This is a genomic window from Candidatus Marithrix sp. Canyon 246 (assembly GCF_001723685.1).
Taxonomy (GTDB): Bacteria; Pseudomonadota; Gammaproteobacteria; order Beggiatoales; family Beggiatoaceae; genus Marithrix.
Genome location: NZ_MCBX01000019.1, coordinates 1 through 50,998, shown reverse-complemented (window position 1 = coordinate 50,998; position 50,998 = coordinate 1). Strand labels below are relative to the sequence as shown.

Genomic DNA, 50,998 nt, shown 5'->3' with positions numbered 1-50,998 from the left:
AAGGTTTTCCAACCTAATTTATCCCCCCTCGTTCCCACCCGAGGGCGCACTCCTTTATACACAAGTTTTGTAGGGTGGGTAGTTTTGTAGGGTGGGTAGAGCGATAGCGAAACCCACCGATCATGTCAAATGGTGGGTTTCGCTATCGCTCTACCCACCCTACCAAAAATTACAAAAGGAAAAAATAAATCAAATGTTTAACTATTTGTGTATCAGGATGTGCGCTGGAACACAGGAACGAGGATGCGTAATAGCATTTATTATGAAATTCTTTGTTACAATTTTTATAATTGTAGTATGCAATTGTTCATATGCTATTGATAAGTTGTCACAACAAATTAATATTGAAATAGCTAAATTTTATATCAATACTAGATTCCGCTCTCAAGATTTCCCTTCTTATATTAAAACTTCTCAGCAACTTAATAAGTTTTTAATTAAGTATTATCCAAATGAAAAACATAATTTAAGACAAATACTTTTACATAAAAATCATATCAATAAAGATATTCTTATAGGTTGGTATTATATGCCTGTTTGGTGGCATTTTTGGAGTGTTAAAGAAACATCGGTGTGGCGAGAGCAGCAATGGCAACAATATCAAAATAATATTGAACAAATTACTCAAACTGCTAAATTACATGATAATATTATTAGTATTAATCAATATTTCACATTAATAATGTTAATGTTTTTTAGTCTTATTGTTATTATAATGTCTTGTAAAAATAAAAAAAATAGGAATAATGATTTGAATGATTATGATGATCAATGCTTAGTCATTGGTGAATCAGTGATTGGTAAATCACATATAGATACTGGAATACCTTGTCAAGATAGTAATTTTTCTCAAAAATTTAATGATGATTGGGGAATTGCTATTGTTGCTGATGGGGCTGGTTCTGCAAAAAATTCACATGATGGATCAAAATTTGTTGTTCATAAAGCAGCACAAGTATTTGCTGAAGCAATGGAACAAACAGATTGGTATCAAAAAAATCAATTACCTTTAGAACTAGATTGGCATCAATTTTCAAAGGAACAACTTTGGAAGGTTAAGCAATTACTTGATAAGTATGCAGATTGGCGAGGTGTTAGAATTAAATCACTTGCTTGTACTGTTATTGTTGTTATATATTCACCGCTGGGTATTTTAATTACACATATTGGGGATGGTAGAGCGGGTTATTGTGATTCAAAGCATGTTTGGAAGGCTATGATGACTCCTTATAAAGGTGAAGAAGCTAATTCTACAGTATTTATCACTTCTGATATTTGGAATGATAATATAAATAATTTTATAGAAAGTCGCATTATTAGTGAGAAGATTGTTGCGTTTACCTTAATGTCAGATGGTTGTGAAAAGGCTACTTTTGAATGTAGTAAGTTTAATCCAGCTACAAATAAATGGTCTGATCCTAATAATCCTTATCCAAAATTTTTTAAACCAGTTTTAGAGACATTAATCAATATGGAGAAAAATCAAATACCAGCTCATGAAATACAAGCCAGATGGAAAAAATTTCTTGAAGTTGGTAATAGCACATTAAAAAATGAACCTGATGATAAAACGATGATCTTAGGCATTTATCATGGCCCTATACTTTAAAACATCACAAAATCAAAAGATTACTGTTGAAGATAAACCTTTGAGTGTTGCGGGTGGTGAGGGTCAAGTTCATAGAATTATCGCGCCATCTTTCTATAAGAATTATTGTATTAAAATTTTCCATTCTAATCAGCGTAATCCAGAACGTGAACCTAAATTATCTTATATGATTAAAAATTCACCATCAGAATTGATAGGTGATAAGTATATGATATGTTGGCCTACTGAGTTAGTTTATGATAAAAATCAATTTGTTGGCTTCATTATGCCCTTAGCATTTGAGGGCAGTATTTCTTTATATGATATATGTCGCCCAACAATGAAAAAAAATTTAGATGAGAAATGGCATAAGTTTAATTTATCAACTAGTCAGGGTGTAATTTTAAGGTTGAAATTATGTGCTAATTTGGCTATTGCTATACATAAAATTCATCAAATGAATCATTATATGTTAGTAGATATGAAGCCACAAAATATATTGTTGACTGATCTAGGTACAATTTCAATCATTGATTTAGATTCAATTCAAATAGCTAATGATTCCAAAGTCACTTATCCAGCACATGCTGTTACAGCAGAATATATTCCACCAGAGGGGCATAGTAGTCAGTTACATCCTTCACAAGATTATATTCCATTATCATGGGATAGGTTTTCTTTAGCGGTTGTATTTTATGAGATATTATTTGGTTTGCCAGCTTTTGCCGCTACTTATAAAGGTAAATATAAAGATTGTGATACTATCGCGGAAAAAATAAAATTTGGTTTATTTCCTCATGCCGCTAAATCAAAAAAATATCTTGAATCATTACCACCATTGCATAATAATTTTCAACGTCTGCCTAAACCGTTAAAAGATTTGTTTTTCCAAGCATTTATCAAGGGTCATAACCTGCCAACAGCTAGACCAAGTGCAGAGAAATGGGGGCGTAGTTTATATCAAGAAATAACAAAAATAAAACAAACCCCTATTAGTAATGATATTGAAGAACAATCACCAGTTAAGATTAAAGACAGTAAGACTTTAAAACATCTTAATGAATTTAAAGATTACTTACATGATAAGCTAAAAAATATTTTAGAATTTTTATTAATAAAAATATTATTATATCCACTAATATTGGCTATTAATCTGCTTAAAGAAGTAGCGTCTTGGCTATTATTTTTTATAGTTGCGATCTTGAAATCCAGCAGGGATTTAGTTATATCAATGTTATTGTTTATGTTTGTTATATTTGCAATGTTGCCGATAAGAATAATTGTTGATATATTTACAATTTCTAATGTAATTCTATGGGAAAATAATTTATTTGATATGCCGAAATTTTTTATAAATGCTATTAAAAATCATTGGAGTTATGATGAATGGAAGGATAAATATTTTTAATATGATTTCTTTACCAAAACCTTTATTATTTGGAGGCTTTGCCGCTGTTGGATGTTTGCTTGGTGCAATTGTCGGTGAAGCTTTACTTAATGTTACACAAGCTCCAGCTCTTCCACCTGTTTCTCATGATGTTATTTTATTAATTGATTGTTCGGGCAGTATGGAGGGTAAAAAGTTACAGGAAGTTAAATTAGCAGCAATAGAATTTATTAAACGTCGTCAAAATAATTTTAATAAGCTTGGTGTTATTAGCTTTGGTAATGTAGCGACTGAAATTGCTGATTTTAATACTGATTTAATCAGTATGGAAGAAAAAATTAATAATTTAAAATCTGGTGGTGGTACACCAATGGCTCATGCTTTGCAATTAGCAATCTCGAAATTTTCTTCTATTTCTGAACAACATAGTATTTTAATATTCACTGATGGTAAACCTAATGAAGAAGAGGCGAGTAAAGTAGCGGCTGAATTAGTCAGAAAGGCTAATATAAATATTGTTGCAGTAGCTACTGATGATGCAGATATATTGTTATTAAATAAAATAACCGTTGATCCTTTGTTAGTTTTTTCAACCAGTTTAGGTAATTTTGATTCAGCTTTTAAGTTAGCTGAAAAGGCAATTTATGAACGTAATATTATCAGTTCTAGCCCAGTTGCTGTTACTGAGACATCTTTAATATATACGTCATTACGTATAGGTAGTTGGACAATATTATTGGCTTTAGGAATCGCTTTAGCATTAATAATCAGTCAAAATCTATATTTACGACGACGCTATTTAACTGTTTCTGAGGGGCTTATCGCTGTTGTTAGTTGTATCATAATTGGTTTAATTGCAGGTGGATTAGGGCAGTTATTGTATGGATTAGTACCAGAAAATCCTAATTTAGATATATTTAGTCGCATTATCGCGTGGTCAATTTTAGGTGTTTTGTTAGGTAGAGGGGTGGCATTTTTTATTCCGAATTTAAAAGCGATTCCGGTTATGATAAGTGGCGGAATTGGTGGTGCAATTGCTGCAAGCGGTTTTTTATCAGCGGCTTATATATTTGCAGATATTCCTGCTAGATTGTTAGGTGCTATTATTTTGGGCTTTGCTATTGGGGTAATGGTTGGTATTACTGAATATGTGAAGAAGGCATGGCTAACAGTGCATTGGGGACCAAAAGATAGTAGTATCATTAACTTAGGTGATGAGCCTATTTTAGTTGGTAGCTCCAATAAAGCTCATATTTATTTGCCAAAAAGCCAAGGTTTTCCTGATGAAATGGGAACAATTACATTTGTTGGTGGTGAAATTAGTTTTTATAATAATGCCACTGGAAAAAAACAAGTTTTACGGGATGGTAATAAGTGGGATATTGGAACTGTTACGATTGAAGTTCGAGCTTTGGAAGAAAATTAAAAATATTTTCACCACGGCAAATTTGAAATTGATGATGCTAATGAGGCTAGAATGGTCCTTTAATTGTAAAAGCTGAAATTATAAATGAAAATAGAAACCACTCGTGAAGATCACTTAATAGCTTGGTTTGCCGCCTTAGCAATTACAATCCATATCACAGAAAGCGCATTACCCAGCCTAATACCCGGAGTCAAGCCGGGCTTAGCCAATGTCATTACCATTATAGTATTAATGAAATATGGTTGGCGAATAGCGGCTTGGGTGAATTTACTACGTGTTTTAGCAGCAAGCTTATTAATTGGAACCTTTTTATCACCAACTTTTATACTAAGCCTAAGCGGCGCATTAGCAAGCATAACAATCTTAGGCTTACTAAGCCTATTACCCAAAAAAACATTTACAGCATATGGCTATAGTATAGCAGCCGCGATGGCACATACCATGAGCCAATTTTTAGTAGCTTACTACCTATTCATTCAACACGAAGGCTTATTCTACTTGTTGCCAATTCTAATGACAACAGCGTTTTTATTTGGTATTTTGAACGCCATGATAGTGACGGCGATTATGAATAAACTAACGCTATATACAGATTGAGGAAATTTTGAGCAAGAATTATCAACTACAGTGTCAAGAATATTTGGAACTTAAAGCCTTGTTGTCTGACACATCAAAGTTGGAAGATTACCTAGATTATCTGCATGTTAAACAAGTTAAAAAACAGACAAAAAAAATGTTTAGTTTGGAAGAAATTAAACATGAATTAACACAAGAAGAAAAACAATGAAATCTCAAACCTGACAGGTTTTAAAAACCTGTCAGGTTTATTTATAACAACTAAACTAATTCAAAATCTATCTTTTTATCATCTAAATCGACTCTAACCACTCGAACATGTAATTTATCCAAAAGTCTATATGTTTTACCGCTTCTTTCTCCGGATAAACTTTGGGCTACTTGGTCATAATTATAATAATCACCCTTTAAGGAGCTTACATGAATTAAACCATCAATAAATAAACCATCCAATTCCACAAATAGCCCAAACCCAGTAACACCCGTTACTAAACCATAATATTCTTGTCCGATTTTATCTTGCATGTATTCACATTTTAGCCAGCCCACAACATCACGAGTCGCTTCTTCAGCGCGACGTTCTGTACTATTACAATGTTCTGCTATCACTGCCATTTCATTGTCTGTATAAAATTTTTCTTTACTATTATGTAAATAATGCTTGATTGCGCGATGAACCAATAAATCTGGATAGCGGCGTATTGGTGAAGTGAAATGGGCATAAGCTTTATAAGCTAAACCAAAATGTCCCTCATTTTTTGGACTGTAAATAGCTAATTTTAAGCTACGCAATAATACCATTTGAATTAAACCGTAATCAGAACGGTCTTTAACTTTTTCTATTAACCTAGAATAATGGCGGGCTTCTGGTTTATCTTTACCCCATAGTTTCAAAGCTAATAACTTTAAAAAACTATGTAAATTGCTTAATTTTTCCTCATTTGGACCCTCGTGAATCCTATATAATAGCGGCATTTGGTTTTTTGCTAACCATTCAGCAGTCGCTACATTGGCACATAACATCATTTCCTCAATTAATTTATGTGCATCATTACGTTCAGAAGCAACTATTTCTTTGATTTTACGTTTTTTATCAAAAATAAACTGAGCTTCTTTGCTTTCAAATTCAATTGCCCCTCGTTTTTGACGACGCTTCAATAATAACTGATATAACTTATATAAATTCTCAATTTGTGGCAACACATGTGTATGTTTAAAATCTGTTTTATTAGCTTCCAACACTTGCCCGACTTCAGTATAAGTTAAACGCGCTGCCGATTTTATTACCGCTTCAAAATAACGAGTACGCCTAATACGCCCGTAAACATCTATCGCCAATTCACACACCAAAGCTAAACGATTAACTTTTGGCTTCAAAGAACATATACCATTTGACAAAGCTTCAGGTAACATCGGTATAACATTATTAGGAAAATATACCGAAGTTCCTCGCTCTTGCGCCTCTAAATCTATAGCGGTTCCCGATTTCACATAAGCTGACACATCAGCAATTGCTACTCGTAATAACCAACCCTTACCTCGTGGCTCACAATGTACCGCATCATCAAAATCTCTTGCATCTTCACCATCAATAGTGATAAAAGGAATATTGCACATATCCTCACGATTTTTAAAGCCATTAGCAGTGACTTTTTTCGGTACATTCTTAACTTCTTTAACAATATCTGCTGACCATTGATGAGGTAAATCATAGCTACGAATAGCAATATCAATTTCCATACCCGGCGCATGTTTATTTCCTAAAATTTCAATTACTTCACCGCTAGGCTGAGCATATTTCTTTGGTTGCGATACTAATCGTACAACTACAACTTGACCATTTTTAGCCTTTTTAGTATTTTCAATTAAAATATTATGTGAAATACGGCGATTTTCTGGCTCAACATAGGCAACATTTTGCCCTTTTTTATGAAAAAAACGACCCACAAGTTCTTGAGTATTAGATTCAAGCACTTCAATAATAATACCTTCACGCCTGCCTCGTTTATCAATACCAATAACATTAGCTAAAGCCCGATCACCGTGAATTAAACAGCGCATTTGTTTTTCAGATAAAAACAAATCACCAGCATCATCCTTATCATCTTCAGGGACTAAAAAGCCATAACCATCTGGATGACCAATAACGCGCCCACGCACTAATTGCATTGAGTCGATTAAAGCAAAACCCTTACGACCATTATTAGTTAATTGACCATCACGTACCATCGCTTTTAAACGGCGATTTAAAGCGGTTTTATCTTGTTTTTCTTTTAATTTTAATATATTAAGCAATTGAGCAAAAGTTAGTGGTTTACCAGCTTTCTCAATATGTTGTATGATAAATTCACGACTAGGAATAGGGTTATCATACTTTGCAGCTTCGCGTTTAGCATGTGGATCAGCTTTAGAGGAGGATTTTTTTTGACGACTCATTGACTTTTGTGTTCTCTCTTTATAGAATAGGAGCTGACATTGCCGGGGTGCTAGTGGGGGCAACCCCGTGAAGGTTCAGAATTATATCTTTTTATGTTAAATTTGATTATAACAAATATAACATGTTTAGATATATGTGAAACTAAGTCGTCAAATTTAATTGCTAGCCAAAATCATCAATTTTGATTTTAGATATGTGAACATTATTTTTTAACAAGTGGTTTTTCATACCATCAGTAAAATCGCTAGTTCCAACTATATAAAAACTATATTCTGTTAAGTCTCCAGCATGTTTCACTAACAAGTCTTTATCGATTCTGTTGTCAGTGTTTGTAAACACTGGTATCAATTTGCATTGCTTCAATTCATGCAGATAATCTAAATAAGCTGCTGATTGTTGGCTTTTGTTGGAATAAAACAGTAAAAATTGTTGTTTTAAATTGCTTTTTTCTAATTCTTTTAGCATTGGAATTATTGGAGTTATACCAATTCCACTGACTAAAAATATAATCGGTTCAGGTGTTTCGGATAATAAAAACTCTCCCATTGGTCCAAATATTGTAGCAGTGTCATTGTATTGCATCAAGTCACAACTTTGCTTGAAACCACTTTCACTTGTTCTCATGCTAAATTTTAACAGGTTTTCGTCTGGATGAGAGGCGATAGATAATGCTCGATGTGGTATATCATTATTAGTGCTTCTTGGTTTATCTATGCTAAGGATCGCATATTGACCGGGTTTGAATACAAAATCTTTAGGTTTTTCAAAAACTAATTCTAGTGTATTAGTTGCTAGTATATTTTTTTCAATGAGTTTGACACTTCTGTCATCTATTTTTGATACAGTCTTTTTGGAAGAAATTGGAGTATTTCTTAATACTTCATTTGCACAAAGCCAACCGCTCCAAATCGCGCCAGTAAAACCGCCACCGGGATTTGTCCAAGCTGAGGCAAAATATAAATTTTTGATTGGTGATTTATTTGGAATTCTAAACATTCCAGCTTGTTTTGGAGTTTGAGCAAAACCATAAACACTTCCTCTTGGGTTTAGTGTATATCTGTTGATGGTTTTTGGCGTACCAACTTCATAATATTCAATTTCTTGAGTAATGCCCGGAATGGTTTTTTCTAATCTTTTAAAGATGGTTTCAGCAACTTGCTGTTTTTTCTGCTTGTATTGTTCTGAATCCAAATTTTCCCAATCTGATAAGTAGTCATATGTACAAATAGTTCCAACTGTTTTGCCTTTTGGTGCTAGATCAGAATCAATTTGACTATAATCTACAAAAACAAAAGCTCTTTTATCAAAATCTGCTTTAGCATTTTTCTGCATATCTTTTAGATTATTTACAGAATCATCAGCAATGAAGGTAGAATAATGTTTATTTAATTGTTTTATTTCTGTTTTAAAACCAATATAAATCGAAATTAGAGAACAAGCGATTTCTAGTTTTTCGGTTTTTTGCTTTAATCGCTTTTGATTTGCCTTTGGTAATAAATTTATGACATTTGGAATGGCTGCATTGGCAATAATTGTATCAGCAAACACTTGTTTATTATTATATTCAACTCCAATTGCGGCATTATCTTGGGTAATGATTTTAGTAACTTTAGTTCCCAGTAATACTTGTCCATTATTATCAGTAATGACTGTGGCTAAATAATCAGAAAGCTTTTGTGAACCACCTTTGATGAAATATCCACCATTATAATAATTTGCTTGACCAACGCTGAAATAAATTAGAGACGCTGAATATGGATCATCATGATAATAACCAATATTTGCAAGTAAAGTAAGTTTTAAATCTTCATCTTTAATAATTGAATCAATAAAACTACCAACTGTAGTATATGTCCAAAAAACCAGATTAGGAAATAAAAGAGGAAAAACTGGCAACATCAAGATCATTTTCCATCTTTCAAGAGGCAGCCTAGTTACTTGTTGTTGTATCTTATAGATAACTTTAAAAAACTTTTTAATGCCGCTTTTTTCTTTTGGAAAATGCTTTATTAAAACATTAATTGCCTCTTGACGATTGTCAGGAATGACAATATCTACTCTTTCATTAGTAAAACGATAAAATTCTGGAACACGTAAAAACTCAACATTATCAAAAACTTTTAACTCATGAAAAATTTTAGTCTTAAAGTCATTTTTATCCAGCCCATCCAATTCGTGCAATCCAACTTCCATTATAAAATCTTTTCTTTTGAAAGTGGTAGCACAGCCACCGGGGATATAATGTTGCTCAATCAGAAGAATTGATTTACCCTCTTTAGCAAGCTTAGCACCAGCAGTAAGCCCACCCAAACCACCGCCTATAATTATTACATCATAGTTATTCATTTGCTTTCTCCTTAAAATTTAATTTAAGACTATGCTATCAGAGATTAAAGAATTAGTGATTCACATATGTTAATTTATCTATTAATATTCAAACAGGTTCTAAAACCTGACAGGTTTAGTATATTTTATATAAACCATAAAAACAACAAATAAAAAAAACCCTGATCTTTTTCTTAACTGCCCATTCTATATAGTGAAACCAATATTTTATTGAAATCCAGTGAATGGCCCATATGGGCACTAATATTTTTTTTAAACCTAAAAAGGAGATATTATGTTGAAAATGAGTAAATTTATTACCGCTATTGTTTTATAAAGTGTATTAGGCAGTAATGTTTTGGCTGGTGATACAGTTTCTTCACAAGCCATTTATGATTCCAAGACTAAAATGCTATATTTAGAAGGTATTTTGGTTCCATTCATTAATGAATTAACTGGTAAAATAAGTCGTAAGAAAGGCATATTTGATGCTGAATTAAAAGAAAAACGTAAGTTATTATTTGAACTAAATTTTGACAGTATCAAATTTAAGGATATGTTTGATGGTGAAAAAGTTAGCGGCTATATCTTGTATAATCCCAAAACTAGATCGGTTAATATACCTTGCTTCAAAGCTACCACTACTTCTCAATTTGGTGATGGATTTGAAGGAGATATCATATATTATCAGGATGTAATTATGACATCTCGGCATATAACATCTGCAATATTTGGTATTGAAGATCTGACTGAAACTGATAGTTGTGAAAGTTCAGTAGAACCAACTGAAAAACCAAGTTTAACAACAACCCCAACAACAACGATAGACGACACTGTAGAAGTTGAAGTTAATGGGGAAGATGGAACAACTGTTTTTGTAAATGGTGTTGATAGTGGTAAAACTATTGATTCAACTGGGAAAGTTAAGGTTACACTTGATACTAGTGGTGATGATGGGGATAAGAGTTTTTTTATTACTTTGAAAGATGATAAGGGTAATGAAAGTGAGGCTTTGAGTTTTACGATTAAAAAAATTCATATGAGAAGTTGTCAATCTATATTAGATGCTGGATTGTCAAATGGTGATGGTATTTATACAATTGATTCAGATGGAAAAGATGTAGATGTTTATTGTGATATGACAACTGATGGTGGTGGTTGGACTTTGACAGCAAATATCAATAACAAACAAAATGGAAAATTTCAATATAACGGAGATATTTGGACGAAAAATAATATTCATTTTGGTTCTTTATCAAAGTTAAATGATGATTATGCAAATATTGGATTTTCAAATATTGAATTAAATCAACTCATGTTAAAAAGCAATGATAATGATTTAGTAATCACTAAAACATTTGATATTCAAAGTTCTTTAATCTCTTTATTTAATAACCCAAGAGATCAAATTTTGATAGGTTTAAAACAAGATGATTTTACAAAATATAGTGCAAATGCTTGTTACTCATTTTGGACAAATCATTCTAACAATAAAATTAGAATTAATGGTAACGATAAGAATGAGAAAGGTAATTTTGCCATGAGAATTGATGGTTATGGATATTGGCATGATGATTCTAAATGTCCAATGTGTTGTATTGGTGGTATTGGTTCTTATAGTAATGGTAATAGTAGTTACGAAGATAATCCAACAAATATTTCAAAAGGTTATAGAGGCTATGAAACCACACAAGTTCCAGAGACTATAAAATTTTTTATAAGATAGCCAAAATCAGCTTGTAGCTTGTAGGCGCATGAAGAGAGCAAACCTGATGTTTAGTTGAACATTTCTTAGAACTGTAGGTTGGGCTGACGAGAGGAAGCCCAACAATTCCATGCACGATTCAGTTGGGCTTCCTTTCGTCAGCCCAACCTACATTTCATAATTTATTTGGTTAATAACCATAACGATAGTGGAAATATGACAGGTTTAGTTGCACATTTCTTAGTAGTTATTTATCAACAAGCTAATACTAACTTTCTCCATACATTTCTGTGATAATGCTTCTCAATTGAGCTGCTTGAGATTCAGAAAGTTGATCAATTTTTTTGATTAACCGTTGTTTACTGATCGCTCGTATTTGATCAACAACAATTTCAGCTTTAACACCATCACAATTCACTTGTAGGCGAGAACGCCATGTAGGATGAATAGTTGTATGTAGTTAAAGGGCAAATAACAATTGTTTCTAAGTAACGGTTCATTTCATTCTGACTAACTACTACAACTGGGCGAATTTTCTTAATTTCGCCGCCAATAGTCGGATTCAAATTAGCCAAATAAATTTCATATCGAAGTGGTATTGAAATCATCTTTATTCTAATCCATCTAGCAGTGTTTGATCAAAATCGCTCCAATCTTCTTGTTCCTCTTTTATTGCTTTATAAGTCTCTTTATAAGAGAGTTTATTGTCATCCATATTTCGCAATAAAATACCACGTTCAGTTTGTTCCAATAATAACCAATTGGTAAAACCATATTTTTGTAATATGAATTGAGGTAATTTTATGCCTTTTGAATTACCTATAGTTACAAGTCTAGTGTTTGTTATCAATGTTTGCATAATTAAACCTTATATAATTAATGTAATTGTAACCATAAGAATATTTTGTATATTAAATATCCTTTGTGCCTTTTCTACACCCACGCATGATTTCCGCACGCTGTCGATGCGGATTATGCACAATAATCAGTGATAAATAATTAACAGTTTTACCCTTCAAAGTCCTGATGTCTTTAACCACTATTTCTTCATTTGTTCCGGCTTTTTCTATAAAACTGCATTGTGAAACTCCACTTCTACTAGCGTTTTTCCTGAACTCGCAGCAGCGGCGACTCCAGCAATGGTTTCTATTTTGATGCTAGGTTCTTTTTCTAGCACTGTGCGTACCAGATGTCCAAAACCCTCTACCAGAAAAACCACGTCCAAGCCTGCCGATAATGACACTAGCACAGTTTCTGCTGCTTTATGCCAATAACTTAGCAATTTTTTAGGATCATGAGTCATTGGAAGCGAATCGTATAGCTCCATATTGCTTCGCTTTTCAGGACTTTATATGCTTTTATGGTAATTAAGTCTGGATCTCCCGGACCTAATGATACTCCTATTAAACGTCCAAATTTCGCCATTATTATTGTCTTTGATGAACAATGCCTAACTAATCTGAAACCCTATATCGTTCCACATCTTGCTTGATTTTTTGCATTGGATGGCATCGGTTTAAAGAAATTAAACAATACATATATCCGTCATTTAGAAGTGTTTTCCAATCAATATTTTTGAGAAGGTTATGGTATTCCTTTTGTTTAGCCTTTAACATTTCCGTTGGTTCTTGCGATTTAAACCATTGTCTTTTTTCTTTTCTATAATCGATTATCACTTTACCCATAACTATTTTGGCAACACAATCATACATAATGTGTCCATTCAGATACCAATAAGTATCTGTTTTTTGTACATTCAACTCAGATAATGTTTTATCTATGTGATTCAAATCAATATTGCTGTGCTTTTTCTTGATTTTATCTATCAAATTAGAGACACGATTTTTTAATCCGGTAATGACTTCATTAGCATTATCAGTCAGACAAATTTCATTTGGTTTAAGACAAAGAACTGATTTTAATTCCTTTTCTGAAATATGTGGTTCAGAAACTATATGAGCTTGTTTATTAGCAATTTGTTCAAGTTTTTGCTTTTCAAAATACAAAATATAACGTAACAGTGGATAAGTGGCTTTGGAATATTCTTGCATGAATTTAACAAAGGAAAAACCACATATATTAGCATCCGGATATGATGATTTTTCTACAATCCGCGCCAAAGCTGCCGGCGAAATCTTATAATTTTCGATTGAATAAGCATAAGTGTGAAAAATATAAGGGTGGTTAAATAATGGTTGGTTTTTGAGTAGATATTCTAAATCACTATCAACACATAAGATGAGATTGGGACCGGAATTTTTTAGATTACGTTCGCTTAAAACGGTTTGTTTGCCACTTTTTAGATTATTTTCTCTTGAATACGGGTAAAAAATAATGTTTAATTCTGGCGCAAACGCATCAAATATATCCTTCCAAAAATGTACATCCTCCATACCTTCTACATAACAGGCAATATCAATATTTAACAGAATATTTTCTGCATTTCTGTCATCAATATCAGGAAAATCATTATCCAGTAAAGTATTTTCGGCTTTCATTAAGATTGTTCTGTGATAATATCTGCCATTTTGGTTATTTTATCTTGCCAGCCTTTACTAAACACTCCAGCAGCGTGCGTCACAATAATAAGCTGACACTTATCATTAAGACTTTGAATTATATCTATTAACTTATGTTGCCAAGCAAGATGTAAAGAAATTTCTGGCTCATCTATTAAAATAATACTTGGTTGATTTTCTTGAATCAGCACATTTAATAGGATTATTAACATTTGCTTTTCGCCAGCAGAAAGTTCATAAACAGTGAAAGTTTGATTGTTGTGATTTTTAAAAATAATCGCATTATTTTTATCAAAATCAATCCGTTTGTGGGAATCAGAAAATAATGCATTTATTTGTTGAATAAACCGATTTTTATAATTTGTAATGTCATTAATTTGTTCGGTTTTATCATTTAATAATTGTTTTAGTTTTTGAAGATCATTGTCATCCGCAGTTTTCTTTGTAGAAATATGTCTGATTTGTTCATCAAACTCAGTCGTGACTTTTTCTGCTAAGATTTTCAGTTTGAGCAAATAACTTTTCCAGTCATTGATTAAGGGTTTTAAAACCACATCAAGTTCGGTATGATCTTTTGAATTATCTGGCTGATACCTGTCAAATGTGTTGATATAGCATAGATTAACATCTGGAGGCACAAGATCAGAATCTTTGCTGATGTATTTATTGTCATTCAATTCGATTCTAATTGATTCTATACCCGAAGCCAAAGCAATTCCATGACTAGGCTTCAGAGTTTGTTTGAGTAAACGTAATAATGTAGTTTTGCCACTACCATTTTTACCAATCAAAATATTTACTTTTGGATCCAAAGACCAATTAATATCCAGTTCGCCAAATAATTTTCTTATTTCTATTTTTTTTATATAAGTCATAATTTTCCAAGCATTATAGATTTATTCTAAATAACTTATTATAAGTGCGATGAATTCAGCGAAATTTAGTTTAAAAAGCTGTTATTTTTTCCTACACCCACGCATGATTTCCGCACGCTGTCTATGTGGATTATGAATAATAATCAGTGATAAATAATTCACGGTTTTACCCTTCAAAGTCCTAATATCTTTAACCACTATTTCTTCATTTGTTCCGGCTTTTTCTATAAAACTGCATTGTGAAACCATGTCATATTTTTCAGCAAGTTCGATAATATCATCTAACAGCGGTTTTACTTTGAGTAATATTAGGGTATCAAAATCAACCATCAGTTTTTCAAGCAATTTTATGCCATAACCAGCAGGTACTATTGCCATAGTATCATCCACTTCTACTAGCATTTTTCCTGAACTCGCAGCAGCGGCGTTAAAGGAAGGTACTCCAGCAATGGTTTCTATTTTGATGCTAGGTTCTTTTTCTAGCACCGTGCGTACCAGATGCCCAAAAGTTGAATAGGTTGAAGCATCACCTTCTACCAGAAAAACTACGTCCAAGCCTGCCGATAATGGCACTAGCACAGTTTCTGCCGCTTTATGCCAATAACTTAGCAATTTTTTAGGATCATGAGTCATTGGAAATATCAATGGTATATTGGTCTCTGGTAATTGAAAACCAGCATTCAGGGCTATTTTTAAGGCAAAGCTTTCTGCTCCCTTTCTGCGAATCGGATAGCTCCATATTGCTTCGCTTTTCAGAGCTTTATATGCTTTTATGGTGATTAAGTCTGGATCTCCCGGACCTAATGATACTCCTATTAAACGTCCAAATTTAGCCATTATTATTGTCCTTGATACGCTAATGAGTGTGACCTCAATTTTATGTAAAATAATATTTGTAGGGTGGGTAGAGCGAAAGCGATACGAAGTCAGCGAAGCGAAACCCACCATTTTAGCCATCTTGGTGGGTTTCGCTTTCGCTCTACCCACCCTACATGAAAGATTGTGACATCAAACTAAGGTCATACTCGCGCTAATAATAAATACTGGGTTTTCTGCTTCTAAACGTTGCATATTCAGTATTGGTTTACTGCGTGAAATTTGCATTTGGATAAAGTGCCACTGAACATTTTTTAACTGTTTTAAAGTTTCAATAGCAACATTTAGGTTTTCAATCGTCACAAAATTCATCACCAGCGTTCCACCAATATTGAGTCGTGATAAACATAACTCAATTAAGTCAGCCAGATTACCTCCTGAGCCACCAATAAAAATAGCATCAGCATTCTCCCAAGCATCTAATCCATCAGGGGCTTTGCCTTGCTCAACGTGGTAATTGCTTAATGATGATTTCGCTAGATTTTGCAGAATTATTTCAAAATCAGCAGTATTTTTTTCAATCGCATAAACACGTCCCTTTGGGCAAAGATGGGCAGCTTCTAAACCGATTGAACCAGAGCCAGCTCCAATATCCCAGACTATACTATTATGTCTAAGCTGCAATTTAGCAAGTGAAACTGCACGTACTTCTTGTTTGGTTATCAGACCTTTATTAGGCTTGCGTTGCATGTATTCAGCATCTTCAAGGCCAAATAATGTATTGTTTTGAATTGGTTTTATTCGTTTTAAAATTACCAAATTAGGATTAGGCTGTGTTATAACCTCATCTATGGCTAACCATCCTGTTAATTGTTCATCATCTGTTGTCAAACGGGATGCAATCAACATCTCGAATTGATCCTGCATGTTCTCACAGCTTAACATCTTAGCAATACGTACAGGTGAATTCTGAGGGCTGGTATAGCAAGCTATCATATCATTAGTCCTACAGTCGGAAAGCAGATCACGCATACCATGCTCAAAATTGCTATGAATAGAACTGATTTTCACAGCTTGCCATGCCAGCCCCAAACGAGAAAAAGCTACCTGAAACATGGTAATATTAGGCAGTACATTACAATTTTCTATACCAAGTTTTTTCACGATAAAAGAGCCAATACCATGACAAAGCGGATCACCAGTTGCCAGAACCACAACTTGTTTATTTTGCTCAAGAGCAGTTTGCACCCAATTCGGGACTTGCATTATCTTGCCAGTAAAGTCCTGTTTTTTTACCTCATCTTTTAGCAAACCTTGAACAGCATCGATAAAACGCGGACTACCAATAAGCAAATCAGCCGTTTTCAGGTAATCAATAGCCTGCTGGCTAAGGCTTTGCGGTCCATCTTCAAGAATGCCGATAATCTGACATTTTACTATAGGTTTCATTAATTTTATTACCTTCAAAATCACAAATTAGGATTGTTAAATTAAACTGCTCAGGGTATCGCCCCATTAGGGTACTAATAACTTTTGCTGCGAGTGCCTTATAAAATTCATCAGTAATACCTAATTGTTGCATTTGTTCACTGGCAAAACGAGCTGTTTGAGCCTGTTTAATTGCTTCAACAATATCCTGTGGCGCTCCTGCTTGTTTAGCAAGACTGGCTACTAATTCCATATTAACTGGATTGCGTCCAGCATGGGTAATGGTTTCACCCTGAGCAATTTTGGTAAGCTTTCCAACCATGCCACCAATAATCACATTCTTAATTTTTTGTTTGACAACAGTGTCTAGCGCATAACGTAAAAAATCTCCCATTTGCACAAAACAGCCTTGTGGCAATTCTGGTAGTTCACGCATGACAAATTTTTCAGTACGCCCGCCAGTGGTTAATACCACCGTATCATGTCCTTGTCGTGCGGTAACTTCTATACCTTGTATTACGCTAGCACGAAAAGCTGCTGTTGACCAAGGGTGAACAATTCCAGTAGTGCCAAGAATCGAAATGCCATTCAAAATACCAAGCCGACTATTTAGCGTTCGTTTGGCGATTTTTTCACCTTCAGGGACTGAAATTGTCACTTCCAGACCTACTTTATCTAGTAACTCTCCAGCCGCAAGTCGCACATTTTGTTCAATATATTCTCTGGGTTTTGGATTTATAGCTGCACCACCCACTTCTAAGCCCAATCCCTCCTGTGTGACAATGCCAACACCCTTGCCACCTTTTAATACCAGCTTTTTAGGCTGATTTGGCAATATGCGTACATCAGCGGTTATCTGTGCCTTGTTTGTGACATCTGGATCATCTCCTGCATCTTTGATCACCATTGCAAAAGCATGATTATTATCAATATATGATTCAATAATCTCAAATTTCACCACATTGTTTTCAGGCAAAACGCAATCCACCCATTGTGGGATTTTCCCTGTTACCAGACCTTCTGTTGCTGCTAATGCAGCCGCTGCCGCATTAGCACCAGTAGAAAATCCCTTGCGATTTCCTTTTTTTTTGCGTTTAGGCACCATCTGAATTTGCCAGTGCAAGTAGTGCGTGTATTGCGGATACCACCAAGGTTGTTCCACCTTTGCGACCACGTGTAATAATCCAAGGAATATCTTCAATTAATGCCAATTCATCCTTGGACTCTTTTGCAGAAACAAAACCTACTGGCATACCAATAACAATTGCGGGTTTAATGCCTTCTTCAACAATCAAGCGTTTTACTTCTAAAAGAGCAGTTGGAGCATTGCCCACGCCAATAATACCACCATCAAGCAACTTGTTACTATGAGCTTTTCGCATAGCCTGAACTGCACGGGTAGTATTTTCTGCTTTAGCTTTTGTGATCACATCATCATCAGATATAAACTGATGAGTAGTAATTCCAAAATGTTGCAACCGAGGTTTAGATAAACCCACGCAAATCATTTCAACATCTGCTGTTATCGGACAACCATTATTAATTGCCTTAATACCAGCTTCAATCGCCAAGGGGTGAAATTCGGTAAGACCATTAAATTCAAAATCAGCAGTAGCATGAATCATACGGCGGACCAGATGCCATTGCTGTTCACTGTAATTATGCTCTCCCGCTTCCTTAGTAACAATGTCAAAAGAGCTATGTTCTATTTTTCGACCAGCTTCGGTTAATTGTTCAGTAATAATATTCAATTGCAAGATCTCAATGATGGTGATGGTGATGATCATCAGGACAAATATCCATAAATTCGCCACTTTGCTGATTATTCAATACCGCATAAACTCGTTCATTCAGCACCGTTTTAATTTCGTCTTCAAAGCCAAAATAGCTGGAATTGGCAAATGCGATCTCTGGATATTGTTGTTTTAAACGTAGAATTTGCTGCTCAATACGTTTGATTAAGGTGCCATTGAATAAATACAGCGGCAAAATAACAATCTGTTTCATGCCCAAAGTTACTTGACGTTGTACACTGGTTTCCAGACGAGGAGTTGTCACTCCTGTAAACGCAATATCCACCAGTTCATGTTCACTTTCTTCAAATAACCAGCGAGCTATTTTACTAATTTCTCCATTAGCTTTGCGGTCAGAAGAACCACGTCCCAGCACGATTACACCAGTATTGCTAGGAGCAGGAAAATGTAATTCTGCAACAGTCTTTTGCAAGTTGTTTTTCAGAATCGAAAAAACTGGTTCACCAGCAGTAATTGGTGGCGTATAAACAAAGCTAGTATCCAGATGACGAGCTTTAGCATGTTCAATATGATGAGGAATTTCAGCACGCACATGACCAGCCGCATTTAACACCAACGGAACCACAATTACCCGCTTAGCTTTAGCAGCAACATTGTCCAAACCTTGTTCGATTTCCACATCTGCAAATTCGATAAAGCACAATTCAATCTGCCAATCTGGTTGGCTGTTACGCCATTGCTCAACAAACCGTTCAATTTGCGGATTACCTTCAGGATCACGCGAACCGTGTCCAATTAATAAAATACAATCATTTTTCATGTTTTACTCTCTAAAAGAATGGCTAAAATGCTCATAATAATCATCTAGTAATCCGGACATTTTACTTGATTTTTTCGAGCATTCTATAGCACTATTAAAAGTAGCACGTAGGTTGATTCTAGTATCATAACATAATATCAGGGTGAATTTCTACAAAGTTTATGCTAAAATTAAAAGTAGGCATATTCCTATATTTTTAAATAAATTATGAGCAAATCAATTTTTAAAAAAGATAAACGCTATTCATTTAGTGATTATTTCTATATGAGTAATCCGACTGAAGAAATTCTGGCAGAATTGGGTTATTCTTTAAATTTTGAAGAAATCCAATTTCCTTTGAGCCAAAATGTTGAAACTACCTCCGTTGACAAGCTCAAAAATGTTTATTACCGATTACTCCCTAAAATCACGCTTAATTCAGAAATTGCCAAACGCGAATTTATGATTGCACCATTGCTTCATCAAGTCATGCTCGATATTGATGCAAAATTAAATATTGAATATCCCATTGATATTGATGATAAACTCAATGGTTTTCTAGATTATTTAATTCGTTCCAAACAAGAATTAATAGTCATTGAAGCTAAAAAAGGCGATTTGGAGAGAGGTTTTAATCAATTGGCGGCTGAAATGATCGCCTTAGATAAGTATGAAGAAAATGATGTACCGGAAATATTATATGGAGCCATAACGATTGGTGAAGTTTGGCGGTTTGCACTCTTGAAGCGAACAAGCAAAACCCTAGTCAAAGATATCAATCTTTTTAGATTTCCTCAAGATACTAAAGATATATTGGCGATACTGATGGGTATACTTTCAACGGCATAACTTCTTAGCTCAAGGCAAAACACAATCCACCCATTAAACCCTCAGTTGCCGCTTTAGCAGCGGCATTGTCCAAACCTTGTTCGATTTCCACATCAGCAAATTCTATAAAGACCGTTCAACCTTCAGGATCACATGAACCGTGTCCAATTAAATACAATCATCTTTCATGTTTTACCTTCTAAAAGAATGGCTAAAATGCTCATCATAAAGTTTAGATTTTTTCAAAGAATCCCAATGCCGCGCACCAAGCGTAGGGCTAACGATAATCATCGCTTGTGAGGCAATCTTCTCTGCCTGACATTGTTTTTTAATGGTGCGTAATGTACCACGAACTATTTTTTCAGCTTCTCCCCAACTCGCTTTTTGCACCACCACAACTGGTGAATCTTCTAACCAGCCACATTCAATCAACTCTTTGCAGACTTTATGCAGCAATGTAATTGATAAAAACAAACACAGTGTTGAATGATGTGCAGCCAGCTCTGGTAGAGATTCACCTTCAGGCATAGGAGTTCGTCCAGCAACGCGGGTCATAATAACAGTTTGCGTTACTTCAGGTAGTGTCAGACTCTCAACCGCAGCAGCAGCCGAAGCCATTGCTGATGAAATTCCCGGCACTACTTCAACTTCAATACCTGCTTTATCAATAGGTTGTACCATTTCAATTAATGCACCGTATAAAGAAGGATCGCCAGTTTGTAAGCGAATTACAGTTTTATCAGGCTGAGCTTGCTCAATCAACCAATTGGTAATTTCTTCCAGCACCATTCCTTTGGAATCTAGGATTACACAAGCTTCTTTACTCCATTGGGTTAAAGCCAATGGCACCAGCGAACCAGCAAATAGTATCGCATCGGCTTTCTCAATTAATGAGCGTGCCTTTACAGTAATAAGTTCCGGATCACCCGGACCAGCACCAACAAACCATATTTTTCTTGTCATGGGGTTTTCCTTAAAAATAATTGTGCTGCAACATCAGGGGCAGATTCAAAATTCCAATGAATATAAGAGGCACGGCAATTATTAAATAGCAAACCTTCATCTCCACGTTTTAAGCTATAGGCTTTAGGCAATATTTGATGATCTTCACGCTTGGAGTGGTGATATTCATGACCTTTAATGCCACTATTTTCATCTTGACGATAACCAAGAGCTGCAAGTCTGTCTTGCATACGACATGCAATTGGCAGAATGCCAGCCATATTCCAAGTTCTGCCTTGATGATCAGTGAGGCTTTCTGCCAATAGCATCATGCCGCCACATTCTGCTAATGTGGGAGTTCCCTGTTCAATATGCTTTGCCAACGATGCCCATGTTGCTGATTTACTTAATGCTTGTGCGTGTAATTCTGGATAACCACCCGGTAGCCATATAGCATCACAGTCAGGGACGGCATCACCTGCTATTGGAGAAAAAAAGCTAATTTTAGCTGCTTGAGCCTGTAACCAGTCCAGATTGCTTTGATAGATAAAGCAACAGGCAGAGTCTCTAGCAATGGCAATGGTTTTTAAGCCAAACCTGACAGGTTTTAAAAACCTGTCAGGTTTAATTTCTAAGTTATCAGAACTTGATTTGAATAAATCAAGTTCGGCATGAAAAACTTTGCTAAAATCAGGCACATCATGTTCTTCAGGCATTTGCAAGCCTAAATGACGTTCAGGCAACAGTGGTGCATTTTTTTCCATCCAAGCAATCAGTGGTGGTAATTGATATTCTACCAGTAATTCCCGAATAATTCTAGCATGATTTTCGCTACCCAAACGATTAGCAATAATGCCGCTAATCCGAAAGCCCATATTATCTGCTTCCTGCACAAAACCTTTTACCAAAGGTACAATAGAGCCACTCATACCTTTAGCATTTACCACTAACCACACGGGTACATCCAAGACTGTTGCCAGATGTGCGGCTGAGCCTTTGCCACCAACACCACTACGACCATCAAACAATCCCATAACTCCTTCAATAATGCCAAATTCATCCTGATGTTGTTTAGCAATAATGTATTGAATTTGCTCAATATCCATCATATTGGTATCAAGGTTATAGCTGGTTTTGTGGGTAATGGCTTTATGCCACATAGGGTCAAGAAAATCTGGACCGGTTTTGAAACAGCGGACAGATTGTTGCCGCTGATTGAGGAATTGTAATAAGGCTAGTGTGACTGAGGTTTTGCCACAACCAGATTGTGTTCCTCCAATCAGTGCATAGTTCATTTATGAAAACTCATCATTGCTTTACCATCAATATTTAATAACCAAACAGATTGATCAAGGAACCAAATGTTTGAGATAGTGTCAACATCAATCTGTGCAGTTATTAAGTCTTTTTTCAGGCTAATCTGAGATGGGGAAATTTCAATATCTTGTGGATTAATAGGCATTTGTATTTGTCCAGTTTTCATTAATCCAAATTCTGTAATAACTAACTTCAGTCTTTCTAATCCCTTAGCAACATCCGAATAAACATTCTCAATGTTTGAAGCAAGAAATATTTCTTCAATAGAAAGGTCAAAATTACTGGCAAGCTTTTCAATATCTTCACCAGCTTCCACTGCTTGTTTAATACCAGCCTTCCAGCCATCTAAACCTAAAGATAATGAACGACCTCTTTGTTCGCCTTCTTTAACATTACCAGTAATGCCCTCATATTTATTGGCATAACCTCTAGGTGTCACCATCAAACCTTCTTTGATAAAAGTGCTACTATTGCCAATTAGTACCGTGGTCAGCATACCAATGTCATATTCAGCCATAGTTTCCAATGTCGTCAATTCTATTCTTTCTGCTTTACGATAGGCAGATTTGACAATGGCGACAGGGGTATCAGGAGAACGATACTTGAGGAAAATGCGCTGAGCTTCAACTATTTGCTGACGACGACGACCACTTTTAGGATTATATAAAGCGATAACAAAATCAGCAGCAGCAACAGCATTTAGACGACGCGCAATGGTAGGCCAAGGGGTGAGTAAATCAGACAAAGAAATTGAACAGAAATCATGGGTCAATGGAGAACCTACCAGTGCAGCACAAGAGGATAAAGCTGTGCTGCCCGGAACTACTTCTACTTCAATATCATCACCCGGTTTCCATCCAGCCTGAAACAGCACCTCATAGCTAGGACCAGCCATGCCATACACACCAATATCACCAGAAGAAATCAGAGCAACAGTTAATCCTTGTTTGGCGTGTTCATAGGCTTCTACAGCACGATCAGTTTCTTCTGTCATACCTTTGCGGATGACTTTTTTACCAACCAACAAGTCTTTCACCAGTTTGATATAAGTTGAATAGCCGATAACAACATCGGATTCTTCAATAGCTTCACGGGCGCGGAAGGTCATATGTTCAGCAGAACCCGGACCAAAACCTACTAGAAGAATTTTGCCTTTACTCATTATTTTACCTTATTTTTACAACAGAAATTGTAGCATTTTTTCCATCTTCACCCAGATATTTCAGCTTTTCTACTAACAAATCCTGCATAGTTGTGTTTGCCGCTAAAATAGCAGCCGCTTCTGATACCGCAGGTGTACCTACATATTTCATTACAACTGCTGATGGATTGGGAACTTCAACCCGTGCCAATTCAGTGGCAGGGTAATAAATAATCTTTTTATCTAATTTTTTTACTAGACTGTTGATACTGTCTTCATCAGACTTGTTATCAATTGTAGCAAAGCATTGAATCTGCTCATATTGACAATCAATAGCTTCCAAAGCCTGATTTAATGCTGTTTCTAGGGTTGTTAAAGCAGTTCCCCTATCACAACCAATACCGATCACAATTTTCATAATGGTGGACGATAAACAATTAATCTGTCAGTTAAATCAAGCCATACATCTTCAGGAATTGTGTCATTTGTGATCCATAATACGGCTGCGAATTCAGTGAGTTTAACTTCATCAAATTTATCAAAACTTTTAATGTTCTTAGGTAGGGGTTTATTCCACCAATCTTTAGAACCACACTCTTGCACGACAGCAATCGGCTCTTCATTTACCATCATAGCTGCAACGCGGGTCATACTTTTGTCCCTAGCTTCAATTTTCCAGCCCAAATTACGACCCATAATATCCACAGCAATGGTATTACCCACATCTGCGGCTGTGGTAACTACTGGCGTTGCACCTAGTATATCTGCCAGTTTAATAGCAAATTCATTAGCTCCTCCGATATGACCAGATAATACAGGAATCACGAATTGTGCTGCATTATCCACCACAATCACACCGGGATCAGTTTCTTTGGACTTGAGGAAAGGTGCAATTAAACGCACGACTCCGCCTAAAGCAACCAGAAAAATTATTTGATCATAGTTTTTAAACAAAAAACCCATATGCTTTTTTGCAGGTAGGTCAATTGCAGTGACAGCATTAGCTACACCATCTACCAAATTAACAAATTTATCTATTACAAAAATATCAGCTTGGGGGAGCTGTTTAGCGATTATAGCAGCCTTAGTTGCACCACTCTTAGTGATAGCAACCAAGGCAATTTTATTAGACTTCTGCATGATATAAACGAGTAGTAACAAAACCACTATTTTGTAATTTATCTAGCGTTTTTGCACCTGCTAGCACAGCAATATCAACCACTGGTTCAAGTAATACAACAGTTGAGTAAGCAACAGCAAAACTAGCAACAGATGCCAAATTTTCAGCACCAAAGCCTTGTCCGTAAACTGCCCAGAAGGCAACCCAAGAGATAATACCACCCTGATAAGCAACAGATAATTTAACTGTTTGTGCATAGCTTAAATCTTTGTAAGCAACATTATTTGGAATCACTTTCTTTGCGATTACAGCCATTGCAAAAAGTGGTACTAATAAGGTAGTGACATTGATTGCATAATTTGGCAAATCAAAAGGAGCGAAAAATAGTCCTTGAATCAATAAACCAGCCGCTAAACCAATAGCAGCAGGAGCCAGTCCAAATATCAAGAACAGAGTAGAACCTAAAATAAAATGAACTTCCGAGACTCCCACCGGGTGATGCGGTAAAACTTCAAAAAAGCTCAATACTAATAACATTGTCGCCAAAGTGCGTACCACAAGTGATAAGATACCTTTATCTTTGACTGTTTCCCAAATTTGCTTAGCTAAATAACCAAAAGCAGCCGCAGCAGTTCCATAACTTAAAACCATTTTGGCACTTTCTACAACACCAACTTCAATATGCATATAATTATGTTCCTATTAACAAATAATAATTGACTATTTTACTACAAAATTTTTTAGCATGTCAATATTTTTTTGATTGTTATCACTATCTATTCATAATAGCCCTAAATTCTTCTTTGTCCACATCATTAATAAATTCAATGCTTGGACAATATTTTAATATTCTTTTTATGCCACTTCCTAAGCCGCTGTATGGTAATATGTATTGTGCTAATGAGTGTAGTATCGGATTTCTGGCGATTGAGATACCATGTTTTATTTTTTCTATTGTTAATGAGTTTGGCAATTTGCCCGGGCTGATAATTTCAACACGATCTTTTAGTATTATTACTTTTATTGTAGCATTTATATAATAATCTCTATGAACTAGCGCATTTACTATCAATTCCATTAAGCATTGTTCAGGAATCTCAAGTCTTCCAAGAGTATTAAAATTATCGCTATCTTGTACTCTTTTTAGATTGCTTGTTATAAAATTCATAGTTTGTCTGTATAGTTCGCTAAAAGGACCCTCAATAGTGTCTTTTGAAATAAACCTATTGGAACTAATATCTGTATCATCTATATTTACGCATTGAATTTTAAACATTGGAGTAAATTTTTGAGGATTGATTCCAAATAATAAATTACCAGCTAAGCTTAAACAAGCTTCTTGCATTAAATTTAAATTTTCTAAAATTTGCGTAAGTTCTAAATGGCTATTTTCAAAGTCTTGTTTGTATTTTCTTTCAAAAAAACTGAAAAATAAGTAAACATTTAAATTTTTTAAGCTGCTTTGCCTAATAACTTCTTCATCAGCAAACAGGTTTCTTGAACTAGCAAATAGTCGTTTTAATTCTTCTCTTGATATTTTGCGTTTATCAGCACCAACTTTAGTATAATAAAAGCCACTACTAGTGGAATATGGCTTATTCATACCCTCTTGAACAGTAATTATTACCAGTTTTTTCTGATCGACTATTTTAATTTCTGTAATAGGATATATTGGAGGATGAATATTTTGACTGGCAACATTTGAAATTAATTGATTTAAACTATTAATTTCTATATCATTTAATCCAGTTATTTTTCCATTATCGCAGACACCTAGAATAATATTTCCACCACTGGCATTAGAAAATGCTACCAATTCAGCACTTAAGCTCTCACTTCTAGTGATTTTCTCTTTAAATTGAGTGAAACTATCTTCACCTTGATTAATTTTTTGTATTAATTCTGTTGTTTTCATGAGATGCTTATTTATTTGTCATTTTGGAATTTGTATCATTAAAACAAATATTCCAAGTATAATCTTTGCTATTTATTCGTAACATGTTATCAGAATCCTTGCAGGCGGTTATTGCACAAAAATAGCTAAAATATATTCAGCAATGTAAACTATGGATCAGCAATTAAAGGGTTAAAACTATGCGAAAATTTTCATCATATGGTCCAATTGATTTGGATTTACATTATTATGTTCCTCGTCAAGAATTGATAGACAAAGCATTTCAACATAATAAAGGTGGTCATTATATTACCATCTGGGCACCTCGTCAAACAGGTAAAACTTGGATTATGCGAGAGGTTTTATTAAAACTTAAAAAGCAAACTGAGTTTGATGTGATTTTTCTAAGTTTACAACACCTTTCTAATGAAACTGATGTCAATCATGTAGTTCAACTAATTGCCCAAAAACTTATCAAACAATTGAATATTGATAAATCTATTACCATAAACAGCTTGGGTGATTTTGATAAATTATTTGAACGGCAAATTCTAACTAAACCCTTGATTTTGATTTTAGATGAGTTTGATTCTCTCTCAGAAGATGCTATAGTTGGATTAGTTAGTGTGTTTCGTCATATCTATAATACTCGTCAAAATGAAGTTGATAAATCAACAGCAGAAAAGGAATATTTATTACATAGTTTGGCATTAATCGGAGTACGCTCAGTATTAGGTGTGGAAAACATGAGAGGTTCTCCTTTCAATGTTCAACGCAGTCTGCATATTCCTAATTTAACCGCTGATGAAGTAGCTTCTCTATTTAATAGTTATCAACAACAAACTGGGCAGTCAATTGATTCAGAAGTAGTAGAACGTATTTTCTATGAATTTCAAGGACAACCGGGGCTAACTTGTTGGTTTGGTGAATTATTGACTGAGACTTATAATGAAAAGTTCCATGAACCGATTACTATGGAAAATTTTGAGGATGTTTATGCTGCTGCACTAGACTTATTGCCAAATAATAACATTCTAAACATCATCAGTAAAGCTAAACAAGAAGCATACAAACCCTTTGTTTTAGATCTGTTTCAAACCAAAACCGAAAGCAAATTTCTATATGATGAACCCATAATAAATTTTCTGTATCTGAATGGAATAATCGACATTGAACAAGTGAGTTTAAGAGAGAATTATATTAAATTTGCTTGTCCATATATACAGAAACGATTATTTAATTATTTTACCAGAGAAGTATTTAGAGAAAATATTAACTATTTATCTGATCCATTTGAAGATTTATCAGATACGATTACCGCAGATCAGCTCAATATTCGCCGCTTATTAGAAAGATATGAAGATTATTTGCAAATCAATAAAGAACAAATCTTAAAAGATGCACCACGTCGTAATAACGATTTGCGTGTATATGAAGCAGTGTTTCACTTTAATCTATATTTTTATTTAACTAGTTTTTTAAATAGTTATGATGCAATAGTTCAACCAGAATTCCCAACTGGCAATGGTCAAATAGATTTATTGATACGTCATGCTGGGAAATTATTTGGATTAGAATTAAAAAGTTTTGCTAGTCAAGCCGCATATCGTAAGGCATTAATTCAAGCGGCTAAATATGGTAAATCTTTACAAATAGCAGAAATTTTCTTAGTATTTTTTGTTGAAACTATAGATGAAAACAATCGCCAGAAGTTTGAAAAAGATTATATGGATAGCGATACTGGAGTCATGGTACATCCTCAATTTGTGCAAATTCATACATTGGTTTAAATTTGTATTTTTGTGCCAGAAGCGTTTTTACGTCGTTGAAGATATTTTTTAAGTTCATATATCGGTAACACCCTTTTCATAATAGTGTTAATTTATCACTTGTTGCTTTTTATATACTCATAAATTATTAAATTTGCTGGATCAGTTTTGCAACAACCTTTATTACAAACTGCTCCCTCAATACAACGTACCTTGCCTTTACGTATCCAATGTTCTAACATGCCTTTGATAGCTTCTGGTGTGACATCAAAATGATTGGCAATATCTATCAAAGGCATTCTTTTATTTAAAATTAAATAAGTTCTTAGTTCTGTTAAAATCATTCTTAAACTGTTTGTTGATTACGCCCATAAATATAAAATCCCACAACTGTAATCGCAAATGAAGACAATAAACCAATTACCCAAGCAATTGAGCTGATTGGATGTTGTGCAAATGTACCTAATTGATAGAAGACTGTAGAAAACATATATGCTAATCCAGTTGTCCAACTAGCTACAAATATCGCCCAAGCCATATTGGTTTCTCTATATACAGCCGCTGTTGCTGCTACACATGGAAAATATAAAAGAATAAATAATAGATAAGCAAAAGCACCAATTTTACCATCAAATCGCGCTACCATCGCGCCGAATGTGCCTGTACTTACTTCTGGTTCTTCTGTAGTCGCTGAACCAATACCTAAAGGATCAAGGATTGTATCTGTAACAGCGGCTAAATTGGCAGGAATAGTAGCAAAAGCTTCTGCGATTCCATGCAAAAAATTAAATTCTTCTTCCTCTTCTTCACCTCCAACTGCTAATTTACTATAAATAGCATCCAGTGTTCCAACTACTACTTCTTTTGCTAATACTCCAGTAAAAATACCAACTGTAGCAGGCCAATTATCTTCAGTTAAGCCCATTGGTGCAAAGGCTGGTGTCATAGTACGTCCAATTTCACTTAAAACTGATTTATCAGTATTTTCATTACCAAATGAACCATCAGTTCCCCAAGAATTAAGAACATTAATTACAACCACCATTGGCACAATGACTTTACCAGCACGAATAATAAAAGACTTTAAACGATCCCAAGTTCTAAATAAAATGCCTTGAATTGTAGGTATATGATAAGCTGGCAATTCCATCACAAATGGTGATGCTTCGCCTTTTAACAGAGTATTTTTCATAATCAAGCCAGTTAATACTGCAACTGCAATCCCAATTAGATATAATCCAAATACTAAATTTTGCCCACCTACTGGAAAAAATGCAGCGGCAAATAAAGCATATACTGGTAAACGCGCACCGCAAGACATAAATGGATTCATTAAAATTGTTAAAATACGATCACGTTGATTTTCTAAAGTGCGCGTTGCCATAATTGCTGGTACATTACAACCAAAACCAACTATCATTGGCACAAAAGATTTACCGGGCAATCCAATAAAGCGCATAGAACGATCCATTACAAAAGCCGCTCTAGCCATATAACCAGAATCTTCTAAGAAGGATAAGAATAAATACAGAAAACCAATAATTGGAATAAAGGTAGCAACTACTTGAATACCACCACCAATACCACCGGCAATTAAAATAGTTACAGCTTCTGGTAAACCAATAGCAGTCAGAATTGCACCGAAACCATCAACAAAAACAGTTCCAAATAACATATCAAAAAAGTCAATAAAGGCACCACCAATGTTTATTGTAAACATAAACATCAGATACATCACAGCAAGGAAAATCGGTATGCCAAGAATACGATTTAGAACGATTCTATCTATCTTATCTGAAATAGTTTTAGTAACTTTGCCAGTTTTTTTGACAGTTTTTTCTATAACTTTAGTTATAAAACCATAACGACTATCAGCAATTACAATATCAACATCTTCTTGTAAAGCCTCAGCAATTTGTTCATCATTTTCTATAGCCTTTAAATTTATCCAACGAGAATTCGATTTATCAGCTATAGTCTCTTCAATAACTGCTGGATATTTAAACTGTGCATGTGGAATAGCGACACTACTATCCATTATCTGCTTTAATTTATCAATACCTTGATTTTTAGCAGCAGTTATGGGAATAACAGGTACTCCTAATTGTTGTGATAATGCCTCAATATTAATTTTAATATTGCGTTCCTCAGCAATATCCATCATATTAAGTGCTACCACTAAAGGTATATCCATCTCTAATAATTGAGTAGTTAGATAAAGATTACGTTCTAAATTAGAAGCGTCAATAATATTAAGAATTAAATCAGCTTCATCAGAAACAATATAATCATGAGCAATTTGTTCATCTAAAGATGTCATACCTTCAGTAACATCAAGAGAATAAATACCCGGTAAATCTACTAAATCAATATTGTCGTAATTACCTAGCTTACGTTCAACCGTTACACCCGGCCAATTACCTACATGTTGTTTGGTCCCAGTAAGTACATTAAATAATGTTGTTTTGCCACAATTAGGATTACCTACTACCCCTATAACTAAATTTTTCATACTTTCTCAACTAATAATACTGCTGCCTCATCTTTACGAAGACTTAATGCAAAACCACGTACAGATATTTCTATAGGATCACCCATAGGCGCGTAACGTGTCACACTAAACACGGCTCCGGGAGTTAAACCCATAGCCAAAAGTTTTTTACGATAAACTAAATTTGTTTTATTAAACCCAGTAACTTTACCAGTTTCACCAACAGCCATATCACCTAAACTAATTGCCATTAGACATCACCATAATTTTATTAGCCATACCAAAACCTAAAGCCAAACGTGTTTCACCTCTACTTACAATTAAACCATTACCATGTTCTCGCTGTATAATTTGTAATTCAGTTTGTTCTATAATTCCCATAGCAATTAAACGCTTGATTAAAAACTTGCCTGCTGTTACAGCTATAACTTTTACTGTTTCGCCTTCACTAGCCATTGCTAGAGGAAATGTATTCATAATTGGTACCCTTAATAAATAGTGCATATGATAATCGTTTTCATTTAGAATTGCAAGCTAAAGATGAAATTTTTTCGACTTTAATCTACTAAGTGATTGTGGTGTGATACCTAAATAGGTAGCAATATGATATTGTGGTACTTTTTCTAATAAATAAGGTGCTTCATTTATTAAATCTTCAAATCTCTCTTGAGCGGTTTTTGTTAATCTATCAATAGTTGCATTATGAGTATGAGAATAAGCCATTTCAGCCATCAATCTTCCAAATCTTTCACCTTTTTTTGAATGCTTGTATAAAAATTGTAAATCATTATAAGTTAATGATAATAATTCGCAATCTTCTAAAACTTCAAAACTTATTTTTGATTGACTTTGATTAACAAAGCTATCATAATCTACAACATATACATTTGTCATTTTTGAATTTGTGTCATTAAAACAAATATTCCAAGTATAATCTTTGCCATTTAGCTCTATAATATAAGCTCTAATTATGCCATAATTAATAAACATTAATTTGGTACAAACATCTCCAGCATAATGAATTATTTCACCTTTTTTATGATGAAACATTTTTACTTTTGATTTAAATAATGCCCACTCAATTTGATTGAGTGAGATATACTTATCTATAAACTTTTTATATTTGGTAAACATTAAAATATTTCATTACATATGAGTAATACTAAAGATATTCGTTGGAAACAACGGTTTGATAACTATGAAAAAGCTTATTTACTCTTGGAAAAAGCTTGTTTGATAGAAAATCCTTCTGAAACAGAATGAGCTGGCATTATACAGTTTTTTGAGATGGCTTTTGAGCTTTCGTGGAAACTACTGAAAGATTATTTGGAAAATGAAGGTTATATTATAAAAATACACACTTATCATGAAAAAACTGCGATAGAAGTAGAAGAAAAAATTCATCAATCTTATGTGCTTATGCTCAAAGAACTTTATGATGATTTTAAACTAAAGATGGAGCAGGAATGAAATTCGGTTTAAAGCAAAGAGATATGGATAATATCAGGTTAGCCTTAAAAAAATTTCCAGAAATAGAAGAAGCGATTATTTTTGGTTCTCGTGCAATGGGTAACTATAAAAATGGTTCAGATATTGATATTTCTATCAAAGGTAATAATATTAGCCATCGCACACTTGCAAGACTCAATTCATTATTAGAAGAAGAACTTCCAATTCCTTTTTTCTTTGATATTGTAGATTATGCAAAGATTAGTTCAGATAAATTGATTGCACATATTGATCGGGTTGGAATTGTGTTTTATGAGAAGTATATTAATGAATTATGAATATAATAGATTTATTGAAAGATAGTGTAGCGAATGGTTTTTCTGATGTACATTTATCAGCAGCAATGCCACCTATGGTGCGTCTTGATGGTGACTTAATAAGATTAGATGCAGATATTCTTGATAATATTCAAGTGGATGATATGATTAATGAGCTTATGGATGATAAGCAGCGTCAGCGGTATGCACAAGGTTTAGAGTGTGATTTTGCTTTTTCTATAGATAATCTAGCACGATTTCGTGTTAATGCTTATTATCATAATCGCGGTGTTGGAGCAGCAATTCGTATTTTACCAGTAGAAATTCCAAATTTAGAAGATGCTCCATCTATTTTTAAAGATTTTGCTCTAATGGATAAGGGTTTGATTGTGGTGACTGGAAGTACTGGTTCTGGTAAATCAACTACTTTGGCGGCAATGCTAAATGAGCGCAATCAAAAACATAAGGGGCATATTTTAACACTTGAAGATCCTATTGAGTTTATTCATTATAGCAAATCTAGTTTAGTTACACAACGTGAGATAGAACGCGATACAACTAGCTTTGCAACTGCTTTAAGAGCGGCTTTGCGTCAGGATCCTGATGTGATTTTAGTAGGCGAATTGCGTGATTTAGAAACTATCCGTTTAGCCTTATCAGCGGCAGAAACTGGACATTTGGTATTAGCAACTTTGCATAGTAATTCGGCAATAAAAACTATTGATCGTATAATAGAAGTATTTCCAGCGGCAGAAAAAGATATGATTCGTAATATGTTATCAGAATCTTTGCAGGCGGTGATTGCGCAATGTTTATTAAAAAAGCAAGCTGAAAAAGGGCGTATTGCCGCTTATGAAATTCTAGTTGCCACACCAGCAGTACGTAATTTAATTAGAGAACATAAAATAGCTCAAATCTATTCAGCAATGCAAACAGGCAAAAAATTTGGAATGCAAACTATGGATCAGCAATTAGAGGGTTAAAACTATGCGAAAATTTTCATCATATGGTCCAATTGATTTGGATTTACATTATTATGTTCCTCGTCAAGAGTTGATAGACAAAGCATTTCAACATAATAAAGGTGGTCATTATATTACCATCTGGGCACCTCGTCAAACAGGTAAAACTTGGATTATGCGAGAAGTTTTCTTAAAACTTAAAAAGCAAACTGAGTTTGATGTAATTATCCTGCCTTTGCAACATCTCTCTAATGTAACTGATGTCAATCGTGTGGTTCAAGTGTTGAGCAGGGAATTGATAGAGCAGTTAAATTTAGGTGATCTCAGCATCAACACATTGGAAGATTTTGAACTGTTATTCAAACGGCAAACTCTAACTAAACCCTTAATTTTGATTTTAGATGAGTTTGATGGGCTTGATGAATCAGTGATTAGTTTGCTTGTAGGTTTTTTTCGTAATATTTATAACAAGCGTCAAAATGAAGTTGATAAATCAACAGCAGAAAAGAAATATTTATTACATAGTTTGGCATTAATCGGAGTACGCTCAGTATTAGGCGTGGAAAACATGAGAGGTTCTCCTTTCAATGTTCAACGCAGTCTGCATATTCCTAATTTAACTGCTGATGAAGTAGTTTCTCTATTTAATAGTTATCAACAGCAAACTGGGCAGTCAATTGATTCAAAAGTAGTAGAACGTATTTTCTATGAATTTCAAGGACAACCGGGGCTAACTTGTTGGTTTGGCGAATTATTGACTGAGACTTATAATGAAAAGTTCCATGAACCGATTACTATGGAAAATTTTGAGGATGTTTATGCTGCTGCACTTGATTTATTGCCTAATAATAACATTCTAAACATCATCAGTAAAGCTAAACAAGAAGCATACAAACCCTTTGTTTTAGATCTGTTTCAAACCAAAACCGAAAGCAAATTTCTATATGATGAACCCATAATAAATTTTCTGTATCTGAATGGAATAATCGACATTGAACAAGTGAGTTTAAGAGAGAATTATATTAAATTTGCTTGTCCATATATACAGAAACGATTATTTAATTATTTTACCAGAGAAGTATTTAGAGAAAATATTAACTATTTATCTGATCCATTTGAAGATTTATCAGATACGATTACCGCAGATCAGCTCAACATTCGCCGCTTATTAGAAAGATATGAAGATTATTTGCAAATCAATAAAGAACAAATCTTAAAAGATGCACCACGTCGTAATAACGATTTGCGTGTATATGAAGCAGTTTTTCACTTTAATCTATATTTTTATTTAACTAGTTTTTTAAATAGCTATGATGCAATAGTTCAACCAGAATTTCCAACTGGAAATGGTCAAATAGATTTATTGATACGTCATGCTGGGCAATTATTTGGATTAGAATTAAAAAGTTTTGCCAGTCAAGCAGCATATCGTAAGGCATTAATTCAAGCGGCTAAATATGGTAAATCTTTACAAATAGCAGAAATTTTCTTAGTATTTTTTGTTGAAACTATAGATGAAACCAATCGCCAGAAGTTTGAAAAAGATTATATGGATAGCGATACTGGAGTCATGGTACATCCTAAATTTGTGCAAATTCATACATTGGTTTGAATTTGTATGATTCCTAATATGTTATCAGAATCTTTTCAGGCGGTGATTGCAGTTTTATAGATAGTGTACAGGGATTTGTATAATTTTATCTGTCAACATCTCAATACGTTTTCCCCTATTAATCACAATACCATAGGGGCATTTCATATCATCAATAAAATTTTTAAGTCCACGCAATTCGCGTTGTTTAATTACTGTATTTAATTTAATTTCAACAGGTAGAATGCCAAAATTTCCCTCAATAACTAAATCCACTTCAGATTTATCAACCGTTCGATAGTAAGTAAATTCTAATTGAGTTTCCATAGTTGCTTCTAAACCACGTATTAATTCTTCTATTACAAAACTTTCAAACGAAAATCCGGCTACTGGATGAAGCAATAATTGTTCTAAATCTTTTATTCTAAGTAAATGATGTAATATGCCTTGATCTCTGAAAAAACCTTTATTACTTTTCTGAACTTTTTTTAATGGATTGTTAATATAGGGTTCCAGATTACGCCACAAAAAAGTTTGGTGAATAATATCCAGATAATCTTTCACCGTCGAGACGCTAACTTCTAAGGCTGTTGCCATATTACTCATATTAAGTTGATGCCCAGAATATTGTGCTAATAGTGTCAGAAAACGTCGATAATTATAAATATTTAAACGTGGAAATAAACTTCTTATATCACGATTAATATAATTATCAATATAATTTTCCATCCAATGTTGGTAATAAAGTTCATGATTTTCAATCATTGGTTCTGGAAAACCACCTTTTAACCAGAGTTTCATGCTGTGTTCTAAGCTAAGTTGTGGTTTTAAAATTAAAAAGTCTTGTTGCTTGCCACTGATTATCAGAGAATACAGTTCAGATAAAGGTTTTTCATATAATTCGCTTTGTTTAAAAGGAGACATTTCTATAGTGGCAATTCTACCCGCAAGACTTTCTGTAATGCCTTTGACAATCTTAGGAGAACTAGAACCTGTAACTATAAAACGCCCTTTGATTTTTCTATTTGCATCAATAACACCTCTAAGCACTCGAAATATTTCAGAATACTGCTGTGCTTCATCAATAATGAGTTGTTGTGAATTTAAACTAAAAAAAGCAATAGGATCGCTAGTGATTAATTGATAATCATCAGGGCTTTCTAAATCATAATATTTCCAATCAGGTTTAAGCTGTTTAACCAATGTCGATTTTCCACATTGACGCGAACCAATAATAACAACAACTGGAAACATATCGAGTAATTGGTTAATTTTTGAGGCAATATGACGGTTTTTATCCATGATATTTAAGTGCTACTCGTAAAATATAGGGCTTATATTCATAATATAACACTTTTTAAGGAAAAAGCAAGATTATTTATTGAAATAATTTGGAATGCAAACTATGGATCAACAATTAAAGTGTTATAATTAAATTTTAATTTACTGGAAAAACAAATGAAAAAATCTTTAATAATTCTTGCAAGTACTTTATTAATAAACGGTTGTCAGTCAGAGCATTGGGGATATTCAGGAGATGAAAGCCCTAAACATTGGGGGGATTTACATAAAAATTATAGCTTATGTTCTAGTGGCAAAAATCAATCGCCAATTAATCTGACAAATTTGATTGAATCTGATTTAGCAGCAATTGAATTTAATTATGGCACTTTAGTGAGTGACATTGTTAATAATGGGCATACTGTTCAAGCTAATTATGCCGCTGGAAGTAGTATCACATTGAATGGACATAGCTTTGATTTAAAACAATTTCATTTTCATACCCCTAGTGAAAACCATATTAATGGTAAATCATATCCTATGGAGGCACATTTAGTTCATGCTGATAAGGCTGGTAATTTAGCAGTTGTGGCTGTGATGTTTGAGCAAGGTGATGCTAATTCTGCAATGGCTGATTTGTGGAAACAAATACCGAAAAAGGCTGGAGATAAACATTCATTATCATCAAAAGTCAATGCTAGTAATTTATTACCAGAAAATAAAGACTATTATCGTTTCAATGGTTCCTTAACAACACCTCCCTGTACAGAAGGTGTGTTATGGTTAGTTATGAAAAATTCAGTTTCAGTATCTAAGCAACAGATTGAAACATTTTCTAATGTAATACACCATGCCAATAATCGCCCAATTCAAGCGATAAATGCACGCCCTGTGTTGCAATAATTTGAAAAACAAACCTGACAGGTTTTAAAAACCTGTCAGGTTTACTGCCTGAATGGAGTAAATAAAATATGGCTCAATTCAAACTACCAGCAAAATCAGTTGTAAAAAAAGGTAAAATTGTTAATACCCTAGAAGGGGAAAATGTTAAGAAGTTTATGATTTATCGCTGGAATCCCGATAATGATGATAATCCACGTCTTGATTCTTATGAAGTTGATTTAGATGATTGTGGTGAAATGGTGCTTGATGCTCTGATTAAAATTAAGGATGAAATTGATCCTAGTTTAACTTTTCGCCGTTCTTGTCGTGAGGGTATTTGTGGTTCTTGTGCTATGAATATTGATGGTACTAATACTCTTGCATGTACTAAATATATTAAGGATATTAAGGATATAGTTAAGATTTATCCTTTGCCTCATATGGAAGTGGTAAAAGACTTAGTGCCTGATTTAACTTATTTTTATGCTCAATATGCTTCCATAAAACCGTGGTTAGAAACTCAAACTCAGCCACCTCCAGATCGCGAAATGTTGCAATCAAAAGAGGATCGCGAATTGTTGAATGGTTTATCTGAGTGTATTTTATGTGCTTGTTGTTCAACAAGTTGTCCCAGTTATTGGTGGAATAGTGATCGTTATTTGGGTCCAGCTATTTTATTACAAGCTCATCGTTGGATCATGGATAGTAGAGATGAAAACTCTGGTGAAAGGTTGGATAATTTAGAAGATCCATTTCGCTTATATCGTTGTCATACCATTTTAAATTGTACTAAAACCTGCCCTAAAGGTTTAAATCCAGCTAAGGCTATTTCTGAAATTAAACAAATGTTAGTGCAAAGACGCTGATAAATACCTAAACAAATTGAGGAAAATAGAATAAATGTCTTATGATGATTTAGAACTGAAGAAGCCTATCGAATCCGATGATTATGAAGAATGTTCTGGTTTTATTGTGTGTTCTATTGAAAATATAATGAAGGATGCTATGGATTCTGGTCATAATAAAATCATTATAAACACAAACTTAAAACTTGGCATTCCAATGGAGAATGTGAATAAAATTGCTGGTCCTTTTATTGAAGCATGGGCATTTGAAAGATTTTGTGATGCTCTTGAAGATGAAAATAATAGTTATCAACTAATGAATGTTGAAGCTGGTGAACGCCTAAATATGGCTGATGTTATTTTACAATTTCAAAAAGTCAGAAAAAGGCAATCTTCTGTAACAGCCAATGTTGATGTAAAAGCCACATCTAAAGATATAGTAAATAGCGGAAAATCACCAAATATTACATCATTTGCACGAATTCGCTCAGCATACGTCACTGATCCAGATTATATCTTTATTATTTTGTCTATAAAACATAAGGTTTTTAGTTCACGGGATGAAAATACTAAAATGATGATGGGTGTTATGGAAATCGTAGATTTCAATGCATATGATTTGAAATATCTATCAGATTCAGATATAAGTTATAATCCTGCATTAGGAACTGGACAAATTCAAATAAAAGATATTCATTATGTAACGCATCAGAAGCGTACAACATGGGAATTTTGTGAATTATTAGATAGAAAGTTTATTGCCTCAAACAAAGGCTATAACCAATGGCTAAAGTATGCAGAAAAAAATAATTGGATTAAATAATAAACACATACATTTGCAATGTGGTGATGCAATTGATTTGTTTAAAACAATTGAAAACGAGTCAGTTGATCTTGTAATCGCTGATCCACCTTATAATTTAGGAAAAAATTATGGAAATAATCATGATCTAAAAGGCTTTGATGAGTATTTAGACTTTACAAGAAATTGGCTCACTGAGGCAAAACGAGTATTAAAGCCAGAGGGATCTATTTATGTCTTTATGGGGGTACGTTTCATTTCATACCTTTATGATATATTAGATCGTGAGCTTGAAATGTTTTTTAACAGTTGGGTTGTGTGGCATTATACACAGGGAATTGGAAAAACAAAGGGTTTTTCACCAAGGCATGATGATATATTGTTCTTTAATAAGAGCAATAAATTTGTTTTTAATCTTGATGATGTGCGAGTACCTCAAAAGTATTATCGCGCTCGTAATAATATGAGAGGTGCCAATCCCGGGGATGTTTGGCAGTTTTCTCATGTTCATTATTCAAATCCAAATAGACAGAACCATCCAACTCAGAAACCAGAAGGCTTAATTGAACGAATGGTTTTAGCTTCTAGTAATAACAATGATGTTGTTCTTGATCCATTTTCTGGTAGTGGTACGACCTTGCGTGTTTGTCAACAACTGGAAAGAAAAGCTATAGGATTTGAAATAAATCCTGATTTTATAGAAATGACAAAAAAGCGTTTAGCTATGTCTTTCAATGGATTCGATAGTATCGATCCTAAAATGGAAAGAGTTCCAAATGATCTTAGAAAACCTGAAATTAGACATGAATACCTAGAAAATCACATTAAATGGTTTCTTGAGAATCATGAAACTGCTATTAAAGTTTTTAGGAAAGCAGTTATAGAAAAATATGGAAACAGTGCATTTGATATAAATACAAAAGGAAATCAATCTCAATTGAATTTATACCCAAATAATGAATAAAATAAATTATAAAAAACGTCTGCAATTACTATTCGCTGAATTGAATAATCATGGTTTTGATGGTTTTATTGTGCCTCATGCTGATGAATTTCAAGGTGAATATGTTCCTGCTTCGGCGCAGCGATTAGCTTGGCTTACTGGTTTTACTGGTTCTGCCGGTTTAGCTATTGTTCATCCTGATGAATCTGCAATTTTTGTTGATGGGCGTTATACCTTAGCTGTGCGCGATCAGGTTGAGACATTTAAGCCTTATGATTATTCTTCACTAACAGAATGGCTGAAAAAACAAAGATCAGTTAAATTGGCTTATGATCCTTGGTTACATACTTTAAATGATTTGGCTTTATTTAAGGATGTTCAGCTAGTTGCTTGTGAGACTAATCCGATAGATACCATTTGGTTAGATCAACCTGAGCCGCCGCTAGCACCAGTTGTGCCTTATCCACTATCTTATGCAGGTGAAACTAGTGAAACTAAGCGCGAACAAATCATATTGGATGATGGAATTGACGCTGTTATGTTGACAGCACCTGATTCTATTGCATGGTTATTAAATATTCGAGGTGGTGATGTACCTCGTGCGCCTTTGCCGCTATGTTTTGCTATTCTTTATGCAAATAAATATGTAGATTTATTTATTGATAAACAAAAAATAAATGTAGGGTGGGTAGAGCGGAGCGAAACCCACCATTTGGGAGATTCGGTGGGTTTCGCTTCGCTCTACCCACCCTACATGATAGAAAAACATTTAAGTGAAAACGTTACAATTTATGAGTTTACCGATTTAGCTACAATACTTGACAAATTAAATCAATCAAGCGTATTAATTGATCCTAAACAAACACCAGTTTGGATTGTCAAGCGATTAAATAAAATCGTCAAAGGCGATGATCCATGTCTGTTGCCGAAAGCATGTAAAAATTCTACTGAAATAGCTGGAACTCGTGCCGCTCATCTGCGAGATGGTAGTGCTTTAACTCGTTTTTTATCTTGGCTCAAACCGGGTGTTGATGAAATACAAGCGGCAGAACGTTTAGAACAATTTCGTGCTGAAACGGGTTTATTACATGATTTAAGTTTTGATACTATTTCTGGATATGGTGCAAATGGGGCAATTGTTCACTATCAAGTTACAGCAAAAACCAATAAAGTTTTAGAAACTGGCAATTTGTATCTAGTTGATTCTGGTGGACAATATTTAGATGGCACTACAGATGTTACCCGCACAATAGCAATTGGCACACCAACAGCAGAACATAAAGATCGTTTCACTCGTGTGTTAAAAGGGCATATTGCTATTGCGACTTGCCGATTTCCTGAAGGTACAACAGGTACACAATTAGACATTTTAGCACGACACGCGCTGTGGCAAGTAGGTTTAGATTATCAACATGGAACTGGGCATGGTGTGGGAATTTTTCTATCAGTACACGAGGGTCCACAATCAATTTCTAAAAGAATCAATAAAATAGCCTTAAAACCGGGGATGATAATATCTAATGAACCGGGCTATTATAAAGCTGGTGCTTATGGTATTAGAATAGAAAATTTAATTCTAGTTACTGAAGCAGAAGCAATTGAAGGTGGAGAACAGCCAATGATGGGATTTGAAACTCTAACTTTAGCACCGATTGATAGAAATTTAATAGAAGTTAGCCTATTGAATGAAAAAGAAATTGCTTGGATAAATAATTATCATGCTAGAGTCTATGAAAAAATCGCACCGACATTAAAAGATGAAGAAGAATGTCAGTGGTTGGCAAAAGCTACGGCTACTATATATTAATTATGAAAACAGATAATACATGGAAATCCTTCCTATTTTGGACATTTATAGTAATAGTGTTTTCAGTAACACTAACTATACAAGCTATGTGGTTTTGGCAGCGCGATGTATTTTTACAAAATTCTCATATTCGCCCTTTGTTAGTTAAATTTTGTTATACCTTTTTATGCACTTTACCACCCACAAGGGATCTTAGTAGTTTTCAAATGAAAAACTATGTTTTTCATGTAAATGAAAAAACTAGTTTGCAATTGGAAGCTATATTTATAAATAAAGCTAGTTTTCCGCAAGCTTATCCTGATTTGCAAGTCACATTTATAGATATAAATGATCATACCATAATAAAAAAACGTTTTACACCAGTTGAATATTTACAAGCAGCTCCTGATAAAATGCGAGCTGGAGCTTCTGTACATGTCAAATTAGATTTTATGGATATGGAAAAAGTTATTGAAGATAATAAGGTTGCAGAAGGTTATCGCTTTAAATTTTTATAGATTATGCCAAACAATAGCAACAGATTCCAACAATCCTTGTGGTTTTATATTAGTCTGAGTTGTAATGAGACGATAAGCTTCGGTTTGTAAGTCTAATAATTTAAATAAGGCTTGCAAATCAAATTGTTTTGAGATATTTTGTAAAGGATTTATAATGTCTTTATTGATGATGAAACTGCTGTTAGCACTTAGGCTATAGCGAATCATATCCATTATCCAGCTATTCATCCATTCTAATATTTGTTTTGGATTGCCTTTATTCCATTGTTGGGCAATTTTTATTGGTTCTTCTTTGTTAGTAACTAATTGGTTTAAACTATCAAATAATTCTCCACGTTTTTTTATATCTTCTGCTAATGCTAAAGCTGCAAGGGGTGCTTGGGCTGATAAATTTAGCAATAATTGTGCATCTTGTTTTGCAGGGAGTTGATTTTGTAACCATGCAAGTGTTAGTTTTTTCTCAGGGCGACTAAAATCTAGTCGTTGACAGCGGCTTCTAATTGTCGCGCTTAAAGCCATTGGTTGATGACTTATTAGCATAATTAAGGTTTTCGCTGGTGGTTCTTCTAATAATTTTAATAGGCTATTAGAAGCATTGGCATTCATTGCTTCTGCTGGATTTAATATCGCTATTTGGTAGCCACCATAATTACTGGTTAAGGTGCAATATTGAATAAATTCTCGTATTTGATCAACTGTAATTATTTTGCTTTTTTCAGCAATTTTTACTTGTAAAAAATCTGGATGGGTTCCAGCATTTAATAAATGACAAGCTTTACATTTCCCACAAGCTTGCCCAGTTTCACACAATATAGTTTCAGCAAAATTACGTGCAAATTCTGCCTTACCCATTCCTTGTGATCCACATAATAACAAAGCATGTGCTAAATGGTCTTGTTGCCAACTAGCTAATGCCTGTTGCCATAATGCTTGATGCCAAGGTAAAATCGTTTTCATTTTAAAAAGTTTCGTATCTTATTAATATCAAAATCACTACAATAACTTCGCAATTCAGCGGCAAAAGCTTGATATTTTGAATCCATTTTTTCTAATTTTATAACTTCTTTCGTGATACGCCCTATATTTCCTTGTTTTGCATAATGGGATAAGTTTTTCATAATCTCTGCTGGTGGTTGTACTAAAGCTTGTTTGACTTTGTTTAGCTTAGCTTTGGCTTCAAACATCCATTCTAATTTTAAATATTGACGAATTTTTTCTAATAATTCATCTGAATTAATCGGTTTTGCAATAAAATCATTACAACCAGCGGTAAAACTCTCTTGACGATGTTGTTCAAAAGCACTTGCTGATGCCGCTATTATTATGACATCGTTTAATTGAGCGCGAATTTTACGAGTTGCTTCAAAGCCATTTACTCCGGGCATAATTAAATCCATAAAAATTAATGCTGGTTTTTCCGTAATTGCTTTTTCAATACCTTCTTCCCCGTCGCTAGCTTCTATAATATCAAAACCAATTGAATCCAATAAATTAACTAAAATAGCGCGATTGGCTTCTTTATCATCTACAATTAAAATTGTATGTGGTTTGTTGTAAAAACCGATAATATTGCGTTGTTGTATCTCATTAGGTGGTTGCCAACCAGTTGCTTCTGCTAGTTTTAAGTCAAACCAAAATACAGTTCCTTTGCTTAAAATACTATTTACTTTTAAAGTACTTTCCATAATCTTAACAAGTTTATTACTAATTGATAAGCCTAAACCGGTGCCTTGAGGCATTTGTTTTTGATTACCTACTTGTTGAAATGGTTTAAAAATTACTTCTAATTCGTTGTATGCTATACCGCAGCCGGTGTCTTCAACTTGAAATCTAATTTTATCCATGTAGCGATGGATTTTAAATACCACTTTACCTTTGTCGGTAAATTTAACGGCATTGCCTAATAGATTAATTAGTATTTGACGTAGTCGCGTATCATCAGTTATCACAGCATGAGGTAAGTTTTCACTTATTTCGCAATTAAAAATTATATCTTTTTCTTGGGCACGAATTTGAATTATATCGGCAATACCCTTGATAAAAACTTCAAAATCAAAAGTTTTAGGCTGAAGTTCCATTTTTCCAGCTTCAACTTTGGATAAATCTAAAATGTCATTGAGTAATATTAATAGATGCTCTCCTGATTTGTGAATCGTATTAATAGCTTTAACTTGTCGTTCATTCAAAGTTTTATCACGGTGTAAAATTTGAGTAAAACCTAATATACCATTTAATGGTGTTCTAAGTTCGTGACTCATATTGGCAAGAAACACGCTCTTAGCGCGATTAGAAGTTTCAGCAACCTCTTTGGCTTGCGCTAAATTTTCTTCCATTTGTTTACGTTCAGTAATATCTCTAACTACTCTCAGTATATGAACTTTGCCTTTATATTCAAAAGTACTACCTCGCACATCAACATTAAATATAGTCGCATCCTTACGAATATCTAAAGATTCAGTTTCAAATTCGCCTTTATTTTGCGTTTCAAAAATAAAACGTTTAAAGTTATAATAATAGTCTGGATGAACCAGATTTTTAGTCGAAAGTTTAATCAATTCATCGTAATTATAGCCATACATCTGACATGCCTGTGGATTTCCTTCAACAATATTGCCGTCAAAATCACTAATTATAAAAGCATCGCGTGCTGCGTTAAAAATGCTTAAATATTGAATTTCTTTTTCTCGCAACATATTTTCTACGCGCTGACGTTCTGCATCATGATGTTGTTGCAATAAATCTTCAGCATCTTTACGTTTATTAATAACTTTATTAGCAGTATCTGCTAAGGCTTGAAATTCACCAATTTTAAATTTATTTAGGTTTAGTAATCTATGTTGAGTGGTAGATTGTTTTAATCCTTTAGCAAAAAGATTAAATTCAATATTTATCCGTTTAGAAATTAAGTAGGCAATTAAAAAAGCAATACTAGCAATAAAAAAAGAAATCAGAATCATCCATAACATATGCCTTTTTAAACCAGCAATTAACTTTTGTTTATTTTGAGAACTTACTATTTCTATTTCATCAAGGTAAATACCAGTAGCAATTAATAAATCCCAATTTTCTAAATAACGAACATAGGATAACTTTGAGGTTAAAACTCCATTGCTAGATTTTTTTCTAGTATATTTAACAAAGCCATCTTCTTTGCTAGCTTTAATTAAGGCTTGTAAAATATTAATTCCATTAGGATCAGTAATGTTAGCGACATTTTGCCCTGCTCGTGTAGGATGGATTAACATATTACCTTTACTATTCAAAACAAAAATATAGCCATATTGTTTAAATCTGACTTGTTTCAGCCATGCAAACATTTTTTCTTTGTTTTGTTTATTAAATTTTACACGTTCAACTAATTTATCAATTATAGTTTTTAATCTTTGCTTTTCTAAACTAGTATATTGCTCTTTAAAGACGATAGCTTCTTGTTCAAATCGTTGATACTCAAATATCATAAAGGATGCGGTTAAGGATACCATTAAAACCATGATACCAATCAAAGAACTATAAATATTGACCTTTTTAATACTATTAAATCCTAAAATTTTCACAACATATTTGCCTAATTTAATTTAATTTCAGTAACATCATATTAGCATCTCTGAAACGTTTTTTATCACCAAGACGTTGGTATAAGTATATTTGATGTTTCAATACTTTTATTTTATCTTTTCTATTGTTGTGAATTTGGTGCCATTTGTTTAATATCTTCACGGCTTTTTGCCAATGCCCTTTTTGTTCATAAGCTTCTGCTAATGAAATTGCTAAGCCAGCAGAAATTTTCTTTAATGGAATTTGTTCTAGTATTCTGGCTTTTTTGCCAGCTTGGTTAGTTTCTCCATATGCAAAGGCTAACATTAGACGGTATTGTTCTTTGTTAGTTTTTTTCAGTAATCCTTCTAAAATAGTTATAGCTTTTAAATAATCTTTGCTTACATATAGGTAATGGTTAGCTAAGTTATTTGCATATTTATTTGGTTTGATGCTATGTAGTTTTTTATAGATTGGTAAAGCTTTATTTTTTTGTTCAGTTTGAACATAGATGGAAGCTAATACTTCTAAGTAATCTAGTTTTTCAGAATCTCTTGACACTAATTTTTTATAGTAAGTTTCTGCTTGCGGATAATTTTTTTGTTGCAAGTTATAACTAGCTAAAAATGGCAATAGTTCGTTTTCTAATATCGGATATTGCTCAATTAATCTAGGCAATTTTTGTTCTTGCTTAGTTTGAATGTAAATCGAGGCTAATATTTCTGGGTATTTTTGATTATCAGGTGATTTGACACAAAGTTGTTGATAATATGTTGCTGCTTTTTGATAATCTTTGCTATTTAGATAATGGCTAGCTAATACTGGCAATAAATTTTCTTCTAAAAATGGAAATTCATTTATTAGTTGATGTAATTCCATTGTTTGAGTGGTTTCAACATAAATCGAAGCTAATGCTACTGGATAGTCTGTTTTATCAGGATGCTGAGCAATTAATTTTCTATAGTAAATTGTTGCTTTACTATAATTTTTGCTATTTAGATAATGGCTGGCTAGCATTGGTAATAAGTCTTGTTCCAGAAATTGATAGCGTTTTATTAGTCTTTGAGCTTTTGGCATTTGTTTGGTTTCAATATAAATTGATGCTAAGGCTTTTGGATAATCGCGTTTTTTTGGATGTAAACGTATTAATTTTTTATAATAATTTTCAGCTTTTTTATAATTTTTCTTTTGTAAATAATAACTTGCTAAAACTGGCAATAATTGTTGTTGCAAATATGAATAGCGTCTAGTTAGTTGTTGAACTTTTCGCATTTGCTTAGTTTCAACATAAATTATGGCTAAAGCTTTTGGGTAATCGCGTTTTTTTGGATGTAAACGTATTAATTTTTTATATGATCTTTCGGCTTGGCGATAATTTTTTTGTTGCAAATCATAGCTAGCAAAAAAAGCTAAAAAGTCATTTTGTAAATATGGATAACGTTTAATTAGTTGTTGGGCTGTTGCAATTTGTTTAGTTTCTATATAAATAGAAGCTAGTACTTTTTTATATGCACGTTTCCTAGGGTTTTTAGCAATTAGTTGCTTATAGTGTTGCTCCGCTTTTGGATAATTTTTTTGTTGCAAATAATAGCTAGCAAAAAAGGCTAAAGAATTTTTCTTCAAATATGGGTATTGATTAATCAATCTTTCTGCTTTGCTTGTTTGTTTAGTTTCTATATAAATAGATGCTAATCCAGCCGGATATTGTGAGTTTTTAGGATTTAATTTAATTAATTGTTGATAGTAATTTTCTGCTTTCGCATAATTTTTCTTTTGCAAATAATAACTAGCAAGCACTGGCAATAATTCTTTTCTTAGAAACGGGAATTCTGCCATTAATAAATTAACTTTGTTAAATTGTCTAGTTTCAACATAGATTGAGGCTAAGGCTTTTGGATAATCGCGTTTTTCTGGATAGATAAAACTCAATTTTTGATAATAAACTTCAGCTTTAGCATAATTTTTATGTTGTAAATAATAACTAGCAAACACTGGTAATAAGTCTTGTTGTAAAAACGGATAGCGTTTTGCTAGCGTTTGAGCTTTTCGCATTTGCTTAGTTTGAATATAGATTGAGGCTAAAACTTTTGGATAATCGCGTTTGTCTGGGTATTTAAAATTCAATTTTTGATAAAGCTTTTCAGCCTGTTTATAATTTTTTTGTTGCAAATAATAACTAGCAAACATTGGCAATAATTCTTGTTGCAAATATGAATAGCGTCTAGTTAGACGTTGAACTTTTCGCATTTGCTTAGTTTCAACATAAATTATGGCTAAAGCTTTTGGATAATCGCGGTTTTTTGGATGTAAGCGTATTAATTTTTTATATGATCGTTCAGCTTGGCGATAATTTTTTTGTTGCAAATCATGGCTAGCAAAAAAAGCTAAAAAGTCATTTTGTAAATAGCGGTAACGTTTAATTAGTTGTTGTGCTTTCGCTATTTGTTTAGTTTCTATATAAATAGAAGTTAATACTTTTTTATATGCACGTTTCCTAGGGTTTTTAGCAATTAGTTGCTTATAGTGTTGCTCCGCTTTTGGATAATTTTTTTGTTGCAAATAATAGCTAGCAAAAAAAGCTAGAAAATTTTTCTTCAAATATGGATATTGATTAATCAATCTTTCTGCTTTGCTTGTTTGCTTGGTTTCTATATAAATAGATGCTAATCCAGCCGGATATTGTGAGTTTTTAGGATTTAATTTAATTAATTGTTGATAGTAATTTTCTGCTTTTGGATAATTTTTCTTTTGTAAATAATAACTAGCAAGCACGGGCAATAATTCCTTTCTTAGATACGGGAATTCTGCCATTAATAAATTAACTTTGTTAAATTGTCTAGTTTCAACATAGATTGAGGCTAAAACTTTTGGATAATCGCGTTTGTCTGGATAGTTAAAATTCAATTTTTGATACAGTTTTTCAGCCTGTTTATAATTTTTCTGTTGTAAATAATAACTAGCAAGCACTGGCAATAATTCTTGTTCTAAATACGGATTGTCTTTAGTTAGACGTTGAACTTTTCGCATTTGCTTAGTTACTACATAAATTGTAGCTAAGGCTTTTGGATAATTTTTATTATCAGGAAATTTAATAATTAATTTTTTATAATATTTTGCAGCCTTAGAAAATTGTTTATGTTGTAAATAATAACTAGCCAATACTGGTAATAAGTCTTGTTGTAAATATGGATAGCGTCTAGTTAGTCTTTGAACTTTTCGCATTTGCTTAGTTACTACATAAATTGTGGCTAAAGCTTTTGGATAATCGCGTTTTTTTGGATATAAACGTATTAATTTTTTATAAGAGCGTTCAGCTTTTTTATAATTTTTATTTTGTAAATAGTGGCTTGCAAAAACTGGCAATAATCCTTGTTTTAAATATGAATAGCGTCTAGTTAATTTTTGAGCTTTGCTAATTTGCCCAGTAATAACGTAAATTGTCGCCAAGGCTTTTGGGTAATCGCGTTTTTTAGGATGTTTTTTTATCAAAGCTTGATAATAGTTTTCGGCTTTGCGATAATTTTTGTGTTGTAAATAATAGCTGCTCAAAAAAGCTAAAAATTTGTTTTGTAAAAATGGGTATTGTTCTAAAAATCGAATTAACTTTTTAGGTTGATCACTATAAAGTGAAGCAATATTTGCTAAATATGTTTTATCTTTAGTGTGTTTATAAAGTTGCCATAAGATTTTTTCGCTGGTTTGAAGATCTTTTAATTTATAGGTAATACTATAAGCTTGTTTAAGTGCATCAATATCTTTCCATCTTTTCCAGACATGACGATTAACTGCTAAAGCTTTGTGATATTCAGCAGTTTCTACATAAATAGTGGCTAATGCTTGTTGGTATTTTTTATTTGTAGGATCAATTAGCGATAATTTTAGAAAACTTGCCTCAGCTTTTTTGTAATTGCCATTATTCAAATAATAGTAAGCAACATAAGTCATATATTCCGGTTGTGATTGTAAAATCGGAAATTCTTCTAATAATTTCACCATTTTTTCTGGTGCTTTTGCAATATAAACTGCCGCTAAGTTTTTAAGGTGTTGGATGTTGTTTGTATGTTTATAAATTTGCCTTAATAAACTATTCATTTTACTGAAATCATCTAATTTATAGGCAATACCATAAGCGGCTTTTAAAGCAGAAACATGTTGCCATTTATCCCAAATTCGTTGATAAATAATCAATGCAGCTAGATATTGTTGTTGTTCCATATAGATTTCTGCTAATCTAAAAGCATAATCTTTTTTATAGTCAGCTAATAGCGATAGCAATTTAATGACTTCATTTTCCATATCAGCTTGTGAAGCTAAAATTAAATAAGCTTGTTCCAATAATTTGACATTATTAAATTTCTCATAAGCCTTCCAATAAGTAGCCGCTACTTTTTTATAATTATTATCTTTACGATAAATTAAGGCTAAATATTTATATTCTTTTGCAGTTTCTGGAGATTTTAGATGCTTGAGCGCGTTTTGATAGTCTTGCTGATCAACATATAAATAAATTAAATCTGTTTTGAATTGTGTTAGTTTTTCTGCACTAGTGTCATGAGGTGGTGCAATTAAATAACGTTCTAACCAAGGAGTTTTTAATTTTGGCTTTTTGCTCCATGAGGCAATTTGTAAGGCTTTTTCTAAATCAGCCGCTGGTAATGTTTGTTGCTTTTGCCAATCTTTTTCATAGATTGCAAGTGCTTCTGATAAACGCTGATTCCAAACTAAAAACTCGCTGATATATTTTTTTTCACCTAATTGTTCAGCAATAAAAATTACAGTGTCTTGAACTTCTTTATCTTTTTTATTTTCTTGCCATTCTTCTTTAATATGAGGAAAGGCTTTTTTTAGTAAGTCTTCATCTTTCACACCCATAACACTAAGTGCTTTAGCAGTGGTAGTTACACCCTGCCAATTACTATAGTTATAATGAAGTTGCCCCATACGTTTTAAT

Annotated in this window: 47 protein-coding genes; 18 read left to right on the top strand and 29 right to left on the bottom strand. The window is 33.5% G+C overall.

The genetic code is table 11. The annotated features are described in order from the left end of the window. Positions 1-262 precede the first annotated feature (262 nt). The 5 genes from BHU68_RS16535 (at position 263) to BHU68_RS10840 (ending at position 5,188) form a co-directional block, all read left to right on the top strand. Entirely contained in the window at positions 263-1,609 is a 1,347-nt protein-coding gene (locus BHU68_RS16535) for a PP2C family serine/threonine-protein phosphatase (protein ID WP_171899616.1), read from the top strand. Beyond that, entirely contained in the window at positions 1,593-2,996 is a 1,404-nt protein-coding gene (locus BHU68_RS10855; protein ID WP_069473733.1) for a protein kinase domain-containing protein, read from the top strand. Before BHU68_RS16535 ends, BHU68_RS10855 begins: the two co-directional genes overlap by 17 nt. Position 2,997: 1 nt before the next feature. After that, entirely contained in the window at positions 2,998-4,401 is a 1,404-nt protein-coding gene (locus BHU68_RS10850) for a vWA domain-containing protein (protein ID WP_171899615.1), read from the top strand. An 84-nt stretch (positions 4,402-4,485) separates the two neighbouring features. Beyond that, a complete protein-coding gene (locus BHU68_RS10845; RefSeq protein ID WP_069472081.1) occupies positions 4,486-4,998 on the top strand; it encodes a Gx transporter family protein in 513 nt (170 codons plus the stop codon). Between the two features lie 7 nt (positions 4,999-5,005). Continuing rightward, entirely contained in the window at positions 5,006-5,188 is a 183-nt protein-coding gene (locus BHU68_RS10840; protein WP_069472082.1) for a hypothetical protein, read from the top strand. 50 nt (positions 5,189-5,238) lie between these two features. Here the strand turns inward: BHU68_RS10840 and rnr are convergent, their stop codons facing one another. Together rnr and BHU68_RS10830 are read right to left on the bottom strand one after the other, a co-directional pair. Further along, a complete protein-coding gene (rnr, locus tag BHU68_RS10835; protein WP_069472083.1) occupies positions 5,239-7,413 on the bottom strand; it encodes a ribonuclease R in 2,175 nt (724 codons plus the stop codon). Between the two features lie 163 nt (positions 7,414-7,576). Beyond that, positions 7,577-9,760 (bottom strand): FAD-dependent oxidoreductase, encoded by a 2,184-nt coding sequence (locus tag BHU68_RS10830; protein WP_069472084.1) that lies wholly within the window; start codon positions 9,758-9,760, stop codon positions 7,577-7,579. Positions 9,761-10,097: 337 nt separating this feature from the next. Between BHU68_RS10830 and BHU68_RS10825 the strand changes: the two genes are divergently transcribed. Next, positions 10,098-11,465, top strand: a complete 1,368-nt coding sequence (locus tag BHU68_RS10825; protein ID WP_069472085.1) for a fibrinogen-like YCDxxxxGGGW domain-containing protein — start codon at positions 10,098-10,100, stop codon at positions 11,463-11,465. 247 nt (positions 11,466-11,712) lie between these two features. On the opposite strand, the gene BHU68_RS17730 is transcribed toward BHU68_RS10825, so the two are convergent. From BHU68_RS17730 to BHU68_RS10775, 11 genes are all read right to left on the bottom strand, one after another. Next, complete coding sequence (locus BHU68_RS17730) at positions 11,713-11,862, bottom strand: type II toxin-antitoxin system PemK/MazF family toxin (RefSeq protein WP_216092901.1); 150 nt, start codon at positions 11,860-11,862, stop codon at positions 11,713-11,715. Next, on the bottom strand, positions 11,852-12,052 hold the full coding sequence (locus tag BHU68_RS17725) for a type II toxin-antitoxin system PemK/MazF family toxin (protein ID WP_216092902.1): 201 nt from the start codon (positions 12,050-12,052) through the stop codon (positions 11,852-11,854). The genes BHU68_RS17730 and BHU68_RS17725 overlap by 11 nt, the downstream gene beginning before the upstream one ends. A 2-nt stretch (positions 12,053-12,054) precedes the next feature. Next, positions 12,055-12,303, bottom strand: coding sequence for a hypothetical protein (locus tag BHU68_RS10815; RefSeq protein WP_069472086.1), 249 nt, complete (start codon positions 12,301-12,303; stop codon positions 12,055-12,057). A 207-nt stretch (positions 12,304-12,510) separates the two neighbouring features. After that, positions 12,511-12,771, bottom strand: a complete 261-nt coding sequence (locus BHU68_RS17720) for a hypothetical protein (protein WP_216092903.1) — start codon at positions 12,769-12,771, stop codon at positions 12,511-12,513. A gap of 127 nt (positions 12,772-12,898) precedes the next feature. Next, positions 12,899-13,942, bottom strand: coding sequence for a DUF4435 domain-containing protein (locus BHU68_RS10805; protein WP_069472088.1), 1,044 nt, complete (start codon positions 13,940-13,942; stop codon positions 12,899-12,901). Beyond that, positions 13,942-14,838, bottom strand: coding sequence for an AAA family ATPase (locus BHU68_RS10800; RefSeq protein WP_069472089.1), 897 nt, complete (start codon positions 14,836-14,838; stop codon positions 13,942-13,944). Before BHU68_RS10800 ends, BHU68_RS10805 begins: the two co-directional genes overlap by 1 nt. A gap of 81 nt (positions 14,839-14,919) precedes the next feature. Further along, the gene (gene cobI, locus BHU68_RS10795) at positions 14,920-15,675 is read right to left on the bottom strand and encodes a precorrin-2 C(20)-methyltransferase (RefSeq protein WP_069472090.1); all 756 of its coding nucleotides are present in this window, start codon (positions 15,673-15,675) and stop codon (positions 14,920-14,922) included. Positions 15,676-15,846: 171 nt separating this feature from the next. Continuing rightward, complete coding sequence (locus BHU68_RS10790; protein WP_069472091.1) at positions 15,847-17,103, bottom strand: bifunctional cobalt-precorrin-7 (C(5))-methyltransferase/cobalt-precorrin-6B (C(15))-methyltransferase; 1,257 nt, start codon at positions 17,101-17,103, stop codon at positions 15,847-15,849. Continuing rightward, positions 17,063-18,187 carry a cobalt-precorrin-5B (C(1))-methyltransferase gene (locus tag BHU68_RS10785; protein WP_069472092.1) on the bottom strand — a complete coding sequence of 375 codons (1,125 nt, stop codon included), beginning with the start codon at positions 18,185-18,187 and terminating at the stop codon, positions 17,063-17,065. The genes BHU68_RS10790 and BHU68_RS10785 overlap by 41 nt, the downstream gene beginning before the upstream one ends. After that, on the bottom strand, positions 18,177-18,839 hold the full coding sequence (locus BHU68_RS10780; RefSeq protein WP_102135814.1) for a precorrin-8X methylmutase: 663 nt from the start codon (positions 18,837-18,839) through the stop codon (positions 18,177-18,179). Before BHU68_RS10780 ends, BHU68_RS10785 begins: the two co-directional genes overlap by 11 nt. Before the next feature lie 4 nt (positions 18,840-18,843). Beyond that, complete coding sequence (locus tag BHU68_RS10775; protein ID WP_069472094.1) at positions 18,844-19,656, bottom strand: sirohydrochlorin chelatase; 813 nt, start codon at positions 19,654-19,656, stop codon at positions 18,844-18,846. Between the two features lie 207 nt (positions 19,657-19,863). Here BHU68_RS10775 and BHU68_RS10770 point away from each other — a divergent pair, with 207 nt between their 5' ends. After that, complete coding sequence (locus tag BHU68_RS10770) at positions 19,864-20,484, top strand: hypothetical protein (RefSeq protein ID WP_069472095.1); 621 nt, start codon at positions 19,864-19,866, stop codon at positions 20,482-20,484. 171 nt (positions 20,485-20,655) lie between these two features. On the opposite strand, the gene cobM is transcribed toward BHU68_RS10770, so the two are convergent. The 7 genes from cobM to BHU68_RS10735 all read right to left on the bottom strand — a co-directional run bounded on the left by cobM (position 20,656) and on the right by BHU68_RS10735 (position 26,898). Then, entirely contained in the window at positions 20,656-21,426 is a 771-nt protein-coding gene (gene cobM, locus BHU68_RS10765; protein WP_069472096.1) for a precorrin-4 C(11)-methyltransferase, read from the bottom strand. Beyond that, positions 21,423-22,700, bottom strand: coding sequence for a cobyrinate a,c-diamide synthase (locus BHU68_RS10760; RefSeq protein WP_069472097.1), 1,278 nt, complete (start codon positions 22,698-22,700; stop codon positions 21,423-21,425). The genes cobM and BHU68_RS10760 overlap by 4 nt, the downstream gene beginning before the upstream one ends. Then, complete coding sequence (cobJ, locus tag BHU68_RS10755) at positions 22,697-23,884, bottom strand: precorrin-3B C(17)-methyltransferase (protein WP_083235018.1); 1,188 nt, start codon at positions 23,882-23,884, stop codon at positions 22,697-22,699. Before cobJ ends, BHU68_RS10760 begins: the two co-directional genes overlap by 4 nt. 4 nt (positions 23,885-23,888) lie before the next feature. After that, positions 23,889-24,281: a cobalamin biosynthesis protein gene (locus BHU68_RS10750; protein WP_069472098.1), complete on the bottom strand. Its 393-nt coding sequence runs from the start codon at positions 24,279-24,281 to the stop codon at positions 23,889-23,891. Continuing rightward, entirely contained in the window at positions 24,278-25,003 is a 726-nt protein-coding gene (locus tag BHU68_RS10745; RefSeq protein WP_069472099.1) for a cobalamin biosynthesis central domain-containing protein, read from the bottom strand. Before BHU68_RS10745 ends, BHU68_RS10750 begins: the two co-directional genes overlap by 4 nt. Next, a complete protein-coding gene (locus BHU68_RS10740) occupies positions 24,990-25,670 on the bottom strand; it encodes an energy-coupling factor ABC transporter permease (protein ID WP_069472100.1) in 681 nt (226 codons plus the stop codon). The genes BHU68_RS10745 and BHU68_RS10740 overlap by 14 nt, the downstream gene beginning before the upstream one ends. A gap of 85 nt (positions 25,671-25,755) precedes the next feature. After that, positions 25,756-26,898 carry an RNA-binding domain-containing protein gene (locus BHU68_RS10735; protein ID WP_069472101.1) on the bottom strand — a complete coding sequence of 381 codons (1,143 nt, stop codon included), beginning with the start codon at positions 26,896-26,898 and terminating at the stop codon, positions 25,756-25,758. 179 nt (positions 26,899-27,077) lie between these two features. On the opposite strand from BHU68_RS10735, the gene BHU68_RS10730 reads away from it, so the two are divergent. Further along, positions 27,078-28,667 carry an AAA-like domain-containing protein gene (locus tag BHU68_RS10730; protein ID WP_069472102.1) on the top strand — a complete coding sequence of 530 codons (1,590 nt, stop codon included), beginning with the start codon at positions 27,078-27,080 and terminating at the stop codon, positions 28,665-28,667. Positions 28,668-28,762: 95 nt separating this feature from the next. Here the strand turns inward: BHU68_RS10730 and BHU68_RS10725 are convergent, their stop codons facing one another. From BHU68_RS10725 to BHU68_RS10705, 5 genes are read right to left on the bottom strand one after another with little or no spacing between them, the layout of a single operon-like run. Continuing rightward, a complete protein-coding gene (locus BHU68_RS10725) occupies positions 28,763-28,990 on the bottom strand; it encodes a FeoC-like transcriptional regulator (protein ID WP_069472103.1) in 228 nt (75 codons plus the stop codon). Between the two features lie 2 nt (positions 28,991-28,992). Then, on the bottom strand, positions 28,993-31,158 hold the full coding sequence (feoB, locus tag BHU68_RS10720; protein ID WP_069472104.1) for a Fe(2+) transporter permease subunit FeoB: 2,166 nt from the start codon (positions 31,156-31,158) through the stop codon (positions 28,993-28,995). Continuing rightward, positions 31,155-31,388: a FeoA family protein gene (locus BHU68_RS10715; protein WP_102135605.1), complete on the bottom strand. Its 234-nt coding sequence runs from the start codon at positions 31,386-31,388 to the stop codon at positions 31,155-31,157. The genes feoB and BHU68_RS10715 overlap by 4 nt, the downstream gene beginning before the upstream one ends. Then, a complete protein-coding gene (locus BHU68_RS10710; RefSeq protein ID WP_069472105.1) occupies positions 31,378-31,614 on the bottom strand; it encodes a FeoA family protein in 237 nt (78 codons plus the stop codon). The genes BHU68_RS10715 and BHU68_RS10710 overlap by 11 nt, the downstream gene beginning before the upstream one ends. A gap of 57 nt (positions 31,615-31,671) precedes the next feature. After that, positions 31,672-32,271: a Crp/Fnr family transcriptional regulator gene (locus BHU68_RS10705; protein WP_069472106.1), complete on the bottom strand. Its 600-nt coding sequence runs from the start codon at positions 32,269-32,271 to the stop codon at positions 31,672-31,674. A gap of 135 nt (positions 32,272-32,406) precedes the next feature. On the opposite strand from BHU68_RS10705, the gene BHU68_RS17710 reads away from it, so the two are divergent. From BHU68_RS17710 to BHU68_RS10685, 4 genes are read left to right on the top strand one after another with little or no spacing between them, the layout of a single operon-like run. After that, positions 32,407-32,607 (top strand): hypothetical protein, encoded by a 201-nt coding sequence (locus BHU68_RS17710; RefSeq protein ID WP_320409049.1) that lies wholly within the window; start codon positions 32,407-32,409, stop codon positions 32,605-32,607. Next, on the top strand, positions 32,604-32,924 hold the full coding sequence (locus BHU68_RS10695) for a nucleotidyltransferase domain-containing protein (protein WP_069472107.1): 321 nt from the start codon (positions 32,604-32,606) through the stop codon (positions 32,922-32,924). The genes BHU68_RS17710 and BHU68_RS10695 overlap by 4 nt, the downstream gene beginning before the upstream one ends. Further along, positions 32,921-33,886 carry a type IV pilus twitching motility protein PilT gene (locus BHU68_RS10690; RefSeq protein WP_069472108.1) on the top strand — a complete coding sequence of 322 codons (966 nt, stop codon included), beginning with the start codon at positions 32,921-32,923 and terminating at the stop codon, positions 33,884-33,886. Before BHU68_RS10695 ends, BHU68_RS10690 begins: the two co-directional genes overlap by 4 nt. Before the next feature lie 4 nt (positions 33,887-33,890). Beyond that, positions 33,891-35,477, top strand: a complete 1,587-nt coding sequence (locus BHU68_RS10685; RefSeq protein WP_069472109.1) for an AAA-like domain-containing protein — start codon at positions 33,891-33,893, stop codon at positions 35,475-35,477. 54 nt (positions 35,478-35,531) lie between these two features. On the opposite strand, the gene BHU68_RS10680 is transcribed toward BHU68_RS10685, so the two are convergent. Beyond that, entirely contained in the window at positions 35,532-36,758 is a 1,227-nt protein-coding gene (locus BHU68_RS10680) for an ATP-binding protein (protein WP_069472110.1), read from the bottom strand. Positions 36,759-36,914: 156 nt separating this feature from the next. Here BHU68_RS10680 and BHU68_RS10675 point away from each other — a divergent pair, with 156 nt between their 5' ends. From BHU68_RS10675 to BHU68_RS10650, 6 genes are all read left to right on the top strand, one after another. Continuing rightward, positions 36,915-37,640: a carbonic anhydrase gene (locus BHU68_RS10675; RefSeq protein WP_069472111.1), complete on the top strand. Its 726-nt coding sequence runs from the start codon at positions 36,915-36,917 to the stop codon at positions 37,638-37,640. Positions 37,641-37,708: 68 nt separating this feature from the next. Then, positions 37,709-38,485, top strand: a complete 777-nt coding sequence (locus BHU68_RS10670) for a succinate dehydrogenase iron-sulfur subunit (RefSeq protein ID WP_069472112.1) — start codon at positions 37,709-37,711, stop codon at positions 38,483-38,485. Between the two features lie 34 nt (positions 38,486-38,519). Further along, entirely contained in the window at positions 38,520-39,287 is a 768-nt protein-coding gene (locus tag BHU68_RS10665; protein WP_069472113.1) for a restriction endonuclease, read from the top strand. Further along, positions 39,259-40,230: a DNA-methyltransferase gene (locus tag BHU68_RS10660; protein ID WP_069472114.1), complete on the top strand. Its 972-nt coding sequence runs from the start codon at positions 39,259-39,261 to the stop codon at positions 40,228-40,230. The genes BHU68_RS10665 and BHU68_RS10660 overlap by 29 nt, the downstream gene beginning before the upstream one ends. Then, complete coding sequence (locus BHU68_RS10655; RefSeq protein ID WP_069472930.1) at positions 40,223-42,016, top strand: aminopeptidase P family protein; 1,794 nt, start codon at positions 40,223-40,225, stop codon at positions 42,014-42,016. The genes BHU68_RS10660 and BHU68_RS10655 overlap by 8 nt, the downstream gene beginning before the upstream one ends. 2 nt (positions 42,017-42,018) lie before the next feature. Next, complete coding sequence (locus BHU68_RS10650) at positions 42,019-42,513, top strand: DUF3426 domain-containing protein (RefSeq protein ID WP_069472386.1); 495 nt, start codon at positions 42,019-42,021, stop codon at positions 42,511-42,513. On the opposite strand, the gene BHU68_RS10645 is transcribed toward BHU68_RS10650, so the two are convergent. The 3 genes from BHU68_RS10645 to BHU68_RS10635 all read right to left on the bottom strand — a co-directional run. Then, positions 42,508-43,470, bottom strand: coding sequence for a DNA polymerase III subunit delta' (locus BHU68_RS10645; RefSeq protein ID WP_069472385.1), 963 nt, complete (start codon positions 43,468-43,470; stop codon positions 42,508-42,510). The genes BHU68_RS10650 and BHU68_RS10645 overlap by 6 nt on opposite strands. After that, positions 43,467-46,067: an ATP-binding protein gene (locus BHU68_RS10640; RefSeq protein WP_069472384.1), complete on the bottom strand. Its 2,601-nt coding sequence runs from the start codon at positions 46,065-46,067 to the stop codon at positions 43,467-43,469. Before BHU68_RS10640 ends, BHU68_RS10645 begins: the two co-directional genes overlap by 4 nt. 16 nt (positions 46,068-46,083) lie before the next feature. Further along, a partial coding sequence (locus BHU68_RS10635) for a tetratricopeptide repeat protein (RefSeq protein ID WP_141700015.1) occupies positions 46,084-50,998 on the bottom strand: 4,915 nt, incomplete at its 5' end.

Excerpts from the sequence above, each read along its gene's own strand:
- feoB (WP_069472104.1), bottom strand. The coding sequence starts at position 31,158 with ATGAAAAATTTAGTTATAGGGGTAGTAGGTAATCCTAATTGTGGCAAA.
- cobJ (WP_083235018.1), bottom strand. The coding sequence starts at position 23,884 with ATGAGTAAAGGCAAAATTCTTCTAGTAGGTTTTGGTCCGGGTTCTGCT.
- BHU68_RS17725 (WP_216092902.1), bottom strand. The coding sequence starts at position 12,052 with ATGATTTCAATACCACTTCGATATGAAATTTATTTGGCTAATTTGAAT.
- BHU68_RS10760 (WP_069472097.1), bottom strand. The coding sequence starts at position 22,700 with ATGAACTATGCACTGATTGGAGGAACACAATCTGGTTGTGGCAAAACC.
- BHU68_RS10665 (WP_069472113.1), top strand. The coding sequence starts at position 38,520 with ATGTCTTATGATGATTTAGAACTGAAGAAGCCTATCGAATCCGATGAT.
- BHU68_RS10785 (WP_069472092.1), bottom strand. The coding sequence starts at position 18,187 with ATGGTGCCTAAACGCAAAAAAAAAGGAAATCGCAAGGGATTTTCTACT.
- BHU68_RS10685 (WP_069472109.1), top strand. The coding sequence starts at position 33,891 with ATGCGAAAATTTTCATCATATGGTCCAATTGATTTGGATTTACATTAT.
- BHU68_RS10775 (WP_069472094.1), bottom strand. The coding sequence starts at position 19,656 with ATGAAAAATGATTGTATTTTATTAATTGGACACGGTTCGCGTGATCCT.
- BHU68_RS10850 (WP_171899615.1), top strand. The coding sequence starts at position 2,998 with ATGATTTCTTTACCAAAACCTTTATTATTTGGAGGCTTTGCCGCTGTT.
- BHU68_RS10645 (WP_069472385.1), bottom strand. The coding sequence starts at position 43,470 with ATGAAAACGATTTTACCTTGGCATCAAGCATTATGGCAACAGGCATTA.
- BHU68_RS10690 (WP_069472108.1), top strand. The coding sequence starts at position 32,921 with ATGAATATAATAGATTTATTGAAAGATAGTGTAGCGAATGGTTTTTCT.
- BHU68_RS10805 (WP_069472088.1), bottom strand. The coding sequence starts at position 13,942 with ATGAAAGCCGAAAATACTTTACTGGATAATGATTTTCCTGATATTGAT.
- BHU68_RS10715 (WP_102135605.1), bottom strand. The coding sequence starts at position 31,388 with ATGGCAATTAGTTTAGGTGATATGGCTGTTGGTGAAACTGGTAAAGTT.
- BHU68_RS10740 (WP_069472100.1), bottom strand. The coding sequence starts at position 25,670 with ATGCATATTGAAGTTGGTGTTGTAGAAAGTGCCAAAATGGTTTTAAGT.
- BHU68_RS10655 (WP_069472930.1), top strand. The coding sequence starts at position 40,223 with ATGAATAAAATAAATTATAAAAAACGTCTGCAATTACTATTCGCTGAA.
- cobM (WP_069472096.1), bottom strand. The coding sequence starts at position 21,426 with ATGACAAGAAAAATATGGTTTGTTGGTGCTGGTCCGGGTGATCCGGAA.
- BHU68_RS10770 (WP_069472095.1), top strand. The coding sequence starts at position 19,864 with ATGAGCAAATCAATTTTTAAAAAAGATAAACGCTATTCATTTAGTGAT.
- BHU68_RS10670 (WP_069472112.1), top strand. The coding sequence starts at position 37,709 with ATGGCTCAATTCAAACTACCAGCAAAATCAGTTGTAAAAAAAGGTAAA.
- BHU68_RS10660 (WP_069472114.1), top strand. The coding sequence starts at position 39,259 with ATGCAGAAAAAAATAATTGGATTAAATAATAAACACATACATTTGCAA.
- BHU68_RS10745 (WP_069472099.1), bottom strand. The coding sequence starts at position 25,003 with ATGCAGAAGTCTAATAAAATTGCCTTGGTTGCTATCACTAAGAGTGGT.
- BHU68_RS10725 (WP_069472103.1), bottom strand. The coding sequence starts at position 28,990 with ATGATTTTAACAGAACTAAGAACTTATTTAATTTTAAATAAAAGAATG.
- BHU68_RS16535 (WP_171899616.1), top strand. The coding sequence starts at position 263 with ATGAAATTCTTTGTTACAATTTTTATAATTGTAGTATGCAATTGTTCA.
- BHU68_RS10800 (WP_069472089.1), bottom strand. The coding sequence starts at position 14,838 with ATGACTTATATAAAAAAAATAGAAATAAGAAAATTATTTGGCGAACTG.
- BHU68_RS10830 (WP_069472084.1), bottom strand. The coding sequence starts at position 9,760 with ATGAATAACTATGATGTAATAATTATAGGCGGTGGTTTGGGTGGGCTT.
- BHU68_RS10735 (WP_069472101.1), bottom strand. The coding sequence starts at position 26,898 with ATGAAAACAACAGAATTAATACAAAAAATTAATCAAGGTGAAGATAGT.
- BHU68_RS10680 (WP_069472110.1), bottom strand. The coding sequence starts at position 36,758 with ATGGATAAAAACCGTCATATTGCCTCAAAAATTAACCAATTACTCGAT.
- BHU68_RS10650 (WP_069472386.1), top strand. The coding sequence starts at position 42,019 with ATGAAAACAGATAATACATGGAAATCCTTCCTATTTTGGACATTTATA.
- BHU68_RS10710 (WP_069472105.1), bottom strand. The coding sequence starts at position 31,614 with ATGAATACATTTCCTCTAGCAATGGCTAGTGAAGGCGAAACAGTAAAA.
- BHU68_RS10845 (WP_069472081.1), top strand. The coding sequence starts at position 4,486 with ATGAAAATAGAAACCACTCGTGAAGATCACTTAATAGCTTGGTTTGCC.
- BHU68_RS10750 (WP_069472098.1), bottom strand. The coding sequence starts at position 24,281 with ATGAAAATTGTGATCGGTATTGGTTGTGATAGGGGAACTGCTTTAACA.
- rnr (WP_069472083.1), bottom strand. The coding sequence starts at position 7,413 with ATGAGTCGTCAAAAAAAATCCTCCTCTAAAGCTGATCCACATGCTAAA.
- BHU68_RS17720 (WP_216092903.1), bottom strand. The coding sequence starts at position 12,771 with ATGGAGCTATACGATTCGCTTCCAATGACTCATGATCCTAAAAAATTG.
- BHU68_RS10675 (WP_069472111.1), top strand. The coding sequence starts at position 36,915 with ATGAAAAAATCTTTAATAATTCTTGCAAGTACTTTATTAATAAACGGT.
- BHU68_RS10730 (WP_069472102.1), top strand. The coding sequence starts at position 27,078 with ATGCGAAAATTTTCATCATATGGTCCAATTGATTTGGATTTACATTAT.
- BHU68_RS10855 (WP_069473733.1), top strand. The coding sequence starts at position 1,593 with ATGGCCCTATACTTTAAAACATCACAAAATCAAAAGATTACTGTTGAA.
- cobI (WP_069472090.1), bottom strand. The coding sequence starts at position 15,675 with ATGGCTAAATTTGGACGTTTAATAGGAGTATCATTAGGTCCGGGAGAT.
- BHU68_RS10695 (WP_069472107.1), top strand. The coding sequence starts at position 32,604 with ATGAAATTCGGTTTAAAGCAAAGAGATATGGATAATATCAGGTTAGCC.
- BHU68_RS10815 (WP_069472086.1), bottom strand. The coding sequence starts at position 12,303 with ATGCAAACATTGATAACAAACACTAGACTTGTAACTATAGGTAATTCA.
- BHU68_RS10790 (WP_069472091.1), bottom strand. The coding sequence starts at position 17,103 with ATGAAACCTATAGTAAAATGTCAGATTATCGGCATTCTTGAAGATGGA.
- BHU68_RS10705 (WP_069472106.1), bottom strand. The coding sequence starts at position 32,271 with ATGTTTACCAAATATAAAAAGTTTATAGATAAGTATATCTCACTCAAT.